The 57,671-nt window shown below is 43.3% G+C and carries 44 protein-coding genes and 1 pseudogene (1 of these 45 running past the window's edge); 27 read left to right on the top strand and 18 right to left on the bottom strand.

What is annotated here, in order from left to right:
• The 3 genes in view from BMW93_RS31175 to BMW93_RS31165 are tightly spaced (at most 33 nt apart) and all read right to left on the bottom strand, a layout consistent with a single transcriptional unit that may run on beyond the window.
• Positions 1 to 1,795 carry the 5' portion of a toprim domain-containing protein gene (locus BMW93_RS31175; RefSeq protein ID WP_090385936.1) on the bottom strand. The gene continues 455 nt to the left of window position 1, outside the view, so the window shows 1,795 of its 2,250 coding nt (coding positions 1-1,795); it begins with the start codon at positions 1,793 to 1,795; its stop codon lies off the left edge, out of view.
• A gap of 1 nt (position 1,796) precedes the next feature.
• Positions 1,797 to 2,063, bottom strand: coding sequence for a hypothetical protein (locus tag BMW93_RS31170; RefSeq protein ID WP_090385933.1), 267 nt, complete (start codon positions 2,061 to 2,063; stop codon positions 1,797 to 1,799).
• 33 nt (positions 2,064 to 2,096) lie between these two features.
• Positions 2,097 to 3,185: a DUF3945 domain-containing protein gene (locus tag BMW93_RS31165; protein WP_090385931.1), complete on the bottom strand. Its 1,089-nt coding sequence runs from the start codon at positions 3,183 to 3,185 to the stop codon at positions 2,097 to 2,099.
• A gap of 54 nt (positions 3,186 to 3,239) precedes the next feature.
• Here BMW93_RS31165 and BMW93_RS31160 point away from each other — a divergent pair, with 54 nt between their 5' ends.
• Entirely contained in the window at positions 3,240 to 3,908 is a 669-nt protein-coding gene (locus tag BMW93_RS31160) for a M23 family metallopeptidase (RefSeq protein ID WP_090385928.1), read from the top strand.
• Positions 3,909 to 4,483: 575 nt separating this feature from the next.
• Here the strand turns inward: BMW93_RS31160 and BMW93_RS31150 are convergent.
• Entirely contained in the window at positions 4,484 to 6,628 is a 2,145-nt protein-coding gene (locus tag BMW93_RS31150; protein ID WP_090385923.1) for a YWFCY domain-containing protein, read from the bottom strand.
• Between the two features lie 82 nt (positions 6,629 to 6,710).
• On the opposite strand from BMW93_RS31150, the gene BMW93_RS31145 reads away from it, so the two are divergent.
• Positions 6,711 to 7,064 carry a hypothetical protein gene (locus BMW93_RS31145; RefSeq protein ID WP_090385920.1) on the top strand — a complete coding sequence of 118 codons (354 nt, stop codon included), beginning with the start codon at positions 6,711 to 6,713 and terminating at the stop codon, positions 7,062 to 7,064.
• Positions 7,065 to 7,876: 812 nt separating this feature from the next.
• Here the strand turns inward: BMW93_RS31145 and BMW93_RS31130 are convergent.
• The 4 genes from BMW93_RS31130 to BMW93_RS31115 all read right to left on the bottom strand — a co-directional run bounded on the left by BMW93_RS31130 (position 7,877) and on the right by BMW93_RS31115 (position 12,223).
• Positions 7,877 to 8,938, bottom strand: coding sequence for a hypothetical protein (locus BMW93_RS31130; protein WP_090385911.1), 1,062 nt, complete (start codon positions 8,936 to 8,938; stop codon positions 7,877 to 7,879).
• A 34-nt stretch (positions 8,939 to 8,972) separates the two neighbouring features.
• Positions 8,973 to 9,911, bottom strand: a complete 939-nt coding sequence (locus tag BMW93_RS31125; RefSeq protein ID WP_090385906.1) for a ParA family protein — start codon at positions 9,909 to 9,911, stop codon at positions 8,973 to 8,975.
• A 207-nt stretch (positions 9,912 to 10,118) separates the two neighbouring features.
• On the bottom strand, positions 10,119 to 11,495 hold the full coding sequence (locus BMW93_RS31120) for a relaxase/mobilization nuclease domain-containing protein (RefSeq protein ID WP_090385902.1): 1,377 nt from the start codon (positions 11,493 to 11,495) through the stop codon (positions 10,119 to 10,121).
• A gap of 47 nt (positions 11,496 to 11,542) precedes the next feature.
• The gene (locus BMW93_RS31115; protein WP_218147755.1) at positions 11,543 to 12,223 is read right to left on the bottom strand and encodes a hypothetical protein; all 681 of its coding nucleotides are present in this window, start codon (positions 12,221 to 12,223) and stop codon (positions 11,543 to 11,545) included.
• Positions 12,224 to 12,717: 494 nt separating this feature from the next.
• Between BMW93_RS31115 and BMW93_RS31110 the strand changes: the two genes are divergently transcribed.
• The 23 genes from BMW93_RS31110 to BMW93_RS30995 all read left to right on the top strand — a co-directional run bounded on the left by BMW93_RS31110 (position 12,718) and on the right by BMW93_RS30995 (position 35,215).
• Positions 12,718 to 13,110 (top strand): hypothetical protein, encoded by a 393-nt coding sequence (locus tag BMW93_RS31110; protein ID WP_090385896.1) that lies wholly within the window; start codon positions 12,718 to 12,720, stop codon positions 13,108 to 13,110.
• The gene (locus BMW93_RS31105; protein ID WP_090385893.1) at positions 13,107 to 13,808 is read left to right on the top strand and encodes a hypothetical protein; all 702 of its coding nucleotides are present in this window, start codon (positions 13,107 to 13,109) and stop codon (positions 13,806 to 13,808) included. Before BMW93_RS31110 ends, BMW93_RS31105 begins: the two co-directional genes overlap by 4 nt.
• Positions 13,805 to 14,311, top strand: a complete 507-nt coding sequence (locus BMW93_RS31100) for a hypothetical protein (protein WP_090385890.1) — start codon at positions 13,805 to 13,807, stop codon at positions 14,309 to 14,311. Before BMW93_RS31105 ends, BMW93_RS31100 begins: the two co-directional genes overlap by 4 nt.
• 48 nt (positions 14,312 to 14,359) lie before the next feature.
• On the top strand, positions 14,360 to 14,683 hold the full coding sequence (locus tag BMW93_RS31095) for a hypothetical protein (protein WP_143061750.1): 324 nt from the start codon (positions 14,360 to 14,362) through the stop codon (positions 14,681 to 14,683).
• Between the two features lie 419 nt (positions 14,684 to 15,102).
• Positions 15,103 to 15,435, top strand: coding sequence for a DUF4134 domain-containing protein (locus BMW93_RS31085; protein WP_090385880.1), 333 nt, complete (start codon positions 15,103 to 15,105; stop codon positions 15,433 to 15,435).
• Between the two features lie 47 nt (positions 15,436 to 15,482).
• A complete protein-coding gene (locus tag BMW93_RS31080) occupies positions 15,483 to 15,812 on the top strand; it encodes a DUF4134 family protein (protein WP_090385877.1) in 330 nt (109 codons plus the stop codon).
• A 51-nt stretch (positions 15,813 to 15,863) separates the two neighbouring features.
• Positions 15,864 to 16,259 (top strand): DUF4134 family protein, encoded by a 396-nt coding sequence (locus tag BMW93_RS31075; protein ID WP_177194250.1) that lies wholly within the window; start codon positions 15,864 to 15,866, stop codon positions 16,257 to 16,259.
• A gap of 18 nt (positions 16,260 to 16,277) precedes the next feature.
• The gene (locus tag BMW93_RS31070; protein WP_090385868.1) at positions 16,278 to 16,619 is read left to right on the top strand and encodes a DUF4133 domain-containing protein; all 342 of its coding nucleotides are present in this window, start codon (positions 16,278 to 16,280) and stop codon (positions 16,617 to 16,619) included.
• Positions 16,597 to 19,131, top strand: a complete 2,535-nt coding sequence (locus BMW93_RS31065; RefSeq protein ID WP_090385865.1) for a TraG family conjugative transposon ATPase — start codon at positions 16,597 to 16,599, stop codon at positions 19,129 to 19,131. Before BMW93_RS31070 ends, BMW93_RS31065 begins: the two co-directional genes overlap by 23 nt.
• Before the next feature lie 33 nt (positions 19,132 to 19,164).
• Entirely contained in the window at positions 19,165 to 20,394 is a 1,230-nt protein-coding gene (locus BMW93_RS31060; protein ID WP_090385862.1) for a hypothetical protein, read from the top strand.
• A 2-nt stretch (positions 20,395 to 20,396) separates the two neighbouring features.
• The gene (locus BMW93_RS31055) at positions 20,397 to 21,590 is read left to right on the top strand and encodes a hypothetical protein (protein ID WP_090385859.1); all 1,194 of its coding nucleotides are present in this window, start codon (positions 20,397 to 20,399) and stop codon (positions 21,588 to 21,590) included.
• The gene (locus tag BMW93_RS31050; RefSeq protein WP_090385856.1) at positions 21,587 to 21,802 is read left to right on the top strand and encodes a hypothetical protein; all 216 of its coding nucleotides are present in this window, start codon (positions 21,587 to 21,589) and stop codon (positions 21,800 to 21,802) included. The genes BMW93_RS31055 and BMW93_RS31050 overlap by 4 nt, the downstream gene beginning before the upstream one ends.
• Positions 21,795 to 22,415 (top strand): conjugative transposon protein TraK, encoded by a 621-nt coding sequence (gene traK / locus BMW93_RS31045; protein WP_090385853.1) that lies wholly within the window; start codon positions 21,795 to 21,797, stop codon positions 22,413 to 22,415. The genes BMW93_RS31050 and traK overlap by 8 nt, the downstream gene beginning before the upstream one ends.
• Positions 22,416 to 22,418: 3 nt before the next feature.
• A complete protein-coding gene (locus tag BMW93_RS31040) occupies positions 22,419 to 22,691 on the top strand; it encodes a hypothetical protein (RefSeq protein ID WP_090385850.1) in 273 nt (90 codons plus the stop codon).
• On the top strand, positions 22,692 to 24,110 hold the full coding sequence (traM, locus tag BMW93_RS31035; protein ID WP_090385848.1) for a conjugative transposon protein TraM: 1,419 nt from the start codon (positions 22,692 to 22,694) through the stop codon (positions 24,108 to 24,110).
• Between the two features lie 40 nt (positions 24,111 to 24,150).
• A complete protein-coding gene (traN, locus tag BMW93_RS31030; protein WP_090385844.1) occupies positions 24,151 to 25,113 on the top strand; it encodes a conjugative transposon protein TraN in 963 nt (320 codons plus the stop codon).
• A 7-nt stretch (positions 25,114 to 25,120) separates the two neighbouring features.
• Positions 25,121 to 25,699: a conjugal transfer protein TraO gene (locus tag BMW93_RS31025; RefSeq protein WP_090385842.1), complete on the top strand. Its 579-nt coding sequence runs from the start codon at positions 25,121 to 25,123 to the stop codon at positions 25,697 to 25,699.
• 1 nt (position 25,700) lies between these two features.
• Complete coding sequence (locus BMW93_RS31020) at positions 25,701 to 26,180, top strand: hypothetical protein (RefSeq protein WP_090385839.1); 480 nt, start codon at positions 25,701 to 25,703, stop codon at positions 26,178 to 26,180.
• A gap of 994 nt (positions 26,181 to 27,174) precedes the next feature.
• On the top strand, positions 27,175 to 28,182 hold the full coding sequence (locus BMW93_RS31015) for a replication initiation protein (protein ID WP_090385836.1): 1,008 nt from the start codon (positions 27,175 to 27,177) through the stop codon (positions 28,180 to 28,182).
• 2 nt (positions 28,183 to 28,184) lie between these two features.
• On the top strand, positions 28,185 to 28,619 hold the full coding sequence (locus BMW93_RS31010; RefSeq protein ID WP_090385833.1) for a hypothetical protein: 435 nt from the start codon (positions 28,185 to 28,187) through the stop codon (positions 28,617 to 28,619).
• Between the two features lie 43 nt (positions 28,620 to 28,662).
• A complete protein-coding gene (locus BMW93_RS31005; protein ID WP_090385830.1) occupies positions 28,663 to 33,741 on the top strand; it encodes an N-6 DNA methylase in 5,079 nt (1,692 codons plus the stop codon).
• Between the two features lie 245 nt (positions 33,742 to 33,986).
• Positions 33,987 to 34,295, top strand: coding sequence for a hypothetical protein (locus BMW93_RS31000; protein ID WP_090385827.1), 309 nt, complete (start codon positions 33,987 to 33,989; stop codon positions 34,293 to 34,295).
• Positions 34,292 to 35,215 (top strand): zeta toxin family protein, encoded by a 924-nt coding sequence (locus BMW93_RS30995; protein WP_090385824.1) that lies wholly within the window; start codon positions 34,292 to 34,294, stop codon positions 35,213 to 35,215. The genes BMW93_RS31000 and BMW93_RS30995 overlap by 4 nt, the downstream gene beginning before the upstream one ends.
• A 117-nt stretch (positions 35,216 to 35,332) precedes the next feature.
• On the opposite strand, the gene BMW93_RS30990 is transcribed toward BMW93_RS30995, so the two are convergent.
• From BMW93_RS30990 to BMW93_RS30940, 10 genes are all read right to left on the bottom strand, one after another.
• Positions 35,333 to 35,737 carry a hypothetical protein gene (locus BMW93_RS30990; protein ID WP_143061749.1) on the bottom strand — a complete coding sequence of 135 codons (405 nt, stop codon included), beginning with the start codon at positions 35,735 to 35,737 and terminating at the stop codon, positions 35,333 to 35,335.
• An 837-nt stretch (positions 35,738 to 36,574) separates the two neighbouring features.
• A complete protein-coding gene (locus tag BMW93_RS30985; RefSeq protein ID WP_090385818.1) occupies positions 36,575 to 37,102 on the bottom strand; it encodes a response regulator transcription factor in 528 nt (175 codons plus the stop codon).
• 324 nt (positions 37,103 to 37,426) lie between these two features.
• Positions 37,427 to 38,989 (bottom strand): SdrD B-like domain-containing protein, encoded by a 1,563-nt coding sequence (locus BMW93_RS30980; protein WP_090385815.1) that lies wholly within the window; start codon positions 38,987 to 38,989, stop codon positions 37,427 to 37,429.
• 183 nt (positions 38,990 to 39,172) lie between these two features.
• Positions 39,173 to 40,153 (bottom strand): hypothetical protein, encoded by a 981-nt coding sequence (locus BMW93_RS30970; RefSeq protein ID WP_090385809.1) that lies wholly within the window; start codon positions 40,151 to 40,153, stop codon positions 39,173 to 39,175.
• 236 nt (positions 40,154 to 40,389) lie between these two features.
• Positions 40,390 to 40,809, bottom strand: coding sequence for a hypothetical protein (locus BMW93_RS30965; protein ID WP_090385806.1), 420 nt, complete (start codon positions 40,807 to 40,809; stop codon positions 40,390 to 40,392).
• A gap of 211 nt (positions 40,810 to 41,020) precedes the next feature.
• A complete protein-coding gene (locus BMW93_RS30960; protein WP_177194249.1) occupies positions 41,021 to 44,194 on the bottom strand; it encodes a T9SS type A sorting domain-containing protein in 3,174 nt (1,057 codons plus the stop codon).
• A 130-nt stretch (positions 44,195 to 44,324) separates the two neighbouring features.
• Positions 44,325 to 44,717 (bottom strand): hypothetical protein, encoded by a 393-nt coding sequence (locus BMW93_RS30955; protein ID WP_143061748.1) that lies wholly within the window; start codon positions 44,715 to 44,717, stop codon positions 44,325 to 44,327.
• Positions 44,718 to 44,858: 141 nt separating this feature from the next.
• Positions 44,859 to 49,814, bottom strand: a complete 4,956-nt coding sequence (locus BMW93_RS30950) for a T9SS type A sorting domain-containing protein (protein ID WP_090385797.1) — start codon at positions 49,812 to 49,814, stop codon at positions 44,859 to 44,861.
• Between the two features lie 133 nt (positions 49,815 to 49,947).
• Positions 49,948 to 50,724, bottom strand: coding sequence for a hypothetical protein (locus tag BMW93_RS30945; RefSeq protein WP_090385794.1), 777 nt, complete (start codon positions 50,722 to 50,724; stop codon positions 49,948 to 49,950).
• Between the two features lie 448 nt (positions 50,725 to 51,172).
• The gene (locus tag BMW93_RS30940; protein WP_090385792.1) at positions 51,173 to 51,853 is read right to left on the bottom strand and encodes a response regulator transcription factor; all 681 of its coding nucleotides are present in this window, start codon (positions 51,851 to 51,853) and stop codon (positions 51,173 to 51,175) included.
• 1,075 nt (positions 51,854 to 52,928) lie between these two features.
• On the opposite strand from BMW93_RS30940, the pseudogene BMW93_RS36165 reads away from it, so the two are divergent.
• Positions 52,929 to 53,237 (top strand): annotated as a pseudogene (locus tag BMW93_RS36165) (two-component regulator propeller domain-containing protein); the annotation flags it as partial.
• Positions 53,238 to 54,911: 1,674 nt separating this feature from the next.
• On the top strand, positions 54,912 to 56,936 hold the full coding sequence (locus tag BMW93_RS36005; RefSeq protein WP_229241046.1) for a hybrid sensor histidine kinase/response regulator transcription factor: 2,025 nt from the start codon (positions 54,912 to 54,914) through the stop codon (positions 56,934 to 56,936).
• Positions 56,937 to 57,671: the final 735 nt, after the last annotated feature.

The raw sequence follows: 57,671 nt of genomic DNA, 5'->3' as shown, positions 1-57,671 counted from the left end.
CAGTAGGAACAGTCCCTTCAAATCGAAGTGTCAGAAGATTGTACCCTACTCTCTGGCCGTCTTTGTCAGTGCTTTGAATAAACGCTAGGTCGGGTTTAAGCATGGACTTTTGATCAAGGGCAACAGTGTTTACCGAAAATCTAATTCCTGGATTATCAGCATCATTCGCCAGAACTACCTTTGCCTCTGGGTTTTTTCCTATGATTGACGAAATGTGGGACTGTTGAAGTTTCGAAGGATTCCCCGCGGCTGATATGTATAGCCGATTCTCACCAGAGATGGGTGGATTCAGTTGATGGAACGATAATGCATCAATTGGGCTTTCTGAAAGAATGATTGAAGTGGGATTGACATGCTTGAACTCAGTACCTCTTTCAAAGGCCAAAAATCCTGAGAAATTATTGTGTACAAACCCAGCCTTTGTAAGAAACCCTTGTGTACCCTTGGGAAAATCAATTATCCCATTGTTTGAAGATCGAAAACTTGTATCCTTTGTGAGTTCAACCTTCTGATTGCTCATCCAAAGGGCATCTCCTTTTTCCCCCTCCGGAAATGCTTTAAACCCATTAGCGCGGATATCCATTGAAAGCATGTTTCCGGAGCTAGACACCAGCGGAAAGGCCGTGTTTTGAAATGTCTGCTCAGGCTTCTTGGAATTAGTTGTGACAACTGATATGACTTGCGTGGCAAACTCTGGAGCTAATATTGTCGACCTGTCGAGTGCTCTGGATCGTAGGTATTCTAAGTGCCTATCAGTTTTAACAAAGGTCGCTTTATAGTCCTTAATCAACTCACTTTGAATGACCTTCTCGTCATTAAGGTAATTCTTAGAAGGTGTTGGGCGCAATTCAGCAACAGATTGCTTCATTCTTGGATAATCAGGGTTGCCCAACAAGCGATCGATTGTCTCGAATGTCCGTTTCCAATCTCCCTGTTCCATAGTCTTCACAAACTCTATCGAGTCCCCTTTGAAACTACTATTGTTAAGATCTACAAAGCCCTTGTATGGAAGATCTGCTCTATTCATTACAACAATACGCTGCGTTGAATCAGGAACATCGGGTTTGTAGATACGATAAGTTTCATTTCCGTTACCCTTGTTTTTGGATGATGGTGTGTACCCATAGTGACGCAGCACTATTTCGATATCTAAAGCGCCTCTCAGCTCCTTTAAGTCCCTACTAACAGGTTTATATGAATTACTATCGTCCATTTTGTTTCTATTCGGGAATCGCACGTGCTTGGGGCCGGAATTTGCTACATCAAAGGCATCTTCCAAAGTTAATTTACCTTGTTTAATCCAGCTTGGGTCAGGCAATTTAATGTCCTTCACCGGGAAGACCTTACTTGCCTCAAAAAGTACTGAGAGATTATGCTCGACCTTTTCGACATACATAGGACTCGAATCAACTGTGACCTTTGCTGTTTTCTTGTAAAGATCGGCAATTCCGATATGCGGTACCGACTCCACTTGATTTGGATCGTCCCTCCTAATCGCGGGGTGCTCAACTCTATTGCGGTAAAGCTGCTCAAATTCGCCTTCACCGGCCATTTTGAAGCGTATTTGATCCGACTCAAAATTGAACCTGCGTCCTGGATTGGCTTTGAGAGATTCAAACCTCTCCCGGTTTGTTGGGTCAGGATCAATAAGTAAGGTCAACTTAGGGTTTAGCCTCGATTGGTCATAGGCATCTATCGCGAATTCTCCGGCTGCTAAAAACCTAATTCCGTTCCTGTTAAGGTCTTGCAAGGTACTTTGCTGGGTCTCCGAAATTCTATTAAATGCTGTATTCATCTCAGTTGAAGTTCAGGTTGAACGTGATAAAGTCATGCAGCGGTAAAATGCCCTCAGACAAGCTTTCAAGGAAAAAATCGAAAATTAGAACACGTTCGTTCTGTGGGATTGAAAACCACTGCTGATTTGTAAGATTCGATCTAATCTTAGGCATTACAATAATATCTGGTTCACCTTCTTCAATCTGACCCGCCACGCAGGTGGGATCAAGTGCATCTTGGCCCCATTTATCCAGGATATCCTGAAGCAATTGCTTTTTACTGTTCATCTCTCTATGCGGAATCTATCTGTATGGAAGTAATTAGTGCCTTGGAAGCCGCTGCTGCCTAACCTTTCTAGTTTCAGCAGACTCCTTCTCATTTGGCGAGTTAGCTACCGTTCGTGTTGAAGGTGATGATTCGTTACCATCTAGAACCTTCTGCTTGGCTCCCTTATTTACAGAACTGGCTTCCTCTTTGGGCTTTTCCTGAACTTTTCCAAGAAGGATATTTAAAGAAAGAATGGCGTTATAGGGTTCTTTAATTCTACTGTCTTTAAGACCTGAAACCGCTACGGGAAGTCCGTTCGCCAAATTGAGGATTTGTTTATCGTTTAATTTCACGCCCTTGATCTCAAGCGGCAAATCCAACAAGGGAACCTCGTTTCGTCGCCTCAGCTCTCCCCCATTTCTAGTTTTCACAGATGCTTCAAGATTTACATAGGCGGCCGTGGCTATATCATTCTTGAACTGATCCTTTTTTTCCTCGGGAACAATTCTATACCAGGCATCAAGCTGTCTTAAAGCTTTTACAAGGTCATTATTTCCTGAATGAAGCCGAAGCTCGTCTTGCTCTTCAGGACGAAGCGTGGTGTTAGTTGCCCTTCTAAATGCGGCTGTCACTGTTGATTCAGTTACATTCAGATTGAACCTGAATTTTCTTTCCTCTTGATCAGGCATGGTCAATCTAATTTGTGAGTTTAAGGCATTTTGCGCCGAATAGCCCAATGAAACAACAGGCACCAAGGAATCAATTCTGCGATCGAGTGAAATTAAGCCAGTGCCAAAATTTCGAACTGGACGGCCTTCCCTATCGAGCGAGACACGCTGATATTGTACGCTTTCTCCCTGCAACATTCTTTGCATATAAGTCTTATCTGATAATATTTGCAAGGCAACCTGGTCGTTTTCGAGGTCCTTGAACGCGCATGAGAAATCAAGGCCTTTATGGGTTCTTTGGAGCTCTGCTATCATCTGAGAGTTCTTTGTGATTTCCTCTTGAACAGCTTGCTGCAGTGCAACATCGGATTGAAGGGCGGACATTTGTTGAATTATCTTCGAATCGTTTGAAGCAGCCCCGCGATCGGGATGTAGACTTTCGGCTTCCTCCCCTGAAATAATTTTGCTTTCCATGTGAATGCATAATGTTAATTTATAATTTTATAAAATTATAAATTTTATATCAATATGCAAAACACAATAAAACTCATTATTGCGATAACGGTTTCAACTCTTTACTTAACCGATTACACCTTTGCTGAGACAAGGAAGCATGTATGTGAACCTGATTCGGGTCGCCATGGAATGGCAAACAGAATTGACCTGATGGAAATCATTGAATCTATGAATGAAAAAAGCATTGAAGAAAATTATAGGCTAATTGCAAAGATCGATTCCACTGTTCTCCGCGGGATACCATCAATAAGCCCGATTTCTCCGACCTCCAAACCCTATTTCACAAGCCTATTTGGACAGCGCGTACACCCAATTACTGGTAAACGAAAACAGCACTACGGTATTGATATTGCTTCCGAATTGTCCTTCCAGTACGTGCACTCCACAGCTGATGGAGTGGTCACTAATGTTTCCTTCTCAAATTCCGCTGGCATTTTTCTACAAATTGATCATATAGCTGGGTATTCAACAACCTACATGCACTTAGCCGGTGTAGACGTGAGCATTGGAGAAAGAGTAATAATTGGTCAAACTATTGGATGGATGGGGGCATCTGGGCGGGTGACAGCAAAGCACGTTCACTATGAAATAAAGAAAAAGGGCAAGGTCTTAAATCCCCTGCCCTATCTCGATCTCTATTATCGATGTAACCAAACTAATCTTTCTGAGAAAGCACACTGATCTTATAATTTCCAGAATTCTTCCTCTCTATAATGGCGTACGCAATCTTTATCAATTTCTCCGAATAGAATAATTTCTCGAAATCGAAGCCGTTCCTTTCCAAAATTCGCTTGAAAGTGATATAGGTCTTATACGTTCCATTTCCAGACAATAGTGCTCTATACTGCTGATATGTAAGGCCATAAGGTTCCAAAATCCTCGGAGATGGTCGCTTACTCTGCTCCTGAAATTCTTGTTCCGACATCTTCCCATTCTTCATCATGTCTGCTACAAGAGCTTGCATGCATACTGATATAAGCTGGTGATTAAAGTGGGACAAGGCCTCAGGGTCATCGAAGATTTGATCTAGCATAGAATGAATATGCTCGTTCTGCGTCATGGTAACTTTTCGAAATTCGTTAAGAAAGAGTTCTAACTCTTCCAGGTGCTTTTCACTAGTTGTTTTGTCTTTGTTTTCGAAATTACGCATAAAACGTCTATCAATTTATACAAATGGTAATTTTTAATTTCTAGAAATGGTATTTGCCGCATTAATATCTATATTTCACCGAAGTCACGCTAAAATGCGGTAAACGCTATTGAGCAGGTAGATTTCCATGTTCATGCTCAAATTGAATCAAATCAATCACATCCCGTTTGATTCTTTTATAATTGTCTCTCAAAATCCGCTTCTTCCACTGCTCCTTTTCCGAATCATTGTATAATGACGATGGATACATTTTGCTTACGAGTTTCGAGATATTTACTATTGCTGGTGGTGTTTTTACCTGCTTCTTCATTCCCTCTTGATCCACTACAAAAAATGACTTAAATGACTTTAAGTCAAACTCTTCACCGAAATTGTCGGAAAACTGGCCTACAAATTCACCCTGTTTTAATGTGCTAATTTTAGAAGCGGGAATGCTATCGTGTAAAGATGTTGAAAGCGACACCGTTGTGTCTTCCCGCCCAAATGAGATGTTCTCATTCTCCTGCTGTGTCTTACCAAAGCGCTTCGATAGCTTCTCAGCACTTTCGAAAACCAGTTGACCTGAAAATACATTTCCCACCGTATTAGAAATTACCCTAGCCTCGTCTTGTCCATAATCCCTGGTCAATTGCTCGAAATCCTGAAAACCTAACCATGTGGCAACCTTATTGCTTCTGGCAGTGGCAATCAGTTGGTCGATACCCTTAACAAACATCGTTGGTAGTTCATCCCAGAACAACGCAGACTTTAACTTTTCCTGCTTATTAATAATTTTTATCATTCTAGATGTGTACAGGGAGAACACCGCCGCATAAATCTTTGCCCTTTCTGGATTATTTCCTGTACATAGTATCTTCGGATCTCTCGGATTGTTGATATCTAGCGAAAAGTCGTTCCCCGACATTACCCAATAGATAATTTCGGAACTCAACTTGGCAATTGGAATTCGAACACTTGCGAGCTGCCCTTCCAACTGATCTGCTGCACCAGCCTTGGCCGCACTCGCAAATGGTCTAATGAATACCTCAAGGGACTCATACTTGGCCATGATTTTGAACATCGTATCAATGTCCTCTTGGCAGGCAAATTCTATCACATGTGGAAATGTGCAAACACCTGCAAAACGGCGATAGGTAGAAATCTTATTTCGATCTGGGTTGGCACTTCTTTGCTCGGCTTCCAACAGGTCGTTGTACTTCTCAGAAACTAATTTCATAAACCATATACAAGAAGCTAGAAAGTTTATTGCAGACTCAACGAAGAAGTCTCCCTGTTTTTTTACCCACTCCCTGTTCAGATTTAACATGATCGTAGTTGCATTCTCAAATGCGTCGATTGTGTCGGTTATTGTTTCAGGTAAGAGGGGATTACATCTATGGCTAAACTCCAGGTCGTCGAAATTGATTACAAAGAACTTCGGTATTATGTTCTTCCCATTTTTATCTTTTCCCCAGGCCCCAGGATTTTGGTTAATAGTTTTCAAATAGGCATTGTATGCTTCCAATGTCAGTGTTGGGTACTTAAAATCATAAACATAGGCCGTATAACCCTTCCAAAGGCTTTGCCATATCGCTGGATTTAACACGGCGAAGCTCTTCCCTGACCCAGGAGTACCTAACACCATATTCGCACGAAATGGGTTGATGACATTCACCCAGCCAGTCCTCCACTTCTTCTGGTAGTAGTATTTAGTTTTAAAGTGAACAGAATATTCATTCTTTTTATACTGTTCGTTTTGCGGAAACGTCTCATTTTCAGTATTGAATATATCATTTGTGTTTCGAAAATACATAATCCGAGAAGCTTGCTGTCCAGCCTTAACCAGCCAAAGGATCGAGAGATTCGAGACGAAAATATAGATAAGACTAATGGCCACGCTGGGCAAGAATGTTATATAAAGAACTCCTATGCTTCCGAAGAATCCAACAAGACCAAGTAACCCCCACATATATACGTCCTTGACTTTGATATTGGGGTCAATTCGTCCGCGAGATCCAATAGAGTATAGTATCAAGAGGAAGAAGACGATAACCTTCGTGTAAATCGGTGAAGAAAAAATACCATGCTTATCCTGAATACGAAGGAGCACTTTGGAAATCATCAATTGGGGATCGAATCGACCAAGTGAAGGTACAAAGTCAAAAAGGTGAAAATTGAACCAAAAATGGTGTAAAAGCACCATTAGCAAGGTCAGAATAAATAGTGTGTCAACCCCCTTTACTCTCCCCTCCTTCTCCGAATTACTAGTCATGTTGTCAAAATTATGGTTATAGATTTTGCAATCTATAAATTTTTAAATTTAATAATTAACTTACCAACAAAAACGAATTATAATGAAGAGAGAAAAGAGAGTGACAGCCGTATGCCTCGCAGCCGCGGTTTCGATTGGTTTGTTCAATCAATCATTTGCACAAAACACTAAGGATCAAGTAGCGACTGTTAGAGAAATTGAGCGTAAGAAGCTCAACCTGGTTGTGCCCCAATCCTTCAACTACAAAAGCCACTCGATGTCATTAAACAACTTTGATGAAGACACAGCGGTCATTGAACCCGTGATTCCTGCTTCGTTTGCAAGTGAAGTTGTAATCTCCATTCATGATCAAATTCGTCGGGAAAAACAGAATTCAGATGAAGATATCATGAGACGCCAGAAAGAGATGGTAGAAGGCATTAAAAGAAGAAAGTAGCAAAGTGACACGGTGTCACTTTGCTACGGGCCGTTCGAACAGAGTGGCCCTTTTTTACCAAAGGAAAGTCGGCTAGCAAAGTGACAGCGTGTCACTTTGCTAGCGCATCTATTATTTAACTTAAAAAAACTCAGCGACATCAGTGAAATAAAAAATCTTGGTCCATAAAAGGAACGAAAGCCTGCGAACAGCCACCTAATCGGAAGAAAGCATAAAGAAAAGCCCTCAGTTAAATCTCAACCAAGGGCTCAGGAGACCTGATTAACTTAAAAAAACTCAGAAAATGAGATTCTGCAATGCGATAAAAGCACCTAACAGAAAGGATAGAAACCCGACTAAACTAACCAACCTAAATTGGAGATTATTGAGAAAAGGCTTTCGTTCATGCCTTTTTATCATCTTATAACAAAGTGCGCCGATCAACAGCGCTAAAATCATTGTCAGTATTTGAGCTATTTGACTTGGCATACCTTATTTATCTTTAACATAATAAGTTTCAGATCCACTAACGTACAGGCTATCTCCTTTGTGTTGTATTCGTCCACCGAGGGCGTGATCCTGAATAAAGGCGCCATCCTTAAAAGTAAGACCAATTTGTTCGTTCTTATATCTCATAAACAGCTTATTAGATTCCTCAAAAAAGAAAATTTTGTTCTTTTGGTATGGCGACGCCGGTCGCCACTCCCCTATCAAAATTTTCCTTTCGGTTGCCTCCTGGTCACTTGACTTTGAGCAGGAAGTTGAACCACCTAACAGCCATAAAGCGGCCAATAGGTGGATTCTCGCTGTTATAGATACCATATTCATTTGTTTTATATCTTTTTGCTGAGCAAGGAAATAATATGCATTGCCTTTTCCAAGACACCTTTATCCATCAAATCTCCTTCACTTACCAAGGCTTTCAACTCGGTGATCAAATCGTCTGAGTTCGCTGACTCCAATACAACGTTATCTAACAAATCGTCTAATAGGCGATTACTCTCATCTGAAAATCCAAAGTAATTTTCTCCAATATTGTTACTCCCCGAATTATCATCTTGGTTCGAAATCAGTTTCTTCTCCAATGTGTCATTGTCAGAAGACTGAGTTTTTTTAACTTTATTAACCTCGTCCCTTTCTGCTTCGGCTATGATCTGAGTCAAGCGCTCTTTGCCGATGTTATCTTCACTCACGGAGGCAAGAGCTTGAATCTGCTTCCTGGATACCTTAGACTTTCCAGCAAGGACTTCGGATTTTGTTTCTCTGTCAAGTTTGTCAATTCCTTCGGCAAATTCGGCGTCCCTCTTTATAGTGCGTGAGCTCACACCATATTCCGTTGCAAGGGCTTCCGCGACATTTGCTCGATCTACCCCTATTGCATTTTCCACACCTCCTGGATCTTTCTTATCGTGATTATACCGAAGGCCTCTTAAATAAGATACTTGCTCAGCATTCAGATTTCTCCTTCCTAGCTGATAATTTATCATATAGTCCTTGACTTCTAATAACGACTTGAATGTATCCATAACACTCACGCGAAAGTCGAGATCCTTTGCTTTTGCAACGGCGTATCTATTATGTCCATCAACAAGGATGTGTACAAGGTCGTGCTGATTCCTACTTTCAAAAATCTTTAAATCGTCCGAACCTGGGGCTAATCCCTCCTGAACTACCTGGACTGTTGTTTCCCAAACTGTTATAGCATCTCTAATACCGTTCTTAACAAGATTCTCTTCTAGTTGTGAAAATTCTTCACTAACAAGTGGCGGGATTAAATGCTTCAGATCATCGATGACAATCAACGTCTCCTTAATGTGTTGCTCCGCAGATAGACCATTTGCGGGTCTATTGTTCTTTATTTCTGTAATTTGAGCCATAAAATCTTTCTTTCCCATGATCTTACAATTGTCCGTTAATTTTATAATTGTATTACAACGATAGCAACTCCCTGGCGATTTTCAAGTATTGATCCGCAGGTTTTGATTCGGGGTCATAAACAAACAAATCTTGACGAGCGACTTGACTTTGCTTTATTATAGTCGACATTTCTATCATCGTCTTGAAGATTCTGTAAGATTTAAATGTCTCTGATATATGAGTCATCATCTGTTTATGGACATTTTGATTCTTTTGAACCAGAGTAAAAACTATTCCCGAAACAGTCAAAGATGAATTTGAATAGTCGCGAATTTGCTTAATCCGCTCCATTAAGTTTTCCACACCAAAATAAGCGCTGGCCTCGGGTTGAATTGGAATGATACAACTATCACTCGCAACTAGACAGTTGGTGGTCAAAATATTCGTTGCAGGAGGGCAATCCAAAAGGATGAAGTCAAAGTCACCCTTCAACGGAGAAAGTGCTGTTGCAAGTCTCCTGTCGCCCCCGACACTGTTTATCAACTCCGATTCCTTTGCGCTCATCCTAATGTCCGATGGAGACACAAATAAGTTACTTTCAATCTCAACAAGAGGCAGCGGCTTATTCTTATCTAGCAAGGTATCTATTACCTGCTTGTCGGGAACGTCGACGTTGAAACATTGACTTAAGTTTCCCTGAGTGTCCATGTCGACTAAAAGAACCCGATAGCCTTCCACAACCAATGCTTTTCCCAGGTTGATTGTGGTAGTCGTTTTCCCGACACCACCTTTGTTGTTCACGATACTAATAACTTTTGCTTTTGATTCAGTCGAAAAGCCATACTTACGCAATGCAGCCACTAGTCCTGGAACGTGTTTGCTAGGTATTTCTGTACCATTTGAGATAGCCTTGTTGATGGTGCGGGCCGGTATACCGGCCTCGCGTTCAGCAGCAGAAATTGACAGCGAGCTTCCTTCCAGAAAATTGATAATTTTTTGTGATAGCGTCATTTGTATAATTTTTTATCCTTGTCAAATATAAAAAGATAAAATATTATACCAAAAATTTTTGTATATTTTTAGCAAAGTGACACGGTGTCACTTTGCCTACCTACGACTTTTTAAAGCATATTCAACGCTATCGGCGCACTAAATGAAGACAGGATTTCTCCACCGGAATATTCGACAAACCCAGCAAAGTGACACGGTGTCACTTTGCTATAAACGAGGCTTCTTGGATTTTGCGCTTTTTTTCTTTTTTCCTTCTCGCTTTAATTCTTCAATACCTTTCTGCCCAAATGGATTATTGTAACCAGCTGCATTTCGAGCAATTTCAGCTTCGACTCTCGCAACCGATTTAGCAGCATCAGCTTCCACTTTCCCGGCATTATAGCTCGTTAGCAAATCATTGAGACCACGAGCAATCTTATTAATATCTGCATTTGCGGTCACTTCCTTCTCAGGCCCCTTTGCCAGCTCCCTACTGTTAAGTCGAGTAGGGGAGGCCATAGATTCCGTCCATTTCTCGGCCCCAATATTCTTGGATACATTATAAAACCCATATGAAGCCCCCAACTCTAGTCCCGTTACATACTTTAAAGCATTAGCCTTTCCGGAGAAAGATTTCGAAAATGCAATTGACTTTTTTTCTTGTCCCTGTTTGTTTTTGTATTCCCGAAAATGCACCCCGTAACCATCTCCCTTCATAAGAGATACAAACATATTTAGGTCACTTGCACCAATTGAGTTTTTTGCAATCTTTGACTTCAAGAGCTCACGCTCAGGCATCCTCTCTTCATTCGATCCTGTATCGCCCGCCCCAGATTTAGCTCTCTCAATCAACTTTTGCAGACCATTTAATGAATAGTTCCTGCCCAGTTCAGAACCCTTTATAGAGGTTCCGGATGCTTTGTGAACGAATGAGATTCCTCGCCCTTCATAGCTCTTCCAGCCTTTCTGAAGAAGCGCATGGCGTAGCTCCCTTGTGCTGCTAACTTCTACAAGTAGCTTATCTATTTGCTGCCGTAGCTGAACATGCAGCTTATTCTCGGATGTAACGCCCTTACCGTCGATCTTCAACGAATCCATTTGTTTTGTTTTTTGAAGACCGAACTTCTGTTCTACGTATCTACAAAACTTGCCTGTTTCGTAAAAGTTATTACTGTCGCGATAGGAATTGACTCCGTCAATATCTACTCTATTGGCAACAATATGAATATGCTCGTGCTTTTTGTCGCTGTGCTTATATACGACCATTTGATTATTATTGAGTCCAAACCAATTGGAAAACTCAATGCAGATTTTTTCCAAAGTTTCATTATCCAGCTTTTCACCAGGAGGAAACGACAGAGATTGATGCAAAACAGGGTTTTGCACCTTACTCATTCCTAACTTCAGCGGTTCGTGAAACTCGGAAACCAACTCGTCGACAGGACATTCAATAGGACTTTCCGCCAAAAGAATACTATCGAGGTTTTGGGAGTAAATAAATTCACCTCTAATTTCATTCTCCTTTTTTGTACCACGTTCTCCTAGGATGTTATACTGAATACATCCCTTGAACCCTTTCCCAAAATTAGCCACGTTACCGATCATACAAATCAATTATTATCACTAAGCAAAGCGACACGGTGTCACTTTGCTTAGCGTTCAAATTTCCTAATTAAAGGTTCCAGTGATTGGACAATTTCCCGTATGCCGGTACGAAGTAGCTCAAAGTCCCCAAAACCATCTTCCACATAGTCAACTGCTTGCAATAGTCCGCTAAGGCGCTCAACTAAAGATGGGGCAACTTCCATCAATTCAACGGAGTGATCTACCGACTTTTTTGCAGTCGCAGCTATTGATCTGATCAGAGAAGAAGTTTTTCTAAACTCATCGCTAACCGCTATGTCTCCCTTAGTTTTAAGGGCAATCAGGTTTATACTACCGGTAAGCTTTAAAAGATTACGGATCTCGTTCCTAACCTCTGGATCAATTTCACGAGGAACCACAAATGTTTTATTAACGAGAAGCTTCCTTCTAAGAAAAGTGCCAAAATGCTCAGCTGGCCCTGTATGTTGTTGACGCAACATCAGTAACTCCTCATCAGTAAGGTAAATCAAATTTAGCTTCTTTCGGCGTTCGGACTCCACCAGTTTCGGCCTGCCCCGGCCACGCTTATTCTTATTATTTACGTCCGATCCCTCAGCAAGTACAGCTGAAGACGCGCGTGAACTATCAGTCTTGGTCGTCCGCATGAGCACTGAATTCGAATCATCCATGATAATGTTCTCTTTTTGAAAATCATGAGCTTCCAGCGAATGAACTCGCTGGAAGGGCAAGCGTTTTACATTATCGGAAAATCAGAATGATTTTTACGGTACTGTAAAACATAGCTTGCTACAAAAATAAAATAACTACAAAAATAAAATAAAAGTTAGAGACTTTAAAATCTACAATACCTGAGAATTCAGCCCAAAGAAGCCACCTGGTGATGCTCTCCCAACTATCAAAAGCAAATAAACATATACAAAACCGATAAGAAACACATCGGAATCACATAACGAACAGATAATGGGGGACAGAAATGAAAAAGTTCTTTGAAAAATCAAATTTAGGCATTCGAAAACTGCTATCTGAACAGATAACGAACACATCAAGAACAGATACATTACATATCCGCGACATAACGAAGACATATAACTTACAAATACCATTTGGCAACCCTTCTGCGAACAGCCAAAACGGAAAAATTGACAAACTGAACTTGCATTTACATTTTAAAATACCATACTTTGAATTATAGTTTTTAAAATTTCATAATTCAACAAGAAGGATGGTTGCATTGGGAAAGGAAGTACTTAAAGAAGTTCTTAAAATCGACTTCGCTGCTAATCGCCGATCGGGCAAGTACTTACTATTGTACAATATCTATTCTGAGATAATTGAGGGTTATCCGGCCCATCAGGCTGCCCAAATAATCTCAATGGATCTGGGTTTGGAAATAAAAAACTACACGATTAGAAGAGCTAAAAATGCCGCTGAAAAACAAGCTTGCATAGCTCTTGCTAACCAAATTAAGAAGTCGAATCTCCCAATCCAACAAGAGAAACCCCAACCGCATTCAAATGCAATTGACGATGTATTGAACAACTACAGGCCGGTAGGGATGGAAGAGAAAAAAAACAGCAACATCATTTTTCACAATAAATTAAGTACTAACCAATGAAAACATTTCACTTCATCGTTCAGTCCAAAGGTGGGGTAGGTAAGAGCTTTTTAACTTATCTCTTGGCTACAAAGTACACTGAGCAGGAGGATATGCTGTTTTGTGACGCTGACAGTTCCACCCAGACAAGCACAAAACAACTGAAGTTCCTTGCGGGTAATCGTTTAGCGAATATCAACCTACTCGATGAACGCAAAAAAATCGCCCGAGATAAGATTTTTGAAATTCTACAGGAGCTAAATGAGATGCCATATTCAAAGATCGTAATCGACTTTGGTGCACCTGAGTCAGAACAGTTACCTGCCCTGGTGAGCGTAGATTTTACCCCCGAAGACCTAAGGGAATTTGCTCAGTTTCTTGAAGCAAATTTCATATTAAATGTGGTGATCGCCGGTGGTACGGCGTTTGCTTCATCAGCTCAATATCTCGTGTCGATCGTAAAAGCCTTCAAAGATCTCTTCACAATCAAAGTTTGGGTAAACGAATCCACTTTCGAAGGGTTCCAAAACCAAAAAGCAGATATCAAAGGTCTCGCTGCAAAACTTAAACTCGAAGTTGGTGAGTTCGGTGACCTTAGTCAGAATGTAATCAAGACCGCAATCGTATCCAACATTGAACAGGGTGGGGGATTAAATGAGCTGTCAAATTTTATGGCTAGGAAGAAACTTGAACGAGAAATCCTAAACTTGGAAATATGAGCGATATCGACAAAGATCAGCTCACGAGAATCATCGGTAGGTTCTCAGGTAAATACGGCTTACAAATGGATGAGTTGACAGCGACAATTCTATGCGAGGTCGAAGAAACGGGTGCAGGAATAGCAAAGACAAAGGATCTGCAAATTGATAAGCTGCTTAAATCCTATCAGCCGTTTCATACAAACGATTACCGAGCAGCCTTCGCATACAGCTTTGGTAAAACGGTATGGTTGATCTTACTCGCTATGTCTATACTCATCGCTGTCTCACTCCATCACGTTAGGGAAACTACCCGAAGCGAATACCGCGAAGCAGCTCAAATTTTAAGCAGATATCCAAACGTCGTTGAACTGGAACCCGTCTTAAAGAATGCAAAAATAGTGGCAAATGATGATGGCACCTTTCTCCAATTTAACCGACCAGATAAAGGGAAGATGATTCTCGGGAGGTCGTTTGTCGTAGAAGACAAGACGAACGTGTTGATCCCCCTGCGATTCAAATAACAATCATTTACCGCGATTGACTCGCAATCAAACTTAAACATTTTAGAAATGACAACATTAACTTTTGTCCTGACAACCCCGATGTACATTCTGGGGTGTATGGTTGTCTTCATCATCTGGGTAGTGGCATATATAAGTGTTAACAGCGCCAGCTTCAAATCTGAAAAAGCCGCCAGACCAGAAGACGAATTTGATTCGCTAGGTGCATCGTCGAAATCAACAATCAGCGAGGCCGAACTTCAAAGAATTGCTCTGTCAAATGAAGCACAACTTACCGACAATGATTACCACAACCAGGAGCAATTTGAATTCACCTACAACGGTTCGGTTCAAGATTTCGGCGAAGACGAAAAAAAAAACTTGATACAATAACTGAACGGACCGCGACGGACCAAGGCGAAAATTCTAATACACACCGGTCGCATGATGACAATGAGGATGATGACGATGGTTTCGCCGCGATCATATACGAGCAACCATATTTAAACCGCGAGGACAGAGATGTAGCGGTCTTATCAAATGCAGACTTAGCCGAATTGGCGGCGATTGCAAACCAATTATCCAGAGAAGATAATGGCGAGTTAATGTCCGAAATGATTACAAAATGTAATGAGATTGACCGAAAGATTGAGCTAGACAGCCAAGCTGGAATCGACAGAGAAACTTCCCTGAAAAACTTGACCAAAAACGAAGCAAATGCCTACACCCTGTTCAGGATGTACAGCGAAGAGTATTAGTGACCTGCAGTATAAACCAAATTTCAATTCAATTTCAACCAAAAACAAGTAAACATGATTACCAAAAAATCCAAATTTTTCGCTGCCGCTGCCGTAGCCGGATTGTTTCTATTTGCACCAGCTGTATCCTTTGCACAAAATGCTGGCATTCAAGCCGGAGCAACGGCGATCGAGCAAGCCACAACAGACTTGCAAGCTTACTTTGAGCCTGTAACAAGGTTGATCTACATCATTGCTGCTATTGTCGGCCTTTGGGGAGGGTTCAAGATCTATTCGAAATGGCAGGCTGGTGATCAGGATGTACAAAAGACGGCTGTGGGCTGGGTTGGTTCACTCCTTTTCCTTTTGGCCGTTGCTGCGGTACTCCAGGCTGTGTTCTTCACCTAGCGGGACTTGAGGAGCGGTGTTCCGCTCCTCATTAAACCTATATAAGCATGATCACGATCTTATTACAACAGAAATTTCTCGGCTCAGGCCAGGGAATGGTGAATGGAAGTATAGTTGACGAGTACTTTACGACACCCTTGGTCCAGAACCTGGACACTATCTCAAACTTTGTATTCTCTGTAATTGCAATTGCAGCCTTAGTAGGAGCACTAAAAGTTTATAAAAAAATTCAAGCTGGTGATGACGATTCATCGACCGTAGCTTTTCGATGGGGAGCAGCGATCATTGTATCAATTGTAATGTGGGTTGGGATCGAAACAATCGCAAAAAATCAGTCGCAGTTGCAAGGGCAAACCATAGAATTTAGCATTAATTAAACGCTTCTAGCCATGACTCTTTCAGGGACGTATATAACACTCCGTTTGTTAATGTTAACCCTCATTGCTGTATGCTCCCTTATCGCAGGCATGAGAATCTATCAGTCTGTCCAGCGCGGGGATGAGTTCGAAGCGCCCGCAATACGCTGGGGCCTGGGATTAGTTTTAACTGTGGTGTTCTTCTACGCAGTAGATACGTTTATTTACAATTCATCAGATATCTCAAACGCTGGCGCGATTCACTTTACAGGCTTTACATATGCTGGTGAAGCATATCAAGCAGCGATGGTATTCGGATTAGTTATTGCAATCACAGGAATATTTAAAGTGTATCGAAAATTCCGAGACGGCGACGATGATGTTTACGACTTCATGCTTAAATGGTTCGGTTCACTTATGTTCCTATTCATGATGGGGTGGATAATTGACACTGTCTTAGGTGGCTAATCATTAACAGATAGGAAAATGAAACAACATAACATATACCGGGGCATAGACAACGATATTGAATTTAAAGGACTTAGAGGAAAGTACTTCTACTACGCTATTGGTGCTGCGGTGGGCATTATTTTCCTTACGTTTCTGCTTTATTTGATCGGTCTACCCACCTTGTTTGCCCTAGCCTTTTTGGCAATCGGCTTGATCGCTACATACATCGCTTCCTACCGGTACAATACAATCTATGGCAAGTGGGGAGCAGACAAACTTCCTGTCACTAGTATGCAGCCGAAATATATCGTTAGGAGGGATTCATACAATCAACTGATTCAAAACGTAACAAAAGATGGCAAAATCAAAAAACTATAAGGACATATTCCCTATCCTCGCAATAGACAAGGATAGCAATGCCATTGTCTCTGCCAACGGCGATCTAACAATCGGACTTGAAGTTACCCTACCGGAGATATTTACCCTTTCGGATGGTGACTATGACAATATTAGCGAGACGCTAGTCAACAGTATAAAGGCGTTACCGGTTGGCTACGTTTTTCACAAACAAGATTGGTATGTCGAAGAAAAGTTTGCTCCGAACCTTGAACACAATTTGTATAGCTCTGACTTAGCAAGAGAAAATGAGCTGCATTTCAATGAACGTCCATATCTACGGCATAAATGCTACATCTACATAACTGTGCCCGCCGCAGATGTGGAAAAACGCACTTCACTGAAAAGCTCACTTTTAAAAAGACACCTTGTTCCAGTCAAGCAACTAGAGATGAGCAGGTTGCAGTCGTTCGTAGAAACTGTAAACAAATTTGTCTATTTGCTTGCTTCTCTTCAAAAAATAGGTATCAAAACTCTGAAGAGAGAAGATCTGCTTGGAACCAAAAACAAAACTGGAATTTACCAACAATATGGTACTCTCTCCTTTGACGACCCAACAATAAATGAAATTGAAACGTCAAATGATGGATTTTTGCAGATAGGTCACAAAAACACTTACACGCTCACTATCTCTGAACTTGCTGATTTCCCAACAACACTAACAAATAGCGTAATCTATCAACCATACTCCTCGGACAAATACAAATTGAGGGTATCGACTGGGTCCGCGATCGGGTTAGGTTTGAACTTTAATCACATAGTCAACCAAATAATTGTGATTGGGGACAAAGACAAACTTACAAAAAAGCTAGTTGCAGAAAACAAGCGACATTTGTCTTTTGCTCAGTGGTCGTCAGAAAACCAAGCATCAATTGAGTATAAAAGCGCGTATCTCGGCGATATGTCAATGAAAGGACGTGTGCCAGTCTCGGGCCATGTTAACGTCCTTGTTTGGGATGAAGACAAAAACATTGCAATGAATAACAGAGCTACATGCCTAGCGGCAATAGCTGGAATGGACTTTGTACCTCGTGAGGCTAAAAGCGATGCTGCCGCCATTTACTGGAGTTGCATACCAGGGAACGTTGCCGAAATCGGTAAAGACAATCTATTCACTGCGTTTATCGATGAAGTTACAGATCTACTTGCAATAGAGACAAATTATAAAGACGACAGCATTAGCAACGCCGGCATAAGACTAACCGATCGATTCGGGAGACCAGTTATGGTTGACTTGTTTTTCAAACCAAGAGAGTTAAACCAGATATCGAATCGAAACATCTTCGCCGTAGGGCCCTCAGGTTCAGGGAAATCGTTTTTTACCAATAACATGGTCTATTACATGCTCTCAGGTGGTATGCATGTAAGCATCGTGGACGTTGGCCACTCGTATCGCCGTCTATGTGACTTGATGGGAGGGCGTTATATAACCTACGAGATGGACAATCCAATCCATTTCAATCCATTTTACTTCAAAGACGGAAATCCATCCGAAGAAGAAATGGATTCGATCGCAGAGCTACTAAAAGCCTTGTGGAAGACAGAGGACGACAGAGTGAGCACAGCAGAGATGAGCACGATTACAAACCTGGTATATGAGTACTACTCAGCACTACGGAAAAAGGATGAGCTAACTCGAAGGGGTGAACAAAATGGGAAGAGAATCTTTCCTTGCTTCAATACTTTCTATGAGTTTACAAAGGAAGACTATCCTAAAATCTTTGAAAATCGCGGTGGACGCGAAGAAGTTGAATTTGACTTAACAAACTTCCTTTATGTACTCAGGCCCTACTACAAGGGCGGACAGTATGATTACCTACTAAATAGCCGTGACAACATCGACTTGATGGAATTGCCCTTTGTAGTCTACGAGCTGGATAATATTAAAGATCACCCGGTCCTCTTTCCAGTTACTACAATCATGATTATGAGCAATTATGTTCGTAAGCTGGTGAAGGTAAAAGGGGTATTAAAAGCATTAATCATCGAAGAAGCCTGGAAGGCGTTAACAAAAGATAAGTTTGCGAACTTTCTGAAGTGGGCCGCCAAGACTGTACGAAAGCATATGGGCTCTCTTGCGGTAGTAACACAAGAAGTGGATGATCTCGTTGGATCGAGCATTGTTAAAGATGCGCTAATCAATAACAGCGATATCAAAATTCTTCTTGATCAACGAAACTATGAAAACAGATTCCCAGAAATAGCAGAGCTTTTAGGCTTATCTGAGAAAGAATCCACCATTATCCAAGGTGTTGGCCGGTCTCTCGACCATACGAGGCCACCTTACAGAGAGGTTGCTATTGCGTTGCGCAATAACATAAAGGTATATGGTTTGGAGACTTCCGGCGCTGGTTACGCGGCTTTTACCACTGAACGCAGCGAGGTGGAGAAGATCTATCTACTAGCCGAAGAATCTTACGGTGGCGATAAAAATAAAGCGGTGTTTGCGTGGGGTAGGGGAGAACGACCAAAAGGCACTGTGAAGGCTAGTTAACAAACAGTTAAGCAACAGTTAAACAACATCAATATGAAAACGAAAAAACGCTTGGCTATTTTTTTGATTGCAGTTCTTACGACAGTTGGTACCGTCGGTGTGCGTGCTCAAATGATCACCAACGACCCAATACACACAGTTGTAACAACTCTAATAAAGTTTTTTCAGGAACCTTCTTTTGCCCAGCTGGTGGGAAACGTCAAAAAGCTCGTTCAGATCTCAAAATTCATAAGAGGTGTTGGCCGCGGAGTAGAGCTTGCGAAAGATGCTACCGAAACTCTTAAATTGATAAACAACTACGGAACCGCATTGGCAAAAGACCGTCACTTGCTCACTTCGGAGTACAGTATGATCTCCCAAGATTTCACGGCATTTTCTAAGGAGGTTGCGGCAGTTACCGAAGAAATGGGCGAAGTTGTTCAGAGTGGTAAAGGAAGCACAATGGATGACGGGGCCAGGCTTGCCGGCATTAACAGAGCATCGGAAAAGATTAAGAGCCTCAATTCCGAAATAAGAGCTTACGTCAATCGGATTAGTTACCTCTCGCAACGACGGGCATTCAGTACCGACGATAAAATTGCCACAGCTCGCCTATACCAAATTGCGTCTGATGCTTCTACTCAAGGTGGTGGTGCAATCGATAAATTACTAGAATTTCCTGGATATACATTTTCAAACGAATACGATAACGAAGGTGTTGATTACGAGACTGAAAGAAAAATGGCTCAAGAGGCTGCATTGGTGCAACAAGAGCTTTACAAACAATATCAGTCAATGCTTGAAATGGCTGAGCTGAAGGCAAAATCAGTGGCTGCTGTTGCCATTCCCAAAATGTCTAAGGAAGGGTTCTTCGGGCAAAAAATGAAAGAAGGGATTTGCCCAAATCCTCCAATGCCTCAGGGAGATCAGGGTAAGCACTTCATTCAACAAACAGTACAATTTGACAGCACCTCCGGAGGGACAGTAATGCTTACATACGAAGGAAAAGGTGATGCGGAATTCAACCGAGCTCTCAAGCAATGGGAATATGACATGGAGGAGTTCTGCTCACCGCTTTATGACATTTATGAAAGGCAGATTGACATGGATCGAACGGCCTTTATGAAATCCGAACTAGATCCAAAAAAGATTGAACTGCAGAATTGGCTAAACCAAGAAATGGAAAAAGCCAATAAGGCAATTCAAGAAAAGTATCGTGGCCAAACAAAAACGGTGGCCAACGAGGATACAGAAAAGGAGTACTACGATCAAAAAGAACAATAGCTATGTTAGCATTTGCCGGAGCAGATATGCTCAAAATTATTGAAAACATGTACCAGGAGCAGATTACTGCAAACGGATACAACAGCAGCGTAGGTGGTGCGTTACTCGATGCTGCCAGGGGAATAGCAGGCATAGCGGGCATATGCTGGGTAGGGAGCAAACTCGCTGGACAAATTCTTCGGAATGAGGGAATCAACTTCATCCCACTCCTTCGTCCCTTTGCGCTAATTTTTCTAATAGCGTATATACCACAAGTTGCCAACCTCATTGATAAGACATTTGATGGGATTGCAAAAGTGGCACAAGCTGACAATGCGGCTATTGCAACAAGAGTGCAGGCTCTTCAAAAAAAACGGGAGGAAGCTGTTAAAAAGAAATGGCGAATCATCGAAGAGAATTCAGATGAGTACAACAAAATATATGGAGATCCCACCAGTGTAGTCCCTGGTGTTGAGACGGTTGTAAAATCATTCAACATCGCAATAGGGAAGATGACCGACGACGTAAAATCGGCTTTGTATGATTTCACTCAGTCCATGTTGGCAATGTTAGGTGACATAGCATACATCATTCTATATCTGATAAGTGTTGTCTATCGAATAATTCTAAGGGTTATAGCGCCGATATCTATTGCAATAGCAATTTTCGATGGGATGAGCAACAACTTCATCGAATGGATTGGGAAATACGTCAACTATGCATTACTACCGTGTATAGCAGGGATTTACCAGAATATTGCGGTCAAAATAAATATGACATTTCTAACGGAAATGGTTGCAAGTGGCGATATCAGTGCAACCCTACCAGGTCAAGACCCATTCGCCTTTGGCCTAGTCTATACCGGAGTCCTTGTGATCATCCTCGTGATATATACGCAAATCCCGAGCATTACAAATATGGTGATGGTTGTGGGAGGAACGTCGGGAATTGTACAAGGACTAACAGCCAAGACTGCCGCAATGGGTAGAGCTGCTTCACCTGTCGCTGCAAGGGGAGCCAGAGCTGGTGCACATGGAACAATGATAGCCGCTGGGGCTGCTATGGGTTCGGTAGCGGGGGCGGCTGTCGGAGGAGTAAGGACTGGCAGCGTAGCCGGAGCGGCCGCCGGTGTCGTTGGCGGAGCCATAGAAGGAGGTAAAGCCGCCTCAGGAATGTACACTTCAGTTAAAAACTCTGTTAACAAAGTAGGAACATGAACATAAACTTCCACAAAAATTCACTATTAGAGGGCTATAAACGTATCCAGTTGGAAGCCATCGTAGTGGTTTGTGTTTGCTTGGCCTTTACCGTTGGGGTAATGCTCTGGTCTTGGAAAGTATACAAGGAACGAACCAGAGAAACCTACATCCACGCAAATGGTGTCACTTTACAAATTTTAGACTCAAAAAAAATCAATAAAAATGAATGAACTACTTTCCCTTGAAATGGGCCATCGGCGCGCACGAATACTAGTTGTGTGTGTGGTGGTCGGATGTGTGATTCTCTGCGCAATATCAGTCATCATGTCATTCTACTATTCAAACGACTTCTCGCAACGAATCTACGTTGTAAATCGTGGGGTAGCGATGGAAATTATGTCTACCAATGTAATGGATAACCGAAAAGCGGAAGCAAACTTCCATGTTACGCGCTTCCATGACCTGTTCTTTACGCTAGCGCCAGATGCCCGATCCATTGAAGCAAACTTCAACAAAGCATCCTTCCTTTGCGACGAGAGTGCAAAGGTTACCTTCGATAAGTTAAAAGAAGATCAGTTTTACCAAAGAGTGATACAAACAAATACGACTCAAAAAATTGAGGTTGTAAAGGTTGATCTCAATCTCACCACATATCCATATCACGCAGTAACAACCTTCAAAGTTATCCAAGAGCGTGCTACGAGTCGTTCAACCAGGCTTTTGATGTCAGAGTGCGACCTCGTAGACGTCAATAGAAGCGAGGCCAACCCCAACGGTTTCCTCATGCGGAACTTCAAAATCACACAATCAAGTAAAGCCAAAGAGGAGAAAGTATCATCGTAAGCCATGTTTAAGCTAAATCGTAAGAAACGCAAGCACCGCCGCGGCCGAGCACAGACAGGAGTGATTATCACCGATGAAAACGCTGCCGGGTTTAGATTCGGAGCAGGTATTAAAAAAAAACTTGAGCAGACAGGTGAAAAGATTGGTACCACTCTGAATGAGAAGCAGTTCGCATTTGGTCCTTTAACCAGAAACATCATATTGCTTTTGATTCTTGGAGCTGCGTTCCTGTACTTCTCAATCGATATAATTAAAGCATTTAACCTTATTTTTTAAATGGAAAACGAACTGAAAGCCGACAAGGCAAGGCAACTATCACTGCCAAGTAAGCACATATTTGGAATATTGTTCCCACTTCCGATAATGGTTGGCATTGGCGTCTGGGGAAGTATGTCCGGTTGGATTGGTGATGCGAACCGACAACGAAGAGCTGACTACGCAATCGATCTTAAGATTCCGGAAGCAAACGTTAAAGAGCTAGATAAAGAAAAAAAATATAACCCTAATTTGTCTGGAACTGACGAGCTAAAGAATGTAGATGGCCCGGGCCTCGGTCTCGATGTGGGGAGTTACAACTCTAAGATGCTAAGTGGGCAAGATCCAAATTCTGTTGGCATCGAAGAAAATTCTCTTGAAGACGTGAGTGAATTGGAAAAAACATTCAAGTCCGGAGAGAATAAAGATAATGAAAAGCAAAGTCCATCTGCCAGAAGACAAGCAATTCGTACAACAAATCAGAGAAATCAAATGGCCTACAACCGCGAAGTATCAGGCACTCTGAAGAATATGTATTCTGATCCTGATCGAAGAAAGTATCAAAGTCAAAGCGATATTGATCCAGTTGAGCAAGCCAGGCTCGCGCAGAGCGACCGACTATTGAAGATCTTAGATCGGCAAATGTCATCCCAAAATAACCAACCATCAGCAAGCCAACGTAAAACACCAGCAATTAGGAACAGCGCGAAAAATATAGATGTACCGGAAGAAGGCTCTGAAAACGTGTACTCTGTCGAAAAATATGACAGGCAGATAGTTCGTGCAAGTTCAAGAGGGGACCGAGGTAATGCGTTCTTTGGTCTGAACGGAGGAAAATCATCTCAGGCAAGACCGGAAAAAGTAAAGGGAGCTATTCGAGCTGTTGTTCACGGGGAAGGGGATGGAATACTAGTAAAGGATGGAACAAGTGTTTTTATAAGACTTCTCGAAAAGACTAGCATAAACGTCGGTGGCGAATCCCTAATTTTACCAGCAAATACCCTTGTCTCAGGAGTTGCCAGAATTTCTGGGGACCGGATAAACATTACTATCTCAACCATTAGAGTCGATAATTTTCTCTACAACGTGAATTTGACAGCGTTCGATTTAGATGGCCGCAAGGGGTTGTATGTACCTGACATGAAAATTAAAAATCAAATCAATCAGAGTCTGGCGCAATCTTCTGGTCAAGCGCTTAACCCTTACTACCTCATGGGGGGGGGATCAGTACGCAACCAAGTTGGCGGACAGTTGGCGATGCAGGGTATCAACACATTGTCTAACACGGCCAGAAATATAGCGAGAAGAAAAATGGCAGAGCAAAAAGCTCACATAAAACCTAACTATCAGATCCTTCTTCAATCAAGCACAAAGGCACCTGCCGCCGAGCCGGACCGCGGGGACGAAGCAGATGAATCAGATATAGAATCTGGCTACTAAGACAATCTTAAAAACATCAATCTTAAAATTCGCATTCGACATGAAGAAGCTCATGCTGCTAATCTCGCTATTTTCAATTGTAAGCAAAATCCACGGCCAGAACACTGACAGCTCACTGGTTGTACCTAATTCAATACGGACGTATACAGATATACGGTTGAAAGCAAATCCCTATATGCTACCGATCGCCGCATCATCGATACGAGGAAGCTATCCGGTCGAGCTCTCGTTTGCTAAGACAACGCACATTGTCTTTCCCTCGAGGATTGTAGATTTCGACGCCGGGAGTGACGTCGTTATTGCCACGGTTCCTGATCCAGTTCAAAATATCCTTCGAGTTAAGGCCGATGTTAAAGGGTTCTATGATGAGACAAACATGACAGTGCTCACCGAAGACGGCGGCCTGTACAGTTTTCTCGTTCGCTACAATGACAATCCAGATGTCGTAACAATCAACATCAGCAACAATGTCATTGCCGACGAGATGGCCACCAAACATCTGGGAATTGGACTATCATCAAATTCATCTCCTAATGCATATGTACTCGGTGGTGGAGTATACAACGAGGAAGCTGTGAAGACAAATTGCTTGAAAGTATCAGACTACAAAGGTTTTATAAAGCACATTGGTGCCAAAAAAGACGGACTTCGCACCCTTCTCAAAGGCGTCTATCAGGAGGATGAATTGATATATTTTAAGCTGGAAATCGAAAACTCATCGCTTATGCCCTATACACTCGATTTCGTAAAGGTTTTCATGCGGGATAGGAACCAGGTTAAACGCACCGCAGTCCAAGAAGAAGAGCTCAATGTCGTTGGAATATACCCGGTCAACAACGCGCAGGTACCATACACTTCTCGAACCACAAAGGTCATAGCGATTCCTCGTATAACGTTGACCGACGGAAAATTACTTGAAATTGAGGTTTACGAGAGAAAAGGCGGTAGACACATGAAATTCAAAATTGATAACGATACGCTTTTAAGAACCAAAAACATCTAACAAGATCATGAGAGCCAAAGCTATAACCTTACTGATAATCATGGCTATGCTTCAACAAGCAGCAACTGCCCAAATACACATAAAAGGAACGAGGTTCCTCGACCTTGCCGCCGGCTTTGTTGATGGAACAAATTTTTCCCCCGGAGAAGATCAGTCGGGCTTTTGGGCTGGGGTAACCACAGGAAAGTACGACCGAAATGAGAATGCATTGCGGTTTTCACTTGAGTTTCGCCAAAAATATTACGCTTACAACTTAGATACCCTTGGAAAGGCAAAAACACTCCCTGTAAGACATTATGGATTAACAACTGGCTATCAATTTAAGCTTTTCAAGTCTAGGGACAGGGTGCTATATGTCAACCTAGTCCCTGCTGCCGGAGTCCTGTACGAAAGTATCAACAATAATGTCTCTATTATTGATGAATTCAAGGTTAACAATAAAAGTAGATTCCTACTCACCGTAAACCCCGCCGTCGAAATTGAGATTGGCGCTTTTGTTATCCAATGTCGCCAAATCTGGCACCCAAAAAGCACGATCAAACCATTCACCACAGAGTTAGGATTTTCATACAGAATCAACAGATAAAATGAAAGAAATGAAAGGGAACCAATTCATCATAATCCTTCTTGCAGCTTTGACATTATGGGCCTGTGAGGGAAACTTGGAAGTCGAGAAATTAGATAATGTAGCCCATCCTGGCTATCCCGATTATAATTTTTCTTATCGATTCCTTGACGCTGACTCAATAGTTGTCAAGAACGACACGATCTCAAAAGGAAAAAAGGCCTTTGTAGAATTGTATGTGAATCAACTGGACTTCTCTAAAAGTTCGATTTCATATACCTTCGGCTTCTCGTTGCCAAGCAACATCGATGCAAGCGTCACCTACAAAGGCACTGAGTACAGGATGGGAGATAAAATATCGATTCCTTATGCTGATTTCAAAGGGAAAGTAGTTCGTCTAAATTATTTACCGATTAGCTCTGGTACATACACCATAGCTTTGACTGCCGTCGACGAAGGAAATAATGAACGGTCTTTTTCTAAAAAGATAACCGTCAAGTAATCATAAGTTGATCAACAGCACCCAGATTTAGTCAAGCACTGATAATGTTTAGTAATATTTAACTGCGCGCACGACAGGATCGCTGTAAGTCACTGCCACTGAGGGCACAAGTAAATAGAAAAAACTTAAAAAAACTCAGTCATCGGCAACTGATTAGCTTCTTGTTAAGCGGCGTTTAAAAACTTAAAAAAACTCAGTCGCACACCGGTGTCCCAAGAGTGAGATTATGTTGAGTAACAAGTGGGCGAAAAAGCGTCTTTCTCTCTAAAGATCAATTACTTGCATTGCAGATAGGAGTTAGCTTATAGCTTTTGGGAAGACCCAACGTAAAAAACTTAAAAAAACTCAGGCAGATATTCTCCAAATCAGAACAAAAACAGGATAAATCCTATATCATGCCTAACTTGCGATTGATTCTGAGCTAAGTCAATTAGCAATGAGTTGAGATTCTGAGCGCCGGGCTGTCACCCGACGCTCTTTTTTGTTCTCGAAATATAATTTGGCCTAGCCAAATATAATTCGGGAAAACTAAATTTTTAGTTTTCAGATTCTTTTCCCAATTTGTTTCATTCAAAATTTGAGAGAGATTTTACATTTTTTGATTCTTATTTGAAGGCTCCACAAGAGCCTGATAAACAGATAATTATAAGCAAAAAAACTTAAAAAAACTCAGCATTAATGCTAAAAAAACTCAGTATTAATGCTAAAAAAACTCAGCAAAGCAGTCTTATTAACTTAAAAAAGCTCAGCATGAGGCGTTGTTTAACTTAAAAAAGCTCAGTTCGGAGCGATACAATTCGCGGAAAATTTTACTTTTTAAAAATTATAAATTTAAAATTATATAATTAGCCAATTAATTGGTTAACAGGTTATTAACTTCAAGCAAGATTAAAAAACTTAATTTTTATCCACCAAATTCTGCTATAAATTGTTGTTTCTCCTGCTTATTTTGTTAATTTCGCAAAAGGACTTAACAAAATAAATCAAGCGAGATATGGGCAAAACGGGGGATCAATCCACACAGGCTTCACTGTTTCAACTGGAAGAAATACAGGAGTTCATCAACAAAAGTGGCTCGGAGAATCGCCCACAACCCCCGCGGACTGAAACTAAGATAGTACAATCAAATGTAATTACTATGGGCCGATATGAAATGAGCGCCCTGGAGAAGAATATCATTTACATGCTGATGGCCGAAGTCAAGGCTAATGATGCCGCTGGGAAGGCTTATAGAATTTCAGGAACGAAGCTTATGCGTATGACTGACAAGCAAATCAGACCATCAGACTTCATTGCAGCCACTAAAAAATTGAACTCTCGCCTGATTGAAACCGAGGACATAAAAGGAAATTACTTCCACACAACGTTTCTATCGTCTGCCACCTACCTAAAGGGCGAAGGCATTATTGAGATAACACTCTCAGAAAAAATTCGGCCTTATTATATCGAGCTAAGAGAGCGGTTCACATCTATGCAACTCGACACGGCCCTTAATTTATCCGGCAAGTACTCTAAGCGCCTTTTTGAAATTCTCTCAATGCATAAAAGTTTCAATAATCCAGAGTTCCGAATTCCCGTCAGGGAGCTGAAGTATAAGTTGGGCATCATTGATGAAAAAGGGAAAGACACTTATGCCAACTATGCTATCTTCCGTAGCGTTGTACTTGAAAAGTCCAGGGAGGAAATCAACAACTTCGAAGGTGTTGACATCAACTTTGATTATGAGGAAATACTCGGACAAAAGGCTGGCCGTGGCCGGAAACCCGTTGAGACGCTAATCTTTAGGGTTACCAACCTGAATAAGCAGATTCAACTGAACGAAACAATCTTCACAGCGCTTACAACTGAATTTGGGTTGAGAAAAGATCAAGCTATTAAGGCCTTACAGAATTTCTCCGAAGAAGATATCCGTAAAAAGCTATACGACATGAGAAATCAAAAAAGAGACGGAAGTATAAGAAATTTAGGGGCCTATGCGGCAAAAACCTTCAACGTGAATTAGCCATGGAAGAAGTCGAAAACGGATATTTTGCCCAGAAAATCTTCGATTATTTGTCCGTCAATAATCCCGATTTACTCTCCGACCCAGCAATTCTTAGCGACCTTACTAAGAGTTGCATCGATAAGTTCATTGCTCTGGATATTTCCGGAGTAAATGTCCTTGAAGCAACTCAAATCAGTCTAAGAGAAACCCTAGACGATATAGCTTCACCATATTCCTACTTAAAGAGTTTTCTCGATTCTAATGCAGACAGCGTTCAGAGAGAAAGCGGCATCAGAATTCCAGATTCGCCATCTGAAATATATGCGGCTGCGTTGAAAAACAAGCAAGAGATTGCAAATTATGTCGCTGCTATCGAGACATCAAATACGGATTTAATCCGAAAACAAGCTAAATCACTTGCCATCGCCTTGCTACTGTCACGTAAAGACAGTTAGGGCTCTCATATGCCCATAGAAAGTCCAGTCCAATACTCACTATATGAACAAGTTTGAAGCGCTAGAATCTAATTTAGCGGCGATATCGGCTGCATTTCAAGTTAAGAAAGAGGCCCGCCGACCCACCGATCGAGAACTGGAGGTTATCAATCAATACCAAGGGTGGGGGGGGATTAACGAAATCCTGTTGGACCCAGGAAATGAACAACAATGGGCTGGAAAGAAAATGCGATACCGGCCCTACATTCAGGAGCTTCATGACTTATTGCAAGAATTTGAGCCTGAGTTAAAATCCGAGTATGTATCGTCTGCAAAAAACAGTGTGCTCAGTAGCTATTACACACCCTCGCCCGTTGTATCGGCTATATCCAAGAGCTTGGGATCAAATGGTGTGGAAATTAAAAGCTTTCTTGACCCCAGTGCCGGAAATGGAGCATTTCTGTCTGCATTCGAGCAAGATCACCGTATTTCCAGGTCGGTATCATTTGAAAAAGACTTGATGACAGGCTTGATTTTACAATCAAAGTTATCCGATAATAAAGCAATAGTCAGAAACGAAGGGTTTGAACGCGCAGGGCCTGATTTGCGTAGCGAGTTCGATATAGTGACGAGCAACATTCCTTTCGGTTCGATCCCTGTCTATGACCCTGAGTTTGCAAGAAAAGGAAAGGTCGAAGCCGCGTCTACAAAATATATCCATAACTACTTTCTATTGAAATCGATCGACTTGGTAAAACCAGGTGGATTAATTGCAATCATTACAACGAGTAACTTCGCTGACACTGCGGCCAATGAAGAATTTCGCACGAAGGCACTTGAGCAAGCAAGTTTGGTAAGTGCTGTCCGGCTTCCTCACAATCTATTTGAGGCAGCAGGCACTGAGGCTGGGTCGGACCTGATAATTCTCCAAAGAAGGCAGTCGCCCATTGGAGCTTCATCCTTTTCGGCCCATGAATCTGCTTTCTGTAAAACTGATGAGATTGAAGGCATCAGACAAAATCTTTATTTCGCAGCGAATCCGGATAAAATAATATATACCTCACAAACCAGGGGAACGGATCAATACGGCAAGGATACAAACAAATATCACCACGAGGGCGGCAGCCTCGGTGTAGCGCGCGACCTCGAACCTACGATTACAGAAGACCTGCGTTTACGTTTCGACGAAAAACTGTTCAATAGAGCGACTATACACCGTCATTCCATAAATACCCAATCGGCGAGTAAGCAAAAGCCGAAGCGAAATCATAGTCAACATAGCAGTGGCCAGTTAAGCCTGTTTGATATTTTTACCGCCCCGAGGGTGCGAGAATTTAAACCGGATAAGAATGACTCCCAACCGCTACCTGGTGCGATTGTAATGCAAGACGGGCAGCTTGCAAAAGTAGGCCCTAAATCTAACCATGGTATATATACGTTAGAAGATATCTATTTGAACAACTCACAGAAGGAGAAATGGTCCCTTTTGCTTGACATTAAAACAGCATACAGTAAACTCCTTGTTGCAGAACGAGATCGTCAAATCGAAGATTTTGAAAACCGGGAGATCCTCAATGATAAGTATGATAAATTTGTGGCCAAGTTTGGCCCACTAAAAAATAGAAATAACATTGATACAGTGTTGCTCGACGAAACCTTCGGGAAGCAACTGTTGTCGCTTGAAAAATTCAACCAGGAGCAAGGTGTATATCAAAAAACAGACATATTTAGTGCTCCCGTCCACATCGCGAAAAATCTTGCAAACGAAAAAACTCCCCTCGAAGCGCTGAGTTCATCGTTGAACAGATTTGGAAAGGTTGATCTAGAATACATTGCAGATCAAAGTCGCCAAACTCCAAATGAAGTTCGTGAGGCGCTGAGAGGAAATATCTACTTCTCTCCAGCCGAAAATGAGTTTATTATTAAGGATAGGCTTGGTTCTGGAAACGTGGTGGAAAAGCTGGAAAATTTTGAGACCTATCTCCCTACTGAAAACAAGGAGATAGAGGAATCAATAGCATATCTAAAATCCGTCATTCCTGAGAAAATTCCGTTCGACGAACTGGATTTGGGATTAGGGGAAAGATGGGTAGATCCATCTGTCTACTCCAAATTTGGTAGTGAATTCTATGGAGAGAAAATTGACATTGTCTACTCGGCAGCTATAGACGAGTTTGAGATCCGGCGGTCCGGATACTCACACAATACAAAAATATCCAACGAGTTTGCTGTCCAAGCGTCGAGACGGACGTATGATGGCATCTCACTGCTTGAATATGCCATGCTCGATACCGTGCCAAACATTACGTATACAACGACGGATGAAAATGGAAACGAAATAAAAGTACGAGACAGTGAAAAGATCAGGCTTGCAGCCCAGAAGATAGAAATTATCCGCGATGGGTTTTCCTCTTGGGCTACATCCCTTCCAGATTCAGCCAAATTTGAGATTGAGAAAAGTTATAACCGACTTTTTAATTCCGAGGTAAAGCCTGCATATGATGGATCTCACATGCAGTTTCCTGGGTTGCAGCTTCAAAATGTCGGGCTGGAGAGTTTGTATGTGTCACAGAAGGATGCAAGCTGGATGCTACTACAGAATGGTGGTGGCCTCGTAGACCATGAAGTAGGAACGGGCAAGACGCTCACAATGATTGTCACGACACATGAAATGAAACGACTTGGTTTGGCCGCCAAACCGATGATCTTAGGCTTAAAAGCGAATGTAGGCGCTATCAGCGAAACATTTCGCCAAGCTTATCCAAATTCCAAAGTCCTTGCACCTACTGACACTGACTTTACAAAGGGAAAACGCGAAGCATTGTTCTCGTCCATCGTCAACGAAAACTGGGATGCCATTATCTTAACACATGACCAGTTTTCAAAGATCCCACAGAGTTTGGGCGTACAGAAGCGGATAGTAGGCAAAGAACTCGACAATCTCGAAAAAGACCTCGAGGAATTTGGACGAAGTTCATCTGTTAGCACCTCACTTAGAAAAGGACTCGAGAAACGCAAAGAAGGGTTAAGGAATAAGCTAAATGAGATTCAAGACTCAATCCAAGCAAAAAAAGATGATATCATCGATTTCGAAAAAATGGGGATAGATTTCCTAGTTGTCGATGAAAGCCACAAATTTAAAAATTTGCTGTTTTCCACCAGACACGATCGTGTGGCAGGTTTAGGCAACCCTACCGGCTCGCAACGATCATTGAATATGTTGTTTGCAGTGCGGACAATTCAAGAAAAAAGAGGAAACGATTCTGGTGTGATATTCGCGTCCGGAACACCCATATCAAATTCGCTTACTGAATTATATCTCCTGTTTAAATACTTAAGACCTAAGGCACTAGAAAAGCAGAAGATTGATAACTTCGACTCATGGCTCGCCGTCTATTCAAAAAAATCCACCGATTATGAATATTCAGTAACAAACCAGCTTATTGAGAAATCTCGATTCCGTCAATTCGTAAAAGTCCCAGAGCTAGCCGCATTTTATGCCCAAATTACTGATTTCCGAACTGCGGAAATGGTCGGCGTGGACAGGCCTCGTGCGGTCCATAAATTAGTCAATCTTCCTCAATCGGAGCAGCAAGAACTGTTCAACGAACAATTAATTGACTTTGCAAAAACGGGAGACGGCGCGAAAATCGGTCGGGGTCCGCTATCTAAGTCCGAGGAGACTGCGAAAATGCTAATTGCCACCAATTACTCAAAGAAAGCCGCGCTTGACATGAGGCTAATTTATCCGGAGCTAAATGATGAAGAACAGACGAAAGTCTTAACTTCAGCAAGGGGAATTGCCTCTCATTATAATTCTTCAATGCATTTTAGAGGCACTCAGTTGGTATTCTGTGATTTGGGAACCCCGACTGGTTCGACGCGAGACTTTTCCGTATACCAAGCCTTAAAGGATGAGCTTGTCCACAAACATAAAATCCCGGCTAGTGAAATCTCTTTTATCCACGATGCAAAAACTGATAAGCAAAGAAATAAAATGATCCAAGATCTAAATGAAGGGAAAATCCGCATTACAATTGGCTCAACAGAAAAACTCGGCATTGGAGTAAATGCTCAAAAGCTGCTTGTAGCTATGCATCATCTTGATGTTCCCTGGAAGCCTTCGGATTTTGAACAACGGGTTGGTCGGGGCGCGAGATCTGGAAATCTTGCCGCAAAAATCCATGGCAACAATGAAATACCAAATTACATATATGCGAAAGAAAAGACATTAGACAACTTTATGTTTAATCTCTTACAAACCAAGACATTATTCATCCAACAAATTAAGAGACAAAATATTTCGGTAAGGAGGATAGACGAAGGTGGTTTGGATGAGACCAATGGCATGAACTTCGCCGAATATGTAGCACTGCTTTCAGGCAATCGTGATCTTCTGGAGAAAGCAAAGATTACAAAGCAGATCGCGGTATTGGAGGCTGAGCGAAAAATCTTTTCCAACGATCTATCATCTCAACGAAGGGCTGCGGATCAAATCTCATCCTCTGTAGATTCACATACTAGAATCACATCTAATTTAACAAAAGACCTGGACCATCTTAGGAGCCTTACAAATAATGGCCAACCGGATCTTCTTAATGGAAAACAGCACATAGACGTAGTGGGGAAGGAAATGCTAGCGTCTCAGAAAAGGATATCTGCCGACGGAAAGCACAAGATCGGCATTTTTCAAAATTTCGAACTAATCTTGAGGGTAACCAAGGATTTTAACTTTTCAACAGGAAAAGACGAATTGATCAAAAAGTGGGAGGTGAAATCCAAGAATGGCATCACGTACCTGCATAATTCCGGAAACCTGTCGACGGATAAGCCAGAAACCGCCGGACAGTATATAAATCGGGCCGTCAATGCTGAGAAAATTGTAAATCTCATCGAACAACACAACATAAAAAGGAAAGAACTCGAGAAAAACCGCGACCAACTTTTATCGGCAACAAATAAGACTTGGCCAAAGGAAGATAGACTTCGAGATCTGAAAAATGCTTTGCAGGACGTTGACAGAAAGATTGAGATGAGCATCAAAGCTGAGTCTAATGAGCCTGGACGATCGAAAAGGGAGGAGAAGAATGAGCCGCAAAGTAAGCAGCAAGTAGAGCGTACTCTGATCAAGCATCGTCTCTAAATTTTTGAATTATTGTTAACAAAATAGAAGGCAAATGCCTTCCTGATCAAGCCTGATCACTCCCAAACGGGCGTAGCGCCTCAAACATTCTATTAACAAAATCGAAACCATGTTAATCGGGATTTCTGCGCTGGTCTGAAAATATTGTTAACATTCATGATGCTGAAATCGGCATTAAACGGCCCAAAAACTAAGAAAACAGCAGAAAAAACGCTATCTTTGATATACCTAAAAGCCATAACAAAATGAATATTATCAACGAATCGACTCCCATAGCAGACCCACTGGGTTTCGACATTTTCGAAAGTATCGAGACTTTTGAGGGAGTGATGACTTCTTTGGCGGGAGTATATTTCCAGCTTTGGTTTCAAGAGCAAAAAAAGCCAGATAGTGAGCGGAATGAACTTAACGCCGAAAAATACCGCCTTCGACATAGCGAGGTACTGCGTATAAAAAAGACCTACCCAATCGGTGCCATTGCTGAGCGGGGTAAAGCCATCGTTACATATTCAAAGGAACTTCATGAAGCTAGGAGCATCTTAGCAGCTGCATGAATATTAGTGATTCCCAGAAACCCTATTTACTCTCTAAATCGGATAATGACTTGATTTTCCAAGTAATATTGGAAGAAGCATTTTCCAGTAAACAGCGTCCAAATCATCGAGTCGCATATTTTACAGCAGGGCAGCCCGGAAGCGGCAAAACGACGCTTCGCGATTTTCTATTAGAAAATGGCAAGGATAGATCTACTATTGAGATAAATACTGACAATGTTCGAAAATATCATCCAGCTTACGAACAGCTTTTAAAACATCCATCCGAATTTGCGCGCGCCGGCTATCTCGTAAATCCGAATTCAGCGGAATGGTGTGCAAGATTATCAGAAAAAGCCGCCAAAGAAGGTTATTGTGTCTTGCACGATATGACTTTCGCCGGCAATGTTGAGCTGTACATGCAAATGATGAAGCAGCAGTATAAGGCGAACGACTATCGGGTTGAGCTCCACGCGCTTGCTGTGAATCCTTCTGTTAGTCGACTCGGTATACAACTTCGATATGAACGACAGCTGCAAACAGATGGGGTAGGACGATTTGTCAGCATGGCGTCACATGACGCAAATTACCAAGCCCTTAATGGTAATATTGAAAAAGCTACGGCATCGGGAATTATAGATCATGTTTCGGTATACTCCAGAAGCATTCAGAGACAGACAGATGGAACGATCGTCAACAACGCTGTCAACCAGATTTACTCTGAGGAAAAAGCTAATATGCGTGCTGCACAAATAACTGGCGTAATGCATTCTGAACAGACCAGGCCGTTCTCGTCGACCGAGAAAGCATATTTAAATGGGCGTGTCAATCAAGTCCATAGCCTGATTGAGCTTAGGAACGGTGATAAAGGTCAGTTTTTAGAAGACTCAGCTAAGTTGCTCAGAGAAATTTCATCACAAAGGCAGCGTAGATCCATTTGAATGTTCGTTGTCTTTAATTGTTAATAATCTTTTGACCAGGTTGCTCCGGATCTGAGAGCACTGGTAATCGTTCTGGAATCCTATTAAAATTGCTGTAACCATAGTACATTTCGGGACTTATAGGTCAACAACAAAACTTTTCTCAGCCGCCCCGCTAGCTACGTGGCTCATATTAAGCACCTGCTTCCCTTTCTTCAAAACTCGAAATTTGAACTGGGTGTAATCTTGAGTACCATTATCGCTTACGTGAAGTGTAACCTTAAATTTTTGCGGTGCGCCCTCTGTTTGAAATGTATATAAAGAGTCAGGAAGTTCCTCATTTAAAAAGAGTATTTTATCATCATAGCCCTTCAATTTGGTCCCGGCTTCAAATTCCAAAGACTTCTTAAGTGCTTGAAAATTTTTCCCTTGAGTAAATTGAAAAGTGAAAGCTGGCTCCTCAGTCATCGTAGGGGAAGGCTCGTCCTTTTTGCAAGACATAAAAAACACTATCACTGATGCTAGCAATAATCTTGATTTCATTTGGCAGTTAGTTTTGTTTGTTACGAGATATGCCGACAGAAAAGGATACCCTCAATCCCTTCCAATTCAGGGTCGTAAATAAAGCAAATAGTGCAAATTGAACAACCAAAAGTACCTTTGGAAGCGGCTCATGTGAAGTTTGCCACATAACATAGAAGAAACTTTCAGTCAAGGTCATGTAGTTGAAAATACTGCGAAGCGAGTTTGAAATATATCTCATATCGACAAAAAATTTATATCCGTGGGATTATTTCGTCCTGATAATCACTGTTATATACAAATGTAATTATAAATTTATAATTATATAACCAACAACACCAAGATTATACAATTCATATATAGCATTCGATCAGAGCGATGATGAAACCCAGATAGGCGTGTTGTTTGATGTCAAATCCAAAAGGCAGTGAGAATAATTGGTAGATTTCGGACGGTTTTGACAAGAGAAGATGAGAAAATGTGCAATAGATGGGGAGACTACTTTGGGTTTTTACAAAAGATGATGAGAACTGTTTGTTTATATTTTTGCAATTAAATGTCTAATAATAAGTTAGTTGTGTTGTTTTTTAAGGGCCGAATAGCACCCGGATTCTCGTCATCTTTTGTAAATTCTCATTTACTTCTGGATTTGACATCCGGGGTCGGAGCAGCGGCGATTTCCTGCTTCTTAAAAACTTTTTCACCGACGCCTTTAATAAAAGATAATAAGCCCATAGGTATGATTAATGTTAATTGGTTACTGAATAGCAAGAATTTAATTTTAATCGGAACAATTCATTTATTCCTTCAAAAACACAGCACATTGTGGACAAGCCTTTTTTGTACGAAAGATCACATTCAACACTGAATCTCATGTTCGGTGAGACGCGTCTCAAAATGTATTCTCCGCCCCTGCGACCTTGAAACAGGCATTTGAACCTTTAAATTATAGGCCAATATTTGCTGACTTGTTTCATAAGTGACATATAAGTTGCCCGACCTGATTTTGATAAGGCATTCTTCAAAGCCGGACAGACTGCAATTCTCCGGAAGGTAGGCATTGGCTTTTTCGCGAAAATAACAGCTGATGCGCTCAACAGAGCATATGCAATCCAGGACTATGATTTTCACAAAAGGGTCCCGGCTTCGAACCTGCCGAATTGAAGTTATAGCGGTCTTTTCCGAACAGTCTCCCAAGCCAATGATGACAATATCTACATGCCCCTTAGCGTGACATTTTAAATAGTCGCGGGTAGTAGAGAATTCACTGATCTTGTAACGTTGGCCGAAGCTTTCGAGCAAGCCTTTCATTCCATAACAAAGTATGGGGCTCGGCTCTATAATAGCCACCGAGGTTAGCTCGGCATCAATGATTTTTTGGTGCATACTATTATTGGTCTTAAGCGGTTTTCCCGGTTACGGATATTGGCTGTTACAGCGTGGAAGCAGTAGGTAAACCTACTTAGTTGCGCGGAAAATGACAGGGGTAAATTCTGCCAATTTTACGTGAGAATCTTGTCATTGATCTTCGGAAGGGCTTTTCAATTAGGGCTCTGAGTCCGGCCACCACGTTTACGCGAAGGATTACATGCAGAAACAGAGGTTCTTAGCTCGGTATGTTATAATTAAGCCGTATTTGACACAAAAAAATTACCAGGCCGTTAAACCCGACCCGGCATAATGTGTGTATTTATTAAAATTAAGTGGAACCTATTTTACAATCATAATATTCTGTGATTCGCTGAAACCAGCCTTATAATATACTTTAACCGAGTATGTGCCAGTGCTGAGCTTTAAAACATCAACAAAGTTATTCCCTATTGACTGTGCCGTCAGCACTCCTGATCGGTTATAGATTTCGATTTTTGATACCTCCTTTTCGCTGTCCGATTTAACCTGAATCTTTTCCGATGCTGGATTAGGGTAAACGACCAACCGGGCGTTATTTTTAAAATCCAGGTTTAGAATATGGCTGTAAGCAAATGTTTCGTCACTATCGATCATTTTAAGACGGTACAGGTTCTGCCCATGTAAAGGCGCGGTGTCCAGAAACGAATAGCTGAATAATGCTGAGCTTTCTTTTGCGGCCTGTACGGTACCTATTTTTTCCCAATTTTTCCCCTGACTGCTTCTTTCAATTTCAAATCGATCGCTATTGGTCTCCGAAGATGTCTTCCATTCCAATGCCCCGGCATTTTCTCTTTTTTGGGCATTGAATGATACTAACGTGACCGGAAGTGCCCCTTCTTCATAGGTGTAGACAACACAGGCACCGGCACTTACGTAGGTTCTTACGAACGTTTCCAGGTTACCGCTTCCTGTTATAGCAACCGAGCTCTGAGCGAGTGTTGGTATAGTAAACACATCATTGCCCGAGCCGACGAAATTTGTCGCGATTATAGCCGCATTATTAGTACTTCTAGCCGGGCTAGTATTTGCGAAGGAATACCTGTTGAAAAATGAAATCCCCGATGTCCCATTGTAATCTTGGTCACCATCGTAGTCCCCAAGAGTTCCACCGACAGTTACATCGCTGTTCATAACCAATGACGCCGGGTTTATTGGTATTGTCATGGTGACTTTTCCGGCAGCCGTAATGCTGTACCCGGCGGCTGTGGCGGTATTTTCTACTCCAATAACCGGATGATACACTGCTTCCGCTGCGAAGATTTTCACATTTAATGGGACCGGGGTTACTGTTGATTTGGGAAGCATCAAGTTTTGGCTCCATTCGGTAGTAACCGATTCTTTTTGGGTACAATAGGTAATGGTATTTTCTTTCGCAACGAGTCCCAGGCCATATTCCGAAATTGTCTGGTTGTCGGCAACCGAAAACGGCGCCGTAAGGTTATCTGCGTCGGCTGCACTATTGATAGTATTATCTGCGCCCACCCGTTGCGATGCGGCTGTGAAGCCGTCCGTAGGATATACGTACTCAATCATGTAAGTCCCGGCATTTGCATTCAGGCTATATTCTCCATTCTCATTACTCAAAGCAGTCGAAACGACCTCTCCTGTGTCAACCGTCAAAAGTTTCACCAGTATTCCAGCCACTTTTGTTTCAGATGGTGCTCTTAATCCGTCGCTTGGTTTGCTGTCTTTCCAAACCACCCCGGTAACCGTTCCTGTTAAGGCTGGTGTTTGAGCGTATGAAATACTACTCGTAACCAGTAATGTAAGGGCAATAACCTTTTCTGTAAAATTTACTATTCTCATTGTTAATGTAAAATTTAAATTCAATTCGCTCTCGCCCCCGTGTAAAAATACTAACATGGAAAGCGATGCAAATTTATCCCTCCAAAGGCTGGGTATACCGAAAGGAATTTGTCAAAAAGGCAGTGTTATTTCGTCAAAAGGCAGAATTTTGCAAGCAGCAAAATCATGGACTTGGTTCTATACTACAAAACATTGTATTATTGATATTATAAAATTGTCTTTTTATAAGTTGCACTGAGGTTAAAGATGGAAATCCATATCGAAGTTATTTCGAACGGTTTCAATGATAGCTATGACATCCCCGATATTTTTCCCATCTGTCGTTTGGGCTACGCATTGCACCTTAAACCTATTACCTGAGCTTTCTTGCAGGCGTGCGTGCAACTCTACGGTCTCGCCCGAGAATGCCAGATTTTCAGCCAGAAGTGTGCTCTCCCGGACTAATACCTTCAGTGCGCGATCCCCTGTGAGATGGTGAATATACATGATAATCAAGTCAAACACGGATGCTACCAGGATCGCCACAGGCAGCGTCGGGAATTTGGGAAAGTGGCCTTGACAGTTTTTACTAGTTATTTCGCGCAGCCAGGCCGATGCCCCGGTGTCCGATATGCTAACATCGGCAAGAGGGTTTTTAGTCGTGTAGGGGTTGTCCCGCCCGAAGTCACCTGACGGGGTGCCGGCATTACCGCAAGTGTATATACGTTCAAACAAGCTATGATGGATGACGTGATAGCTGACATCTATTCCACAAATGAGCTGATGCTGGTGGTTCAACAGGCAGGCGCGGACACAGGCCCCTCTTTTTCCGAATGAAAGGCACTCTGCCATCACTATCAACTCGTTTCCGATCCAAAAGGTATCTTCCGTGCCCCGGGTGAAAGTCCCGGTATTTGCCAGGTAATAATGCTTTTGTTTGACAGGGTTTGCTACCGCGCAGCACACTGAACCCAGAATGGCCATATGCCGGCTTGCTTCGGATGTTGAAATGGGGAAAACTTCATGCCCCAGAGGCTGCTCGGTCCGGATCCTGGCAACGGCAAAGTTGCCAGGGCTAACGGCAACATCTTTCAAGGCATAATACGGCGGAAGAACGTCGATCAGTTCGAATATTTCATCGCGTGATAACGAGGTAAGCTGGCCTATGGGCTGGGCCAAATCAATAGACCTGCTGCTAAGGTCCATCAGATCGAGGTTCCTGATAGTTTGAAGACTTTCCATCGAATTGAGATTGCGTTACTGATACAGAATAAGTTCTAATGCAAAAGTGTATTAATTCTACAATTTGTATGCAGTTGAATCTTGCCAATTAACAGTAGCTATCTTGTCAAAGCGCCATTTTTCGCTTCTTTGATGTAATTCAGAAAGGAATTCGCATATTTATAGCTGGTATGGTTGGCAGTTTCATGTTTAATCTTGGTGGATTAGTACGGTTTTGCTTCCCCTACCATTTAATTTCATCGGTTATGGATACCGTGTACAGCGTATCTGTCCTTCTGCCTACCGTGGCGAACAGATAAGTATCCCTTGTATTCCACTGTTTCGCCGTCGATTACCGACTGTTCTTTGACGGATAAGATGATGTTATAACCCGTAGCGGAAAAATACATATCAAATCCGCTACTGCTCTTTACGGTCATCGTGTAGCTTAACGGCACCATTTGCCCCTGGTCAATGTAAACAGCCCGTTTTAACGGATCAGCCGTAAAGATGTACTGCTTTTGCGACAAAGGCACCTGTTGTAATGCAAAGAAATATCCTGCGTCCGCTGTTTGGTAAAGTTCATCGATACCGGGACTCGAGGTGGTTTTGACCGGCTGAACCAGAGGGGAAAACGAGGCGATCAGACCGAAATAGGCAATGAAAATGTGAAGCATATTATTTAACATTAAAAACAGTAGCAGGATCAGACCTGCTACTGCTTGTATTTTTAAAATTACTGTCGGAATGGGCTATCCCGGATTTCCAGAACAAAGCAGGCGAAACTGACCCAGTCTTTATCAAGTAGTTTCGAGTAATACACATCTAAAACGATAAAGTGGGTGAAACAATAGCTTTACCCCCTTTATAGTTCTGAATTATCGATTTCTATTTCACAACAAACGTGCTCGTCTCGACTTCTCCTGTTGCAGACTTAACACGTAGCACATACATGCCAGAAGCAAGCTTACTTACGTTTAGCTCACGGCTCATTCCCATCTTGTTCTGCAATACCCGCACACCACTTAGATTGTACACTTCGGCATGATACAATCCGGTGAATGATACATTTATTGTCAGCCTACCGTTAACCACAGGGTTTGGATAAGTGGTCATAGTTTGCTCAGGTTTACCAGCCAGAAGTGAGCTGATGCGACTATATGCAAAAGTACCATCCAAATCTATCATCTTCAGACGATAGTAGTTAATTCCCTTCAATGGTGTCGTATCATCGAATTGATATGTTATTTCAGCATTACTATTACTGTTCTGCGATTCGACATGTCCGATTTTCATCCAGGTGTGGGAGTCTCTGCTACGCTGAACCTCGAATCCTTCGCTGTTTGTCTCATTCGACGTCCTCCATGTAAGTTTCACGGTCTGCCCCTCCGGATCGCTATTAAAGCTGATTAGTGTTACAGGAAGTGCAGATTCTGTTTGAATGATATAAGATACCGGTTGACTTGTAACTCCTGCCTTATCCGTAATTGAATAAGTAAAGCCAAATTCGCTACCCGCCATTCCTGCACCATTTTCTCCGTAGATCACCAGGTTGTTTACATTAAAGTTTGGAATATCAGTATCCCCTGTTACTTCTACCGGCCCAGATCCAAAATCGTAGTATACTTTTGTATTGAGATTAATCGCTTCAATCGTGAACGTAGTGCTTGTACCTGTATTACAATCCCCTGCACTTATGCAATCTTCCCTGTCTGAGCCTGAAAGCGACCCAAGAGTCGGATATGTTGTGATAGGGGGAGTACCTACAAGAGCCGTTGAATTTGCAGGAATGGCCTGATAGCCGGTTACAGGAGGAAATGTTCCAGGAGGTGTGCTACTGAAAGCAGAGTTGGCTACAATATATGCCTTAGGATCAGCAACCGGCGGAGTTTGGATTCCAAAGTTAACAGGATTCAAAGACGTTGTGCTCAATGGTAATGAACTCAGACTACCGACATTTATTGAACCTGTGTTATTTGTGGGAAGAACAGAAGTAGTACCGCCGCGGTTGGTTCCAGTATGTTGATAGCCGTTCTGAGGGGCACCTGCTGCAACAACCGCACCGACAGCCTGACTGCTATTGGTCAATACCACTGTGAAATCTCCCAGTCTCGTCAATTGATCGCTCCGCAGAGAAATGTTGTAGGTACCGTCTGCATTGACGGGCACAGATACAATGACCTCACCTTGTGCGTTAAGCAGATTTGCCCAGAACCCGTTGGCCGTTGCATTTTCCCCGCCATCAATGATTCCATCACCATCGGCATCTATCCAAACATTGCCCGGAATCGAGATCATCCGTTCTATATTGATTAGCTGGTTCACCACAATTGGCCCGCAAGCAGAACCACTATAATTGTAGTTAACCCTCAATGTTCCACCATTAGGAACCGTAGCCACACCTGTGGTTGAATTGATCGTTGCGCCGGTGGCCGTGGTAAGGCTTGCATCGATGGAATAAGTACCACCGGCAGGTATCCCCACAAATGTGGCAGGCGTTCCGGCGATATATGGCCCCGCGGTAGATACTGAAAGAGAAACATCCGTGGTAACGGCACCACAAACCTGTACCGCACTGGTACGGAAATGGACGGTATTATCAGTCACATCCGCATCAATATTGTCCCCCATGCTACCATGTATGCGGTGCCCCATGTAACCGAAATCATCCTCACATTCCCGTAACATCATGGTGGTGTGTCCTCCTGTCTCTAACGAGATAATTTGATCGTTGGAATAGCCGGACTCAAAACTTATAGGCTGGCCAGGATCGACGGGCGTCGCGCCGCTTACGCTGGCATGCACACCTCTTCCTAAAGCATAACCACCTTCTTCTCCCCAGTTATATATCTTTTTCCCATTCGTCAATACGTTGATAAAGCCGTAAATGGAATCATGCTCATTGGGAGATAACCATTTGATATCGTTCATGACTGCTCCCGAAGCCGATCCGTAACGAGGCTGAACCCAAGTTGATTGATCGGTGGCAGAAGAACCTTCAACCCAGGCAGGATCCCAGTTGCCCAATTGCTTTTGGGTATTTGAACCCAATGCGTATAGATTTCCATTCTCGTAAAGTACATAATATGTTTGGCTTAGACCTGCATTGGTTGCGCCCACCATCTTTATGTTACCTGTGGCACCCGAGGGGAGTGCCATTGGAACCGGACGATTCCTTGACGCGGCAGAGGTGGAAATACCATTCCATGTATTTACGCCCCATACCCAAAGCCCGCCTGAATTATCCAACGCTATCAGGGAATTTCCCCCTGCACCTCGTGTGGCAACTATTCCACTCAGATCGCCCCCACCTGCCGTCGCATCCTTTTGAACTTTCGCCCAAGTAGTGTTGCTTCCTCCCGGCCCACTCAGCCAAGAATTTTGCGCTAATACATACACATTGCCTTCATTACAAGTCGTAATAACAATATTCCGTAATCCAACATACATCATTTTTACGTTCGAGGCCGTTACCCCGCTTGGCAATCCAAGACTTAACTGTTGAAATGGTGTCACGCTTACAGCAGCTTGTCCGGTTTCAACAATAACATTATCGATATTTGTAGTAAGAGATGCATCTACCACTGCGCCGGCCCTGCCCCACACCCAAAGTTTGTTATCATCAGTGAGCATAACAAACTGCACATTATTACGGCTACTACTACCCACACCTAGCTTCAGAGGGGTACCTGTCAAGCCCGGATAGTTGGTAGCGTTAACCGCAGTGGGTATCATGTGTGCGCCTGCACCACTCGCCTGGGATAGCTCCCCCCAAACCTTAAAGGTTCCGTCGATATCCCTTACACCCGAGGAGTGCCAGGCTGACACATAGTTATCGTATTCCAAAGTAGCAGCTGTGGTTGAAGCGTAGCCAAAATTGCTGTAATCCTGACAGCCAGACATACCATAACAGCCGCCCTGGGCGAATACCCTTGTGTTGCCGCCAATGATGACCATTAAAAGGGTGGTGCTTAATACAAAATTCATTTTCATGATCGCAGCAAGAACGAGGCTGCCGCACCTTGTGCTTAGAAGATTGCCGGATTTTTTAATGTTTACCATAGCATACATCGATTTAAGTTAAACATATTTTGAAGTGCACTCGAGAAACCACTGTATTACCCTCGGGCAGGATTGCCCTTTGTTGATGTTGGTATTACCGCTCTGATTCGCAATGCGGTAGAAACTATGTTTATGAACCGTCCGTTACCGGACTGCTATCCAAACCCGGCCGCCGGCGGCTATCCCCTATTAGGGCTTTATTCACCGTAAGCGATACCGTAAAGGCTAGCCAGAAACCACCCCAGGGGTTGATTTTAATGAATGGGGCATCGGTCAAGACCCTGTGCATCAGGATCGCCCAAATGGTCGAGAACAGAATGGCGATCAGGATCTTGAAAATACCGGATCTGTAGCCGGCCAGGGCGGTTATCAGCGTGCCTGCAAGGATTACTACCGCCTTGACGAATATTGCCATTTTGACTAATTCATTCAGGGAGCCTACCGCCCAAAACCAAAGCAGAAACGTTTCGATCAAAAGGAGCATAGCGCGGTGACCGGCCCTGATTTTTTTAAAAAGATTCATTGTAAAGAATGGTAGAAGTCAATTATTCGAGATGGTCTGAATGGTTTGGTACCTGCCTCCCTGTGATTAAACAAGGAAGCAGGTACTTTGGGGCTGGTTATAAGTAAGGGCAAATTGGGGTAGTTATTCGCCCGAGTTCAATCAACGGCCGACGACCATTTTGGTTTTCGAGTGGCTTCCGTCCTGCATTTTGATGTCGACAATGTAGGCACCTGCCGGTAACCTAGATACGTCTATTCCGCGTGCTGGCATGCCGCGCTGATCAATCACCATGCGTCCATCAAGATTTAGCACCACTATCCGGCTTACTTTCTCAGCTGGCAGGTTCTTAATAAATAATGATGTTGAGACAGGGTTTGGATACAAGATTACGCCCGCCCCAGCTTCACTACTGACCGACCGGATCTGGCTGTAAGCAAAGCTCTGGTCAAAGTCGAACATTTTCAAACGGTAATAGCTGGTGCCTTCGAGCGGGACCTTATCAGCAAAAACGTAGTCAAGTTTGCTGGTACTTCCCGTTTCAAGCGACTTTGAAGCCACAAACCCTACTTTCGACCAGGCCGATGCATTGGTGCTGCGCTGTATCTCGAAGCCCATACTGTTCTGCTCGGTGGATGTGGCCCACGCCAGGTTTACAGTCTGGCCTTCAAGTTGAGCCTGGAAGCTGATCAATGTTACCGGCATCGGGGCTTCGGTCTGGATGGTGTAACTTGCCGCGGCGCTGGTGGCACCTGCCTGATCTGTGATCGAATAGGTGAACCCGATCAGGTTGGCGCCCGTACCGCTACCGACTACGCCATAGATCATCAGTTTGGCGACCTCGAAGCTTGCGATACTTACCGGCCCGCTTGTCACGTCTATCGGCAAAGGCCCTGTGCCGAAGTCATAATAGAGCTGGGTAGTTGGTGAAATGGCGTCGATATTGAAGGTGGTGCCACTGCCCGTATTACATTCCCCGGCCGGACAATCTTCCGGGTCCGATCCGGACAGCGAGCCGCCGGAAGGGTAACCTGTAAGGTTTGCCGACGATGCCTGGATGGCCAGATAAGCCGGCACTGCCGGGTATGAAGCCGGGGGTACCGAACTGAACGCGGCATTGGGTACCGTGTACGATTTAACATCAGCGACCGGCGGCTGCTGGATACCGAAATTGACACTATTACTATTGACACCGACGGTGAATACAGGACTGATCCCATCGACTGGGGCCTCGTTACCGGTGTTCTCAGCGCCATTGAACTCACCGGTATTGATCCATCCGGCTGGAAGGTTTGGTTCAGGGGCTTTGGCACCTATACTGCCACTGGTTGTACTCAAAACGATCGTGTAGTCGCCTGGCGAGACGCCAGTAAGCTGGTAAGTTCCGTCAGGGTTTACGGCGTTCACGGCGACGACATTTCCATCAGCCCCCACCAGGTTGGCAAAAAGTCCGGAAGGAACTGTATTTGCACCTACGGAACTATGGTTGACATTGTCTGCATCCGGGTCATGGAATACCGAGCCTGAAACGAGTGTTCCGGTAACAGGGCCGGTCCACCCGATCGCGTAGCTAGCAGGTGCGCTTACCGAGCCGACCGCATCGTGGACGGAATAGCTGAATGCAACGTCACTGTAACCCGAGCCTGTGAACTGGAATTCCAGTTTTGTGGGGTCATAATTAGTAATCAGCATCCCAGGTGTTGTGACCGGCGCTCCGTCATAAATCAGCGTACCATTGACCGGTAAGGTATTGATGGTAACGCCATACGGGGCCGTAGTGCTGTTCAACACTCCCCCATCTGGGTCGTTTCCGGTCAGGTTCGCCGGGGTATTCCCGGAATTAACATCCCCGCCAAGGCCCAACTGAATAGTAGAATTGGCTGCCGGAGTAGCAGGTAATGTAAACGATTTAACATCAGCCACGGGAGGCTGCTGGATGCCGAAATTAACATCGGTACTGTTGACACCGACGGTAAATTCAGGGCTGATCCCATCGACCGGGGCCGTGTTGCCTGTATTCTCCGCGCCATTGAACTCGCCGGAATTGGCCCATCCCGCAGGAAGGCTTGCAGCGGGCGCCTCAGACCCAACTGTCCCATTTGTTGTACTCAAAACAACGGTATAATTCCCTGCTGCAATACTTGTGAAGCCGTATATGCCAGATACATTAACGGGCGCGACAGCTGCCACATTCCCATCGGTACCGACAAGATTGGCAAAAAGGCCGGAAGGTACCGTATTGGAGCTTCCCGTACTGTTATTAACATTTCCTGCATTCGGGTCATGAAATACATTACCTGTAATCGAAGCGGTCAAAAACGCGTCCGGACAACTGGCACCATCGTTGTTACTTGCTCCTCCAGTGGGGGCGACCGATACCAGGGTTGCGGCATTTGTTGTCATGTCGATTTTGTAGTATCCCCCCAGTGTATTGGCAAACACATAAAAAGTATTTGCTGTTTGGTCGATAAAAGTGGAACCAAAAGCTATTTTTTCATTATTCTGTATCCCCCCGCCCGCAACGGTCGCAGCGGCGATTGTTACTTGTCTTGTTACCGGATTTATCGTAAACCTTCGGTATGCATTCGTTGTACTTTGTGCGTCAATAATGCCATACAAAAGTCCATTTGAAGAATTGTAGACAATGTCTGAAATATCCAGGCTGGCAGCACCTGTAAAGGTGTTCCCGTATGGAGCAGCATCCAATACATAAGAGGCAGTCGGGTCCACCAGCTGCAGGTAAGTCGCCGTTCTGGCAGGATTAATGTCAACTACAAAATATCTTGCACCTAATCGGCTGTAGATAAACAAATAACCATCTCCAAAAACTTCTCCCACGTTGTAGTATTCGCTGACTGTCGGAGCGGGCAAATTAGGAACTGTATATGTTTCAAGCGCAGCATTAGACCCCACCTTTACGACCTGGTTGGTGAGCACATTCATCCCCCAGATATAGTTGTCCAAAGTGTTGTAACCTATGGAATTAATCCTGGCCGGGAGCGCGCCCATAAGCGTTCGGGCGCCTGTCGCTACATTGTAACTGTAAAGATTCGAGTTTCCTGTATTAGGTCCGCTTACCTGATAGGCCAGGTTGGAACAGTTGAAAGGTGTCAGACAATCATCAAGGCTTACCACCTGTGTAACCGGCAGGGTCACACAGCCTCCGATCGATCCGATGTACCGGGCAGTGATGGGATAGGTTCCGGTACCTACCTGGAATGCAGGATTAGCCTGATAATTCACCCCATCGATACTATACTCGAATTGACTTCCCAGCGGGGAAGTGATCTGGAGTGTCTTTGTGGAGCCATTGCAATTCCCAAGCGCTGTGACCGGGGTCGTGGGCGTAGCCAGGCTGAACCTGATATCATCCAATGCCAAATCATTTCCTTCCCCCCCAATATTATTATTGGAAAGAATAAGGTCTACCTCACCCAGGGTGGCCGTAAAAAGCAGTTGCGCTTCTGCCCACTTACCGAACGAGGTGATATCCCCGGTGTTGTAGCTGGCCAGCACCTGGCGGGTAACCGGGTTAACCACCTGAAACAGAACGTTTGGCTTGATGGTGGTATTACTGATGTTCATCACCCACGCCGAAAAGCTGTAAGCCACACCCGGCAGCAAGCCGTTGAACCTGCGGGTAAAAAAGATACCCTTGTCATAACTGGCATTCACCAGCATCATACGTCCGGTGCCGTCGCCTGCTGTGTGGTCTTTAAAATTACCTCCTTTTGGTCCAAATCCTGGCTGGACGCTGTTACTGGCGACGGTGTAATAACCATCCCGGATGGTTTCTCCTTGAATGCCCAGGTAATGGTAGTTAGTCTGACCAATAAGGGCAGCCCCAACTGTGGGCTCGTTGCCGGTGCCGAAAGTTTCTAGGTAGGCTGTCGAAGCGCAATCATTTCCGACAGTAAATGTCTGTATCAGCTGATTTTTGTAAACTACATGGACAACTTCCCCGCTTTCAACATTTGCGGTTACTGTTCCATTTGGAATATCGATTGAGGTTGTGTTATTATTGGGATCATAAATATCAATCGCCCCGAGGGCCCAGCCAGAAACGGCATTTTCAGTAATGGTGTAAGCACCATCCGAGGGAACCGGGATCATCACAACGTTTGAGGCAGTGGTTTTTATAGGTTCGTCGTCTATCCAAAAGCCATCCGGGGTCCTGGTATAAATATTTCTGTATGCCGTGCCCGTAGGATATCCTCCACTGGTCCACATCTGCCCGTTCGATCCGCCGGTAATGTTCTGGCCCTGGCGACTTGACGGTTCCTGGGTCCATGTACCTCCCGCAGCGTATCCACCATTATACCTGTAAACGAACACCCCATCAAAGATCGCTTTGATTGCATAGATAACCCCGTCCTCACCAACTGCGACATCCGTCGCGGCTGTACCCGTATTACCTGGATCGCCCAGGTTCCGGACATTGTCACCATTGAAGTTTGTCAAATAGACATTGCCGTTAGTAGGCGAAAGCGATGCCGAGACCAGATCCCCGTTCGGTGCGACGTCAATTCTGGACGCTTTGACATTGTTCATTAAATTCCATGTACCCATAGAAACAATTTTTTGATAGACATCGCCCGCATCGCTTCCCGTAGCTCTTACATGGAATACCCGGTTAGTGGTTTTGTCCATAGCCACATCGCCGGCACGGATTGCTCCTGTATTGTAGAAGGTCGCCCCATCGTAATAATATGCCAACCCAGAACTATTGCTGTGAATGTTTGCATTGGCCGGACCACCGTCTATATTTATACCGGAGGCGCCACCGGGTAACAGTTGCCAACTGCTTGAACCGGCGTTACGATAATAGATTGGTGCATCCGCTCCGCTGCCCATTATCGCCCATAATCTTCCGTTGTTGGTTGCCCCAAGGTCCCGGACATTGTTGTCAACATGTCGGTCGTTGAGCGTATAAGTTTGATTAAAACCACCCGGACCGGTTACCGTAAAATTAAAATCCGGGCTTGAATTTTCATCCGTAGCATTGTGATGAAGGTAAATATAACGCTGTTGTCCCCAGGCAAAAGATACGCTTAGAACAAGGATTAGACTCAGTAATGCTTTTCTTGACATCGGACTGTAAAAATTGGCGATTTCCATTGCGACAATATTTAGGTGAAGTGTACATGTAAGTTGCAGATGGCGCTCATCAAGGCCTGTTGAAATTAGGACAGGCAGCTTGTACTTATCGCCGACCTAACGGTAAGAGGAGAAACATACCGACAGGCGGGTGTTAATGTGAAGAGCTGTATTTGATGGCCGTATAGCTGCGTACCCTGATCTTTTCCGCTTCGGTCAAATCGCGTTCGTAAGCGATCAACTCTCTGATCAAACCGTTTCTTACTTCAGGCTGTGAACCCAAAATAGCCCCGTTAGCGTGCTGAGCATACACAGCTGAAAACGTTTGCGTATTTGACCTTGTTGTACCATTCTGGCCATGCTTAATACCAGCAGTCCCTACAGTATAGGATACATCATTCAAATACAAACGTTTAGCCACCACCGCTGGCAAAGCCGGGGAGGCGTCCGAGTAGGGGTAGGTAAGCGCATTGGTCCCCGATCGGGTGAATATGGGAAAATTAGCAGTGGTAAGATTGGCTGTTGTAGTTGTAGCGCCAAATCCAAGAATGTCCGCATATCCTCCCACCCCGCGATCCAGATTCACCGTGAAAATCGAACTGTTGGTACCGTTTGCCGAGTAAGGCTTGCCGACCGGGATCGCCATGAAGCGGACGTCGCTGCCAGTTGTACCAAAGTCGCCAACCATGTTGAAGTTGTACTTCTCCACCCCTGATGCCGGGACCATGAACGGCTGCCGGCTTGCATTTGTCTGGGTAAAATTGTTTCCCGAACCGGACGCATCCGTCCAGCTGGATGGGGTGAAGGTCTCCAGCCTGAGCCGGATTTTCAAGTTGGCCGAGACGCCCCCTGGTGACTGCGCCCGGGCCCCTGACAGGCCGAGCATTGTCAGGGCAAGGATCGCCAGGCCACTGCGTAACTTTTTTTTCATGTTATGGTTAGTTAAATAAAAAAATGCAAGCTAGCTCCGCATGGCGGACGGTAGTGCCGGCGGGTTAATGGTAAACCGAACGAACCTGCTCTCTACCAGAGTAAGTGTATATAGCGAAAACAAGGGCAAAATAAATCCAGGCATACAAAGAACGGTTCTCTATATACGAATCACTTTCGGACTTTCTTAAAATTCAGACTTGGGCAATTATTTGCCCCGATGTATTTTGGTTTTAGACATGATGAACTTGTAATTTGACAGCGGTGATTCCAAGGCAAGGCCTTTTGTCGATATAGTTTCAAATCGTCAAATAACTTCTATTTATCCGGCTTGCAAATATTTCTATATTGCTTACAAACCGTGCATAAATATCTTGTCAATTTCACATCCATTTTTGGTCAAACTGATTTTTTTCAATGAATTCCAGGATTTAAGGCGCGATCCTATGTCATTTCTCTTGAAAAACTTCAAAGGGTGCATCTTGTTTTTTTAAGACCCTGGCCAGGTCTATAATGTTATGCACATTGGTTTTTCTATAAATATTCGATTTGACAGTGCTTATCGTCGAACTGCGTCTGTCCAGGGTGTGTGCGATCTCGGAGGTGCTCATGCCCCTGATCAAACACCCGGCCACTTTTATTTCTAGGCCAGAAAGTAACTTGGCCTGTGGTTGCTTTCTAAGGGTCGATTTTTGGGTAATGAGCTGATAGGCAATTTCGCTATTGACATAGTGTAGTCCCACCGCCAGTGAATTGATGCACATATCCAGGTCGCGCGCATCGAAATCCTCGGGCAGGTACCCTCCAATACTTTCCTTGAAAAAGGTGAGAAGGAAGTCGATGGATTTACGGTTATCGTAGACGGCTATCGCGGCAAGCGGGCTGTACCGCCTCAGGCGGCTGGCCAGGCTAATGATTTCCATATCCGAAAGGACCGTGCCGGAAATAAAGATGATCTCCGGGGCGCGGTCAGCATAGTTTTTTTCCAGTTCCGTGTAATTATCCACCTCAATAATCTCCAGGGATTCCCGTGTCTGGATCAAAGTTTCCCTGAAACCTCTTTTGAATATGGGGCGAGGGTCGACAATGGCGATCAGGTCTATATTGGTGTAGGTGGGTGACATTTTCATTTTATCAAAATAGATTTATTGTTGTAAAAGATAGCCAGCTAACCAGCTCAACCGGGAGAGTAGGCACAGCCGTTAAAGCGATGAACCAGAATTCAGAGCTATTCGATATTGGAAGCCCTACTGTTATTTACAAACATCGAAAAAAGTGGAAAAATGCAGCCAACAGAATCTTGTCAATTACTGTTATTTATTCAGTCAACGTCATTAAGAGAAGGTTTTTGGGGCAATTTTTTGTAAGCTAATAGACAAAGGCCGAACACACACGAGGTTGAGTTGGTAATATCCTTCACCCCTTTTGCCGTGTCGATATAGAAGTAAGCTTAGGAATCATCGTATTATTTCGATTAATAAACAGTCGTAGTGGAAAATAGTTTCATGTATTCACTGCCTTTCTAAAAAAATGGAAATAATATATATTTTATAAAAATACAAAGATGACGTAACCCAAACGATTGCAAAACGTATTCGATATGTTTATCTGATAATCAATGAGTTATTTCTTATAGTCATCCAATGACAAATAAGTTAACAGAATGAAAGAAAGATCAATATTCTACAATTATCAAAAGCGGCTTCAAAAGAAAACACGACATACTTCGATAATTTTTGATCACCCAGCTAGGCTGCCGGGTTTGTTTAAAAATTAAAACATTGACAATCAGTTTATTATATATTGTTTGACAATACGATTTATTGAAATATTTCGATAATTTTTTAATTAGCTTGGTTTGTATGAAGCATTTCTATAAAAATTTCTTACCAATCGGTATGTTTGTTGATATAGAATCCATAGTATTTCCTTGAAGAAGTTTTAATTTGTCAGATTATATATTTAATGATGGTGAATTTCGCTAGAGATAGCCTGCATTCAAAACCCCATTTTTTAATCCTCCCTTCCATTACTAATACCTATCTCTTCTATTAAGTTATTTTAAATAATTCGATTAAATAACCCGCCGTTTTCTTGAAAACTTTACTGTACTCTCGACTGGCTCCGCTCGTTCTTGTAACTGCCTGTTATGGTCATTTTGCCGATGTTAAATGGTTTAGGTTCTTTCTTACAATATCCACATCCATGCAAGCGAAATTTTCAGTTCGTTTGCAGTACCTGTTGTTGCTGACATTTTGGATCGCGCCCGGAGCTGGGTTCGCCCAAGTTTTTCGCCATTTTACCGATAGAGAGGGGGCGCCGATCACAACGGTAATGAGCATTACGCAAGACAAGGAAGGTTTCATGTGGTTTGGTACTTCCCGGGGGCTTTATCGATACGATTCCAAGAGCTTTAAGAGATATAAGAGTAGTCCAGGTGACCCAAGCTCAATCGGCTCAGATTACGTTCACCAAATTTACCAGGATTCGAAAGGTAGACTATGGGCGACAACCTGGGGGGACGGCGGCGGTTTAAGTTTATATAACCGTGAGACTGATTCTTTTAGGACCTTTCGGCACGACCCTAGTGACCCGGGTTCAGTATTACCCAGCATGGTGAGTTGCCTGGTCGAAGATTGTGAAAAGAATTTTTGGTTTGCTACGGCACATAAACTTGGCCGAATCGTTTTTGATGATGATTCGATGCAGATTATGCACGAAGACATTCACATGAAGGAAACAATTAAATGTCTTGTCGCAGATCCAAAAGGAGGTTTTTGGATTGGCACAGATAATGGTCTTTTCAAGTTCGAAAATGGTAGAGTTAAACCACTTGGTCAACAGCAGTCTGAAAAGGGAGGTATTTTCAATACAATTTTTAGTGCATATCTGGACCGGAAAGGTAGCCTCTGGCTTGGTACGGGCCTTGGCCTGGTAAGATTCGATACGAGCACGCAGCAATACCTTCCCATAATGAGCGTGCAAAAAAATCAGGTTCGTCCGACCGTTTACCAAATAGCGGAAGACCTAAATCACAAGCTATGGCTGGCCACAGAGTCGGGCTTGGTCTTTTTCGACCCGGAAACGGAACAGGTCAGGTGGCATATCAAGGAGAAGACCAATCCTTATGCCCTTGTCGATGATGCTCTAATGTCGGTATATACCGACCAACAAAAAGCGCTTTGGATCGGGACATATTATCAGGGAATCAGCTACATGAATACTAATCTTCCTGATTTTTCGCTGTGGCCAGTACTTTCAGGAAATAGATCCGCGGACTTCTACCAGGCACGAAAGGTTGGTAAAACTGCCGGAGGAAAACTATGGGCAATTTCTGCCAATAATGATAAAATTTGGATATCTAGACCAGGTAACACTGAAAATCAATTAGTTAACCTGAACTTTCCTTTGGGCGATAAGTATTATGCTTTTTTCCTGGATGATTCGAATATTCTATGGTGTGGAGGAGACGACTGTTTGTTTGTCAGGTATGATTTGAAAACTGGAAAGACAGTGACATACCTGCCAAAAGAAGTTTTCCAGGGTAACCGGCCTCCAAACAGCAGAATTAGCACTTTATTTGGCGATAGTAGAGGCATAATATGGATAAGTTGCGCACTTGGATTGGTAAGTTTTGATCCTCGGACGAACCATTTTCGACGTATAGAATACAACGATAGTCTCCTTTCTATGCATGAAGATTCCAAAGGAAATTTGTGGTTTGGTGGACTATATCATATTTATATATTTAAACACAATTCACAAAAGTTGGAGATCGTCAAAATCAATCGACGAAAAGAAATGCGGAACCACTTGTTTGCCTGCCGCATCGCGGAAGATAATTCAGGAAGGATTTGGGCGGCAACTCAGAACGGACTATTCCTTTATGACCGCAAAACCGACAGTTTTTTGCTACATATCAGCGACGCTCCGGAATTGTTAAGCTATGTCCAAGATATCCAAATTGACTCAAAAGGCTTTTTGTGGCTTAACGGTGAATACAAATTAATCTGCTATCATCCAGGCAAAAGAAGGGTAAGAGTTTATGACTATCGGGATGGGCTTCCCTATGGAGGAGTGCTAATTTTTGGCTCATCCTTGAATGACGAAAGCGGAATCCTGTACTTCCCTACCAGTGAGGGAACTTTTAGCTTTAACCCTGACAAAATAATAAGTAACTACAAGGCGATGCCTCTTGTTTTAACATCGCTGAAACTATTCAATAGACAGGTAAATGTGGGTGATCGGACCGCACTTTTGGATAAATCTATCGAGGTGAGCGAGCAGATCACATTCCGGCACGATCAGAACGTCTTTACGTTAGATTTTGCCTTGCTCAGCTACGGACGGTCGGAAATGAATCGGTATGCCTATACGCTGGAAGGTTTTGAAAAGAACTGGAATTACGTGCAAACCCCCAGCGCGACTTATACTAACCTTTCTCCGGGTACCTACACGTTTCTGGCCAAAGCAGCGAATGGTGACGGCTATTGGAACCCCAAGCCGCTTCGATTAAAAATCACGATCCTACCTCCCTGGTGGAAAACGTGGTACGCCTACCTGTGCTATATTCTATTACTCGCATCGGCCGTGTACGCCATCACAAGATTTTTATGGCTCCGAAGCTCGTTCCGGAAGGAAAATGCGCTGAACCAGGTTAAGCTCGATTTCTTCACCAACGTTTCCCACGAAATCAGGACGCACCTTTCGCTGATTTCAGGGCCGTTGGAAAAGGCTTATGGGCAGTTCAAAGAGGGCCAAAGCGTTGAACGAAATCTAAACTACGCAAGGAGCAATTCTGACCGGCTGTCACTGCTGGTCAACGAGTTGCTCGATTTTCGTAAGATCCAAAGCGGCAGCGTCCGGCTGCAAGTGCAGGAGTATGACGTTGTCAGAATCATGAAAGGCGTCATGGCCGCATTCGAGCATACCGCAAGGGAAAAAGGCATCGAAACGACGCTCGTTTGTCCGGAAACGCCGGTGCTGTTATGGCTGGATATGGGCCAGATGCAGAAAGTGTTTTACAACCTGCTCAGCAATGCCTATAAGTTCACGCCCGAAGGCGGTAAGGTGGAAGTGCGCATTGTGGAAACTTCCAATGAAGTAGACATTACCGTCAAGGACAATGGCAAGGGCATTTCACAGGCGCATGTACAGAAGCTGTTTACCTACTATTACCAGGCAGATTCTGAAAAACCCGGTTATGGGATCGGGCTGGCACTTTCCAAAAGCATTGTAGAGCAGCACCGTGGTCAACTTACCGCCCAAAGCCAACTTGCGGGTGAATCTACACCCGGAAGTACGGCATTAACGATCCGGATGCTGCGTGAAAACCGGCATTTTTCCCCCGATCAGATTGCTTCGAAAACCGGCGATTATATTGGAAGTACGCCAGCAGAAATGGTTGCAATGCTGCCCGTTAATCCCAACGGCGTAGACACAAGGAAGACCAACACGATCCTGATCATCGAGGACAACGACCAGCTGCGCGTATTCATCAGGGATCTTTTCGAAGGCGAGTTCAATACGCTGGAAGCCGAAAACGGACTTCAAGGCCTGCAACTTGCCAATGAACATCTCCCCGACATCGTTCTATCCGACATCATGATGCCTGATATGAATGGTTTACAGGTATGTAGTCACTTGAAAGAGGGTATTACGACTTCGCACATACCCGTCGTACTATTGACAGCCAGGGCACAAAATCATCAGATCATCGAAGGGCTCGCCACGGGAGCGGACGATTATCTTGTCAAGCCGTTCGATCCGAGAATCCTTGAATTGAAGATCCGCAACCTGATCCGGCAGAGAGACGAGCTGAAAAACCGTTACCGCGAGTCTGTCTTAACAGGCGAAAAACAAAGCAAAAGAATAGCCCGGGACAAGAACGAGGAATTTATCGCTAAACTCAGCTCGCTTGTCAGGGAGAATATTTCCAATCGCGATTTTGGGGTCGACGAGTTGGCTATGCAGACTGGCATGAGCGTATCATCCCTGTACAGGAAATTGAGATCACTTACCGGTATGACCGTCAATGACTTCATAAAAACGGTCCGGTTCAATGAAGCCAAAGAACTGCTCGAATCGGGGGTTTATAGCGTTAGCGAGGTGGGTACAATGATCGGTTTTGAAGGCAGCAGGTACTTTAGTATCGAATTCAAAAAAATATTTGGCAAAACACCGATCGAGGCAAAAAAGCAGGTTCCAGACTAGTGGTTATACTATCGTTATCCTTTAGGTAACAACGGCATGCTATTCTTAAAAAACAATTTTCCTGAATATCTGTCTGTCAGTTACCCTGGATTTAATAAAATCTTGAAATTCAGAGAAGCAATTGATTTTGTGATCGTGGCCCAAGCTCTCTAGCATATCCTTGATACCGTAACGGAGTATAGGGCTCTGCGCGAAGATGGCCACCGAGGTCGGGTTTGTGCCAATGACTTTTTGATTCATATTACCACTCGCTTTTAGAGTTATTCGGCTAGCCGGGTATTGGTTCTATACAATATTAGCCAGATCGCAAACCTAATCAATCGCATATGAGTTGGTAGACGGCATTTTTGTCAATTATGCGGGGAAATTTTATCAAAAAGGCTTTTATTGCATTAGAGCGTAAAATTTTTCCGGGTAGGGATATTCGGTTCGCGGTCATTTTTTTCCTGGTTACTTTCAGGTGAGATGATATACCCGACACCCCAAAAAAGAATAGTGGTTACTATTCCCGAAAAAGCCATTTCCGCTCCTTGAATGAAACCTATGGAGAGAATCAACACAAAAAGCCCCAGACATCTGAATAGAATATATGCTTTCATATCTCTCAATCGGAAAATATTGAAACTTAGATCTTAACGGCTGTCAAATCCAAAAGGCAGTGAGAATAATTGGTAGATTTCGGACGGTTTTGACAAGAGAAGATGAGAAAATGTGCAATAGATGGGGAGACTACTT

This window comes from Dyadobacter sp. SG02 (genome assembly GCF_900109045.1).
GTDB lineage: Bacteria > Bacteroidota > Bacteroidia > Cytophagales > Spirosomataceae > Dyadobacter.
This window is presented reverse-complemented; position numbering and strand designations above follow the sequence as displayed.

Coding starts and splice junctions, on each gene's coding strand:
- BMW93_RS30955 (WP_143061748.1), bottom strand. CDS start 44,717: ATGAATCTTTTTAAAAAAATCAGGGCCGGTCACCGCGCTATGCTCCTT.
- BMW93_RS31120 (WP_090385902.1), bottom strand. CDS start 11,495: ATGATCGGTAACGTGGCTAATTTTGGGAAAGGGTTCAAGGGATGTATT.
- BMW93_RS31075 (WP_177194250.1), top strand. CDS start 15,864: ATGTTAACCCTCATTGCTGTATGCTCCCTTATCGCAGGCATGAGAATC.
- BMW93_RS31105 (WP_090385893.1), top strand. CDS start 13,107: ATGAAAACATTTCACTTCATCGTTCAGTCCAAAGGTGGGGTAGGTAAG.
- BMW93_RS31025 (WP_090385842.1), top strand. CDS start 25,121: ATGAGAGCCAAAGCTATAACCTTACTGATAATCATGGCTATGCTTCAA.
- BMW93_RS31170 (WP_090385933.1), bottom strand. CDS start 2,063: ATGAACAGTAAAAAGCAATTGCTTCAGGATATCCTGGATAAATGGGGC.
- BMW93_RS31145 (WP_090385920.1), top strand. CDS start 6,711: ATGAAGAGAGAAAAGAGAGTGACAGCCGTATGCCTCGCAGCCGCGGTT.
- BMW93_RS31010 (WP_090385833.1), top strand. CDS start 28,185: ATGGAAGAAGTCGAAAACGGATATTTTGCCCAGAAAATCTTCGATTAT.
- BMW93_RS30940 (WP_090385792.1), bottom strand. CDS start 51,853: ATGAAAATGTCACCCACCTACACCAATATAGACCTGATCGCCATTGTC.
- BMW93_RS31015 (WP_090385836.1), top strand. CDS start 27,175: ATGGGCAAAACGGGGGATCAATCCACACAGGCTTCACTGTTTCAACTG.
- BMW93_RS31065 (WP_090385865.1), top strand. CDS start 16,597: ATGGCAAAATCAAAAAACTATAAGGACATATTCCCTATCCTCGCAATA.
- BMW93_RS31100 (WP_090385890.1), top strand. CDS start 13,805: ATGAGCGATATCGACAAAGATCAGCTCACGAGAATCATCGGTAGGTTC.
- BMW93_RS31000 (WP_090385827.1), top strand. CDS start 33,987: ATGAATATTATCAACGAATCGACTCCCATAGCAGACCCACTGGGTTTC.
- BMW93_RS31005 (WP_090385830.1), top strand. CDS start 28,663: ATGAACAAGTTTGAAGCGCTAGAATCTAATTTAGCGGCGATATCGGCT.
- BMW93_RS31055 (WP_090385859.1), top strand. CDS start 20,397: ATGTTAGCATTTGCCGGAGCAGATATGCTCAAAATTATTGAAAACATG.
- traM (WP_090385848.1), top strand. CDS start 22,692: ATGGAAAACGAACTGAAAGCCGACAAGGCAAGGCAACTATCACTGCCA.
- BMW93_RS30985 (WP_090385818.1), bottom strand. CDS start 37,102: ATGCACCAAAAAATCATTGATGCCGAGCTAACCTCGGTGGCTATTATA.
- BMW93_RS30990 (WP_143061749.1), bottom strand. CDS start 35,737: ATGAAATCAAGATTATTGCTAGCATCAGTGATAGTGTTTTTTATGTCT.
- BMW93_RS36005 (WP_229241046.1), top strand. CDS start 54,912: ATGCCTCTTGTTTTAACATCGCTGAAACTATTCAATAGACAGGTAAAT.
- traK (WP_090385853.1), top strand. CDS start 21,795: ATGAATGAACTACTTTCCCTTGAAATGGGCCATCGGCGCGCACGAATA.
- BMW93_RS31165 (WP_090385931.1), bottom strand. CDS start 3,185: ATGGAAAGCAAAATTATTTCAGGGGAGGAAGCCGAAAGTCTACATCCC.
- BMW93_RS31040 (WP_090385850.1), top strand. CDS start 22,419: ATGTTTAAGCTAAATCGTAAGAAACGCAAGCACCGCCGCGGCCGAGCA.
- BMW93_RS31080 (WP_090385877.1), top strand. CDS start 15,483: ATGATCACGATCTTATTACAACAGAAATTTCTCGGCTCAGGCCAGGGA.
- BMW93_RS30950 (WP_090385797.1), bottom strand. CDS start 49,814: ATGGAAATCGCCAATTTTTACAGTCCGATGTCAAGAAAAGCATTACTG.
- BMW93_RS31130 (WP_090385911.1), bottom strand. CDS start 8,938: ATGGGAAAGAAAGATTTTATGGCTCAAATTACAGAAATAAAGAACAAT.
- BMW93_RS31085 (WP_090385880.1), top strand. CDS start 15,103: ATGATTACCAAAAAATCCAAATTTTTCGCTGCCGCTGCCGTAGCCGGA.
- BMW93_RS31020 (WP_090385839.1), top strand. CDS start 25,701: ATGAAAGAAATGAAAGGGAACCAATTCATCATAATCCTTCTTGCAGCT.
- BMW93_RS30970 (WP_090385809.1), bottom strand. CDS start 40,153: ATGGAAAGTCTTCAAACTATCAGGAACCTCGATCTGATGGACCTTAGC.
- BMW93_RS31095 (WP_143061750.1), top strand. CDS start 14,360: ATGACAACATTAACTTTTGTCCTGACAACCCCGATGTACATTCTGGGG.
- BMW93_RS31070 (WP_090385868.1), top strand. CDS start 16,278: ATGAAACAACATAACATATACCGGGGCATAGACAACGATATTGAATTT.
- BMW93_RS30995 (WP_090385824.1), top strand. CDS start 34,292: ATGAATATTAGTGATTCCCAGAAACCCTATTTACTCTCTAAATCGGAT.
- BMW93_RS31125 (WP_090385906.1), bottom strand. CDS start 9,911: ATGACGCTATCACAAAAAATTATCAATTTTCTGGAAGGAAGCTCGCTG.
- BMW93_RS31060 (WP_090385862.1), top strand. CDS start 19,165: ATGAAAACGAAAAAACGCTTGGCTATTTTTTTGATTGCAGTTCTTACG.
- BMW93_RS30980 (WP_090385815.1), bottom strand. CDS start 38,989: ATGTTAGTATTTTTACACGGGGGCGAGAGCGAATTGAATTTAAATTTT.
- BMW93_RS31160 (WP_090385928.1), top strand. CDS start 3,240: ATGCAAAACACAATAAAACTCATTATTGCGATAACGGTTTCAACTCTT.
- BMW93_RS30945 (WP_090385794.1), bottom strand. CDS start 50,724: ATGAAAAAAAAGTTACGCAGTGGCCTGGCGATCCTTGCCCTGACAATG.
- BMW93_RS30960 (WP_177194249.1), bottom strand. CDS start 44,194: ATGGTAAACATTAAAAAATCCGGCAATCTTCTAAGCACAAGGTGCGGC.
- traN (WP_090385844.1), top strand. CDS start 24,151: ATGAAGAAGCTCATGCTGCTAATCTCGCTATTTTCAATTGTAAGCAAA.
- BMW93_RS31150 (WP_090385923.1), bottom strand. CDS start 6,628: ATGACTAGTAATTCGGAGAAGGAGGGGAGAGTAAAGGGGGTTGACACA.
- BMW93_RS30965 (WP_090385806.1), bottom strand. CDS start 40,809: ATGCTTCACATTTTCATTGCCTATTTCGGTCTGATCGCCTCGTTTTCC.
- BMW93_RS31110 (WP_090385896.1), top strand. CDS start 12,718: ATGGTTGCATTGGGAAAGGAAGTACTTAAAGAAGTTCTTAAAATCGAC.
- BMW93_RS31050 (WP_090385856.1), top strand. CDS start 21,587: ATGAACATAAACTTCCACAAAAATTCACTATTAGAGGGCTATAAACGT.